Origin of the sequence: Methylobacter psychrophilus (genome assembly GCF_025583945.1) — a bacterium.
Classification (GTDB): Bacteria; Pseudomonadota; Gammaproteobacteria; order Methylococcales; family Methylomonadaceae; genus Methylobacter_C; species Methylobacter_C psychrophilus.
The window spans coordinates 115,344-171,967 of the sequence record NZ_JAOEGU010000002.1; the positions used below are offsets into that span (position 1 = coordinate 115,344).

64 protein-coding genes and 1 pseudogene (2 of these 65 cut by a window edge) are annotated in these 56,624 nt (G+C 44.7%); 23 read left to right on the forward strand and 42 right to left on the reverse strand.

What is annotated here, in order from left to right:
* The 4 genes from N7974_RS01615 to N7974_RS01630 form a co-directional block, all read right to left on the reverse strand.
* On the reverse strand, positions 1–317 hold the start of the coding sequence (locus tag N7974_RS01615) for a patatin-like phospholipase family protein (protein WP_262963957.1). It extends 1,108 nt beyond the left edge of the window; only the first 317 of its 1,425 coding nucleotides appear in the window; its start codon is at positions 315–317; its stop codon lies off the left edge, out of view.
* A 9-nt stretch (positions 318–326) separates the two neighbouring features.
* Positions 327–533 carry a hypothetical protein gene (locus N7974_RS01620; RefSeq protein ID WP_262963958.1) on the reverse strand — a complete coding sequence of 69 codons (207 nt, stop codon included), beginning with the start codon at positions 531–533 and terminating at the stop codon, positions 327–329.
* Positions 534–698: 165 nt separating this feature from the next.
* Positions 699–1,817, reverse strand: coding sequence for a hypothetical protein (locus N7974_RS01625; protein WP_262963959.1), 1,119 nt, complete (start codon positions 1,815–1,817; stop codon positions 699–701).
* Positions 1,818–2,036: 219 nt separating this feature from the next.
* Complete coding sequence (locus N7974_RS01630) at positions 2,037–2,843, reverse strand: hypothetical protein (protein WP_262963960.1); 807 nt, start codon at positions 2,841–2,843, stop codon at positions 2,037–2,039.
* 434 nt (positions 2,844–3,277) lie between these two features.
* Here N7974_RS01630 and N7974_RS01635 point away from each other — a divergent pair, with 434 nt between their 5' ends.
* From N7974_RS01635 to N7974_RS01650, 4 genes are all read left to right on the forward strand, one after another.
* Positions 3,278–4,321 carry a winged helix-turn-helix domain-containing protein gene (locus tag N7974_RS01635; protein ID WP_262963961.1) on the forward strand — a complete coding sequence of 348 codons (1,044 nt, stop codon included), beginning with the start codon at positions 3,278–3,280 and terminating at the stop codon, positions 4,319–4,321.
* Positions 4,322–4,483: 162 nt separating this feature from the next.
* Entirely contained in the window at positions 4,484–5,398 is a 915-nt protein-coding gene (gene hemF / locus N7974_RS01640) for an oxygen-dependent coproporphyrinogen oxidase (protein WP_262963962.1), read from the forward strand.
* Between the two features lie 56 nt (positions 5,399–5,454).
* Positions 5,455–6,270: a DUF2797 domain-containing protein gene (locus tag N7974_RS01645; protein ID WP_262963963.1), complete on the forward strand. Its 816-nt coding sequence runs from the start codon at positions 5,455–5,457 to the stop codon at positions 6,268–6,270.
* A 550-nt stretch (positions 6,271–6,820) separates the two neighbouring features.
* The gene (locus tag N7974_RS01650; protein WP_262963964.1) at positions 6,821–10,321 is read left to right on the forward strand and encodes a transglycosylase domain-containing protein; all 3,501 of its coding nucleotides are present in this window, start codon (positions 6,821–6,823) and stop codon (positions 10,319–10,321) included.
* A 40-nt stretch (positions 10,322–10,361) separates the two neighbouring features.
* On the opposite strand, the gene mobA is transcribed toward N7974_RS01650, so the two are convergent.
* The gene (gene mobA, locus N7974_RS01655; protein WP_262963965.1) at positions 10,362–10,952 is read right to left on the reverse strand and encodes a molybdenum cofactor guanylyltransferase MobA; all 591 of its coding nucleotides are present in this window, start codon (positions 10,950–10,952) and stop codon (positions 10,362–10,364) included.
* A gap of 150 nt (positions 10,953–11,102) precedes the next feature.
* Between mobA and N7974_RS01660 the strand changes: the two genes are divergently transcribed.
* Positions 11,103–11,504 carry a hypothetical protein gene (locus N7974_RS01660; protein WP_262963966.1) on the forward strand — a complete coding sequence of 134 codons (402 nt, stop codon included), beginning with the start codon at positions 11,103–11,105 and terminating at the stop codon, positions 11,502–11,504.
* A 658-nt stretch (positions 11,505–12,162) separates the two neighbouring features.
* Here the strand turns inward: N7974_RS01660 and N7974_RS01665 are convergent.
* From N7974_RS01665 to N7974_RS01735, 15 genes are all read right to left on the reverse strand, one after another.
* Complete coding sequence (locus N7974_RS01665; protein WP_262963967.1) at positions 12,163–12,600, reverse strand: SoxR reducing system RseC family protein; 438 nt, start codon at positions 12,598–12,600, stop codon at positions 12,163–12,165.
* A 10-nt stretch (positions 12,601–12,610) separates the two neighbouring features.
* Positions 12,611–12,976: a Rieske (2Fe-2S) protein gene (locus N7974_RS01670; protein WP_262963968.1), complete on the reverse strand. Its 366-nt coding sequence runs from the start codon at positions 12,974–12,976 to the stop codon at positions 12,611–12,613.
* 70 nt (positions 12,977–13,046) lie between these two features.
* Positions 13,047–13,580 carry a flavodoxin gene (locus tag N7974_RS01675; protein ID WP_262963969.1) on the reverse strand — a complete coding sequence of 178 codons (534 nt, stop codon included), beginning with the start codon at positions 13,578–13,580 and terminating at the stop codon, positions 13,047–13,049.
* A gap of 221 nt (positions 13,581–13,801) precedes the next feature.
* Positions 13,802–14,416, reverse strand: a complete 615-nt coding sequence (gene grxD, locus N7974_RS01680; protein ID WP_262963970.1) for a Grx4 family monothiol glutaredoxin — start codon at positions 14,414–14,416, stop codon at positions 13,802–13,804.
* A gap of 231 nt (positions 14,417–14,647) precedes the next feature.
* A complete protein-coding gene (clpX, locus tag N7974_RS01685) occupies positions 14,648–15,925 on the reverse strand; it encodes an ATP-dependent Clp protease ATP-binding subunit ClpX (protein WP_262963971.1) in 1,278 nt (425 codons plus the stop codon).
* 94 nt (positions 15,926–16,019) lie between these two features.
* Positions 16,020–16,868 (reverse strand): nitrogen fixation protein NifM, encoded by an 849-nt coding sequence (gene nifM / locus N7974_RS01690; RefSeq protein WP_262963972.1) that lies wholly within the window; start codon positions 16,866–16,868, stop codon positions 16,020–16,022.
* Between the two features lies 1 nt (position 16,869).
* Positions 16,870–17,349 carry a nitrogen fixation protein NifZ gene (locus N7974_RS01695; RefSeq protein ID WP_243217924.1) on the reverse strand — a complete coding sequence of 160 codons (480 nt, stop codon included), beginning with the start codon at positions 17,347–17,349 and terminating at the stop codon, positions 16,870–16,872.
* The gene (nifW, locus tag N7974_RS01700) at positions 17,346–17,660 is read right to left on the reverse strand and encodes a nitrogenase-stabilizing/protective protein NifW (RefSeq protein WP_262963973.1); all 315 of its coding nucleotides are present in this window, start codon (positions 17,658–17,660) and stop codon (positions 17,346–17,348) included. The genes N7974_RS01695 and nifW overlap by 4 nt, the downstream gene beginning before the upstream one ends.
* A 186-nt stretch (positions 17,661–17,846) precedes the next feature.
* On the reverse strand, positions 17,847–18,350 hold the full coding sequence (locus N7974_RS01705; protein WP_262963974.1) for a hypothetical protein: 504 nt from the start codon (positions 18,348–18,350) through the stop codon (positions 17,847–17,849).
* Positions 18,351–19,145, reverse strand: coding sequence for a serine O-acetyltransferase (gene cysE / locus N7974_RS01710; RefSeq protein ID WP_262963975.1), 795 nt, complete (start codon positions 19,143–19,145; stop codon positions 18,351–18,353).
* A 56-nt stretch (positions 19,146–19,201) separates the two neighbouring features.
* A complete protein-coding gene (locus N7974_RS01715; protein WP_262963976.1) occupies positions 19,202–19,351 on the reverse strand; it encodes a hypothetical protein in 150 nt (49 codons plus the stop codon).
* A gap of 14 nt (positions 19,352–19,365) precedes the next feature.
* Complete coding sequence (gene nifV / locus N7974_RS01720; protein WP_262963977.1) at positions 19,366–20,490, reverse strand: homocitrate synthase; 1,125 nt, start codon at positions 20,488–20,490, stop codon at positions 19,366–19,368.
* 61 nt (positions 20,491–20,551) lie between these two features.
* Complete coding sequence (gene nifS / locus N7974_RS01725) at positions 20,552–21,763, reverse strand: cysteine desulfurase NifS (RefSeq protein ID WP_262963978.1); 1,212 nt, start codon at positions 21,761–21,763, stop codon at positions 20,552–20,554.
* A complete protein-coding gene (nifU, locus tag N7974_RS01730) occupies positions 21,760–22,665 on the reverse strand; it encodes a Fe-S cluster assembly protein NifU (RefSeq protein ID WP_262963979.1) in 906 nt (301 codons plus the stop codon). The genes nifS and nifU overlap by 4 nt, the downstream gene beginning before the upstream one ends.
* 114 nt (positions 22,666–22,779) lie before the next feature.
* Positions 22,780–23,133 (reverse strand): HesB/IscA family protein, encoded by a 354-nt coding sequence (locus tag N7974_RS01735; RefSeq protein WP_262963980.1) that lies wholly within the window; start codon positions 23,131–23,133, stop codon positions 22,780–22,782.
* Between the two features lie 202 nt (positions 23,134–23,335).
* Here N7974_RS01735 and N7974_RS01740 point away from each other — a divergent pair, with 202 nt between their 5' ends.
* The 3 genes from N7974_RS01740 (at position 23,336) to N7974_RS01750 (ending at position 25,552) form a co-directional block, all read left to right on the forward strand.
* Positions 23,336–23,599 (forward strand): nitrogen fixation protein NifZ, encoded by a 264-nt coding sequence (locus N7974_RS01740; RefSeq protein WP_262963981.1) that lies wholly within the window; start codon positions 23,336–23,338, stop codon positions 23,597–23,599.
* Between the two features lie 120 nt (positions 23,600–23,719).
* Entirely contained in the window at positions 23,720–23,845 is a 126-nt protein-coding gene (locus N7974_RS01745) for a hypothetical protein (RefSeq protein ID WP_262963982.1), read from the forward strand.
* Positions 23,846–23,965: 120 nt separating this feature from the next.
* Positions 23,966–25,552, forward strand: a complete 1,587-nt coding sequence (locus tag N7974_RS01750; RefSeq protein ID WP_262963983.1) for a SagB/ThcOx family dehydrogenase — start codon at positions 23,966–23,968, stop codon at positions 25,550–25,552.
* Positions 25,553–25,716: 164 nt separating this feature from the next.
* On the opposite strand, the gene N7974_RS01755 is transcribed toward N7974_RS01750, so the two are convergent.
* The 9 genes and pseudogenes from N7974_RS01755 to N7974_RS01795 all read right to left on the reverse strand — a co-directional run.
* Positions 25,717–25,983: a hypothetical protein gene (locus tag N7974_RS01755; protein WP_262963984.1), complete on the reverse strand. Its 267-nt coding sequence runs from the start codon at positions 25,981–25,983 to the stop codon at positions 25,717–25,719.
* A gap of 266 nt (positions 25,984–26,249) precedes the next feature.
* Entirely contained in the window at positions 26,250–26,822 is a 573-nt protein-coding gene (locus N7974_RS01760; RefSeq protein ID WP_262963985.1) for a nitrogen fixation protein NifQ, read from the reverse strand.
* A 2-nt stretch (positions 26,823–26,824) separates the two neighbouring features.
* Positions 26,825–27,175: a 2Fe-2S iron-sulfur cluster-binding protein gene (locus tag N7974_RS01765; RefSeq protein WP_243218726.1), complete on the reverse strand. Its 351-nt coding sequence runs from the start codon at positions 27,173–27,175 to the stop codon at positions 26,825–26,827.
* Between the two features lie 119 nt (positions 27,176–27,294).
* A complete protein-coding gene (locus tag N7974_RS01770; protein ID WP_243218725.1) occupies positions 27,295–27,582 on the reverse strand; it encodes a 2Fe-2S iron-sulfur cluster-binding protein in 288 nt (95 codons plus the stop codon).
* 197 nt (positions 27,583–27,779) lie between these two features.
* Positions 27,780–29,078, reverse strand: coding sequence for an FprA family A-type flavoprotein (locus tag N7974_RS01775; RefSeq protein ID WP_262963986.1), 1,299 nt, complete (start codon positions 29,076–29,078; stop codon positions 27,780–27,782).
* Positions 29,071–29,493 carry an ArsC/Spx/MgsR family protein gene (locus tag N7974_RS01780; RefSeq protein ID WP_262963987.1) on the reverse strand — a complete coding sequence of 141 codons (423 nt, stop codon included), beginning with the start codon at positions 29,491–29,493 and terminating at the stop codon, positions 29,071–29,073. The genes N7974_RS01775 and N7974_RS01780 overlap by 8 nt, the downstream gene beginning before the upstream one ends.
* Before the next feature lie 15 nt (positions 29,494–29,508).
* Positions 29,509–29,787 (reverse strand): 4Fe-4S dicluster domain-containing protein, encoded by a 279-nt coding sequence (locus N7974_RS01785; RefSeq protein WP_243218719.1) that lies wholly within the window; start codon positions 29,785–29,787, stop codon positions 29,509–29,511.
* A gap of 91 nt (positions 29,788–29,878) precedes the next feature.
* Positions 29,879–31,384, reverse strand: a complete 1,506-nt coding sequence (gene nifB, locus N7974_RS01790) for a nitrogenase cofactor biosynthesis protein NifB (protein WP_262963988.1) — start codon at positions 31,382–31,384, stop codon at positions 29,879–29,881.
* Between the two features lie 223 nt (positions 31,385–31,607).
* Positions 31,608–31,805, reverse strand: a pseudogene (locus N7974_RS01795) (sigma 54-interacting transcriptional regulator); the annotation flags it as partial.
* A 342-nt stretch (positions 31,806–32,147) separates the two neighbouring features.
* On the opposite strand from N7974_RS01795, the gene N7974_RS01800 reads away from it, so the two are divergent.
* From N7974_RS01800 to N7974_RS01830, 7 genes are all read left to right on the forward strand, one after another.
* Positions 32,148–32,231, forward strand: coding sequence for a potassium-transporting ATPase subunit F (locus tag N7974_RS01800; protein ID WP_262964048.1), 84 nt, complete (start codon positions 32,148–32,150; stop codon positions 32,229–32,231).
* 4 nt (positions 32,232–32,235) lie between these two features.
* Entirely contained in the window at positions 32,236–34,044 is a 1,809-nt protein-coding gene (gene kdpA, locus N7974_RS01805) for a potassium-transporting ATPase subunit KdpA (RefSeq protein ID WP_262963989.1), read from the forward strand.
* Between the two features lie 68 nt (positions 34,045–34,112).
* The gene (gene kdpB, locus N7974_RS01810) at positions 34,113–36,185 is read left to right on the forward strand and encodes a potassium-transporting ATPase subunit KdpB (RefSeq protein ID WP_262963990.1); all 2,073 of its coding nucleotides are present in this window, start codon (positions 34,113–34,115) and stop codon (positions 36,183–36,185) included.
* An 11-nt stretch (positions 36,186–36,196) separates the two neighbouring features.
* Positions 36,197–36,775, forward strand: coding sequence for a potassium-transporting ATPase subunit KdpC (gene kdpC, locus N7974_RS01815; protein ID WP_262963991.1), 579 nt, complete (start codon positions 36,197–36,199; stop codon positions 36,773–36,775).
* A gap of 171 nt (positions 36,776–36,946) precedes the next feature.
* On the forward strand, positions 36,947–37,462 hold the full coding sequence (locus N7974_RS01820) for a GNAT family N-acetyltransferase (RefSeq protein ID WP_262963992.1): 516 nt from the start codon (positions 36,947–36,949) through the stop codon (positions 37,460–37,462).
* A 68-nt stretch (positions 37,463–37,530) separates the two neighbouring features.
* The gene (locus N7974_RS01825; RefSeq protein WP_262963993.1) at positions 37,531–40,269 is read left to right on the forward strand and encodes a sensor histidine kinase; all 2,739 of its coding nucleotides are present in this window, start codon (positions 37,531–37,533) and stop codon (positions 40,267–40,269) included.
* A gap of 231 nt (positions 40,270–40,500) precedes the next feature.
* Positions 40,501–41,196 (forward strand): response regulator, encoded by a 696-nt coding sequence (locus N7974_RS01830; protein WP_262963994.1) that lies wholly within the window; start codon positions 40,501–40,503, stop codon positions 41,194–41,196.
* A 112-nt stretch (positions 41,197–41,308) separates the two neighbouring features.
* Here the strand turns inward: N7974_RS01830 and N7974_RS01835 are convergent, their stop codons facing one another.
* The 4 genes from N7974_RS01835 to nifL all read right to left on the reverse strand — a co-directional run bounded on the left by N7974_RS01835 (position 41,309) and on the right by nifL (position 45,209).
* Positions 41,309–41,569: a hypothetical protein gene (locus tag N7974_RS01835; RefSeq protein WP_262963995.1), complete on the reverse strand. Its 261-nt coding sequence runs from the start codon at positions 41,567–41,569 to the stop codon at positions 41,309–41,311.
* Between the two features lie 267 nt (positions 41,570–41,836).
* Positions 41,837–42,010 (reverse strand): hypothetical protein, encoded by a 174-nt coding sequence (locus N7974_RS01840; protein WP_262963996.1) that lies wholly within the window; start codon positions 42,008–42,010, stop codon positions 41,837–41,839.
* A 33-nt stretch (positions 42,011–42,043) separates the two neighbouring features.
* The gene (gene nifA, locus N7974_RS01845) at positions 42,044–43,588 is read right to left on the reverse strand and encodes a nif-specific transcriptional activator NifA (protein WP_262963997.1); all 1,545 of its coding nucleotides are present in this window, start codon (positions 43,586–43,588) and stop codon (positions 42,044–42,046) included.
* Positions 43,581–45,209: a nitrogen fixation negative regulator NifL gene (gene nifL / locus N7974_RS01850; RefSeq protein WP_262963998.1), complete on the reverse strand. Its 1,629-nt coding sequence runs from the start codon at positions 45,207–45,209 to the stop codon at positions 43,581–43,583. The genes nifA and nifL overlap by 8 nt, the downstream gene beginning before the upstream one ends.
* 354 nt (positions 45,210–45,563) lie before the next feature.
* On the opposite strand from nifL, the gene rsxA reads away from it, so the two are divergent.
* The 8 genes from rsxA (at position 45,564) to N7974_RS01890 (ending at position 51,628) form a co-directional block, all read left to right on the forward strand.
* Complete coding sequence (gene rsxA / locus N7974_RS01855) at positions 45,564–46,139, forward strand: electron transport complex subunit RsxA (protein WP_262963999.1); 576 nt, start codon at positions 45,564–45,566, stop codon at positions 46,137–46,139.
* Between the two features lie 65 nt (positions 46,140–46,204).
* On the forward strand, positions 46,205–46,759 hold the full coding sequence (gene rsxB, locus N7974_RS01860) for an electron transport complex subunit RsxB (RefSeq protein WP_262964000.1): 555 nt from the start codon (positions 46,205–46,207) through the stop codon (positions 46,757–46,759).
* Complete coding sequence (rsxC, locus tag N7974_RS01865; RefSeq protein ID WP_262964001.1) at positions 46,753–48,375, forward strand: electron transport complex subunit RsxC; 1,623 nt, start codon at positions 46,753–46,755, stop codon at positions 48,373–48,375. Before rsxB ends, rsxC begins: the two co-directional genes overlap by 7 nt.
* Positions 48,372–49,445 carry an RnfABCDGE type electron transport complex subunit D gene (locus N7974_RS01870; protein ID WP_262964002.1) on the forward strand — a complete coding sequence of 358 codons (1,074 nt, stop codon included), beginning with the start codon at positions 48,372–48,374 and terminating at the stop codon, positions 49,443–49,445. Before rsxC ends, N7974_RS01870 begins: the two co-directional genes overlap by 4 nt.
* Before the next feature lie 31 nt (positions 49,446–49,476).
* Positions 49,477–50,187 (forward strand): electron transport complex subunit RsxG, encoded by a 711-nt coding sequence (rsxG, locus tag N7974_RS01875; RefSeq protein WP_262964003.1) that lies wholly within the window; start codon positions 49,477–49,479, stop codon positions 50,185–50,187.
* Positions 50,188–50,197: 10 nt separating this feature from the next.
* Positions 50,198–50,887 (forward strand): electron transport complex subunit E, encoded by a 690-nt coding sequence (locus tag N7974_RS01880; RefSeq protein WP_262964004.1) that lies wholly within the window; start codon positions 50,198–50,200, stop codon positions 50,885–50,887.
* A gap of 18 nt (positions 50,888–50,905) precedes the next feature.
* Positions 50,906–51,166 (forward strand): RnfH family protein, encoded by a 261-nt coding sequence (locus tag N7974_RS01885; protein ID WP_243217904.1) that lies wholly within the window; start codon positions 50,906–50,908, stop codon positions 51,164–51,166.
* Positions 51,167–51,181: 15 nt separating this feature from the next.
* Positions 51,182–51,628: a GNAT family N-acetyltransferase gene (locus N7974_RS01890; RefSeq protein WP_262964005.1), complete on the forward strand. Its 447-nt coding sequence runs from the start codon at positions 51,182–51,184 to the stop codon at positions 51,626–51,628.
* Between the two features lie 53 nt (positions 51,629–51,681).
* On the opposite strand, the gene N7974_RS01895 is transcribed toward N7974_RS01890, so the two are convergent.
* The 9 genes from N7974_RS01895 to nifX all read right to left on the reverse strand — a co-directional run.
* The gene (locus N7974_RS01895; RefSeq protein ID WP_262964006.1) at positions 51,682–52,986 is read right to left on the reverse strand and encodes a (Fe-S)-binding protein; all 1,305 of its coding nucleotides are present in this window, start codon (positions 52,984–52,986) and stop codon (positions 51,682–51,684) included.
* Positions 52,987–52,988: 2 nt separating this feature from the next.
* On the reverse strand, positions 52,989–53,426 hold the full coding sequence (locus tag N7974_RS01900) for a hypothetical protein (protein WP_262964007.1): 438 nt from the start codon (positions 53,424–53,426) through the stop codon (positions 52,989–52,991).
* Positions 53,423–54,382, reverse strand: coding sequence for a DUF364 domain-containing protein (locus N7974_RS01905; protein WP_262964008.1), 960 nt, complete (start codon positions 54,380–54,382; stop codon positions 53,423–53,425). The genes N7974_RS01900 and N7974_RS01905 overlap by 4 nt, the downstream gene beginning before the upstream one ends.
* Positions 54,383–54,387: 5 nt before the next feature.
* The gene (locus tag N7974_RS01910; protein WP_262964009.1) at positions 54,388–54,762 is read right to left on the reverse strand and encodes a hypothetical protein; all 375 of its coding nucleotides are present in this window, start codon (positions 54,760–54,762) and stop codon (positions 54,388–54,390) included.
* Between the two features lie 4 nt (positions 54,763–54,766).
* Positions 54,767–55,105: a (2Fe-2S) ferredoxin domain-containing protein gene (locus tag N7974_RS01915; protein ID WP_317451573.1), complete on the reverse strand. Its 339-nt coding sequence runs from the start codon at positions 55,103–55,105 to the stop codon at positions 54,767–54,769.
* A 62-nt stretch (positions 55,106–55,167) separates the two neighbouring features.
* On the reverse strand, positions 55,168–55,485 hold the full coding sequence (gene fdxB / locus N7974_RS01920) for a ferredoxin III, nif-specific (protein WP_243217897.1): 318 nt from the start codon (positions 55,483–55,485) through the stop codon (positions 55,168–55,170).
* A gap of 14 nt (positions 55,486–55,499) precedes the next feature.
* Positions 55,500–55,715 (reverse strand): CCE_0567 family metalloprotein, encoded by a 216-nt coding sequence (locus N7974_RS01925; protein ID WP_243217896.1) that lies wholly within the window; start codon positions 55,713–55,715, stop codon positions 55,500–55,502.
* A gap of 11 nt (positions 55,716–55,726) precedes the next feature.
* Positions 55,727–56,200 carry a NifX-associated nitrogen fixation protein gene (locus tag N7974_RS01930; protein WP_243217895.1) on the reverse strand — a complete coding sequence of 158 codons (474 nt, stop codon included), beginning with the start codon at positions 56,198–56,200 and terminating at the stop codon, positions 55,727–55,729.
* 87 nt (positions 56,201–56,287) lie between these two features.
* Positions 56,288–56,624, reverse strand: the 3' portion of a protein-coding gene (nifX, locus tag N7974_RS01935; protein WP_262964011.1) for a nitrogen fixation protein NifX. 95 nt of this gene lie beyond the right edge of the window; 337 of the gene's 432 nt are visible here — the last part of the coding sequence; the start codon falls outside the window, past its right edge — the gene reads right to left on this strand; the stop codon is at positions 56,288–56,290.

The window sequence follows — 56,624 nt, forward strand, 5'->3', positions numbered from 1 at the left end:
GCAGTAAAGCTACCACCGGAAACCGAAGAAATAATATCTACCTCACTGAGCAGGTTGCTACGCTTGCCTTCCCAGATAATCGCTGTATTGCGCAATTTTTCCAAAACGCCATAAGACAAAGCTGCAGCTCGCGTGCCACCACCCGAAAAGGTCAGAATGACAAACAGGCTTTCGCTGTTTTTTTGATCGCTGAGATTGTCATAGCGATAACCTTTATCAAGATTATAGTGATCCAGTTTGGGGGTAGGCGGATAACTGGCACAACCCTGCAATCCTAATGTCAATCCGGTTAAAAATAATAGTGGCAAGATACGCATAAAATTATCCTAATAAAATTTAACGTTATAGGAGCTAAGCACTGTCGTTTGTTCAATAACAGCATCCACTTTTTCCGGATTATAATTTTGCATACCGGCCAGTGTAAAACAATGATGGCCTTTTTCGATAAGCAACGTTTGGTTGGTTTGCCCCAGCTTTTTTCCGTCCGCCAGTACTGTCCTGTCTTCTTTAAAGCTAACAAAAACGTATTCCATGAGTGACTCCTTAAAGGTGATGATTATCTGTAAAATCGTCGAGCACATAAAATGACGGTTGCCCATCTTTATCTATCAGGATTTCTAATTGGATATTTATAAGGCTAATTTGATATGGCTCCAATCCAACAGGGTTAAACCCGTTGGGTACTGAGTGTTTGTAAATCACATCTTGGCTTTTTTAGCTTTCTCCACTAACGAATCTAAAGTATCCGGCACCAGTCGTTCTGCAAATCCCGCCATAAAGGCCCATACCAACATCAAAGCATTGCTTTTTTCAAATTCTACGCACATAAATAACGCCCGGATGCCTATGGATTCGTCACATACCCCGGAATCAGTATGCAATACCAATATGGGGAGCAAGTTGCCTAACATCCCTAATAAAGTAAAAGTGCCGGATACCGCCAATAGATAAAAAATCATCGCAAAGATTGCGCCGCTGAAAATTAACGACAAAATATACCAAAGTGACATGCTTAACTTAATATCCATCGCATCAAGTACATTATCGGTAAAGCTTGATGGTGCGCCGCTGGCCTTTTCAGTTCTTTGCAGCAAGCTCATGCAGGAGCCAATCATGCCTGAAAAAATAGTGAGTATTACCAGTGTAAAATGTTGCGGTTTTAAATCTTCCTCAGAAAAATTATAGTGATATAAAACAAGCAGAGATGTAGCCATTAGCAATAAAACCGAAAACAACACGCCCAGAATGTTTCCTTTAACCTTATAAATGCTTTCTAATCGGAGTAGTTTGTAATAACCAAGCCGTTGTGTTTGCCGGGTAAGGCTAATGGTATCGCCGAGAATAGCGTCTTTCAGCCTTATAAAATCAACAGGCAACTGTTTGTTATTCGGGTCGGCTTCCACTTTGGGTGCTTGCTGACTAAACTCTGTGGCAATCAGTATCTTAATTTTTTCTTCAGTCAATTCATCAGCAAGGCTGGACACATAAGTGCGATACACGTCGTCGCCGACCTGTGAGTGAAATTTTTTCCTGACGGCCCATAACCTGGCCACTAAATCAGCTGGCTTTAACTTATTTATTATCAATAACTCAATAGACCATAGCGTGCTGAGTGATCCAACTTGGAAACCCTGGGAAAAAGATTCTAAAGAAACACAGACCTGATCGAGTATTTCTTCCCGATCCATTTTATTTAAAAAAAGTAAATCTGCATGAATTACGGCACCGAGCTTGTCGACTAAATCTCGTTTACCATTTGAACTGCTAATTGGTGAAGAAAAAATAGCATCAATGGGTTTTAAAAAATTATGAGCCATTTACCAATACCTCACTTAATGAAAAATCAGAAGACAAGTGGCTTGTAAGATTAAGATAACTTTACGATATGCTGCACGCGGTTACAGATACGGCAAATATAATCAGTCCCTTATAAATAAGCTGTTAAGAGTATTTTAAAAGCCGTAAATTTAACCCTGTGAAGTAGCAGTGTTGTATTTTAAAAAAATATTTCCTGTCGAAGAATCTACTGTTCTATTTCAACTTCTGGGATCACCTGGTAAATAAGAGCCTGTGACCTGCTTGTAAGCGGTTGACGTTTTCTCGCCCGGAATTCCATCAATTTTGACAAAAACCCCTGGAAAGCCATTAAGCCAACGCTGCAAGTCTTCGGCTTGTTTAAAAACAGTTGGGTTACTGGATTTAGTTGTTGCATAGCTAACAACCAGAGGTGAGCTCTCAGCAGTTGGCTTCGGCTGATCGGGAAATTCGATTTGATGCAATTCTGCCAAACGCCTTAACAGCACAGCCGCACCGCATTGTTTGGAAGTAGCAGTATCAGACCACCTACCGTCGGCAACATATTTACCGCTGTTGTAATGATTGGAAAAAGACCATAAATACGGAGTCAGTACATGCGTGTGATAAAGTCTGTAGCCCCAGCCGTTGTATCCTTCAAGTTGATACAACAGACCGGACAGGCTCCAATCGGTTTTGGTCCCCAGTCCCCGCATCGCCAGAGCATCGGCCGCGCTTTCTTCCCAACTGAATGGTGGCTTACCTTTTTTTGGACGATCAGCAGGTACTTGAACAGTACGGGCAGTCAAAGGATCACCGTTGTGCAAATGTGCGTTAAAATTCTGGTTGGCTTCCATGTTATGAATCACCGCTATAAAAAACCACGGAATACCCAATTGGTTGCCTACATTCTGATAGCGTGTCGTATTGCCGATCAGTTGATCGTCAATTTTTTCAACGATAGGCAGGTTTTTGGGTGAAATAATACATGAATTGAATAGTTTTTCGTATTCTGCTTTTAATGCGGAAGTAAATGCTACTTTTGCCATTAATGTTCTCCTTCATTTTGTCCTGCAAGTAGTAAACAGCTTGGTTTATAAAACGATGCTGATGGGGGTTTGTAAGCCTCGTTATACTTAACGCACTGAAAGTCTTGTTAAAAATGGTTAAATTCGATAAGAAAACAGCAAGTAACCTGTTGTAACTTTTTTTGGTTTAAAAGAATAACCCTCTTTTTAGCGTGACCATAACCTGCTCTCGCTATAGATCTAATTATAAAGTTTCTATTTAGTTACCATTTTTTGAATCATCAACCTCCACTTATTCCTCTACTCGGCATAACCCCCTAAACTTAAAATTATTTTTCGTAATCGAATAATTTATATCTAGTCTACGGACTACGCTGTTGTAAGTTGTTAGCAAGTTGTTATTTTTTTGTTTATTCACCTATTATTATTCTAAATAATGAAAGGAGGACTTTCCTGTGGAGCAGCAAAATACCTATTTATTTGGGCAATTTCGTCTGGATACGTTTACACAGCTTTTGTGTAATGAAGAATCGTCTGTCAAGCTAGCGCCAAAGGTCTATCGTTTACTCTTGTATTTTTTACTGCATAAAGGACGACTTATCCCCCATGAAGAATTATTTGATGCGGTGTGGGAGGGTCGGATTGTTGACGATTCAGCATTACGACTTGCGGTGAATTCGCTACGCAATGCTTTACAGGATGCAAGTAAATCACCAAATTATATTGCAACCGTTAGCAAACGGGGTTATCGCTTTATGGCAGAGGTTAGTGTCAAAGATCATTATCTTTTTGCTAAAACCAATTTAACCAATTCTCTGTGTTATCGACCCAAAGCCGAATTATTTCCGGCATGGTTTGAATGCACTAATGAATTAACTTGTCTGCAAGAAGCCTTTCAGCAAGCGTCAACCGGACAAAGACAACTGGTTTTTTTAACTGGCGAGCAGGGCATAGGTAAAACAGCCTTACTCGATATCTTTCTTGCCAATGTTAATTCTTCCAGGTTGTCAGTTCTCCGTGCCCGTTGCGTACAGATGAAAGGTGTCACCGAACCTTTTCTGCCGTTGCTGGAAGCGCTTGAGCGCCGTTGTCGAGAGCCTTATGGGAATTTGCTTATTGAGCAACTGAGTAATTTAGCTCCAACCTGGCTTTATCAAATGCTGACTGTATTGAACCCGGATGAGCGTGCCATGCTCCAGACGAAAATATCACCAGGCAATAGCGGTTGCATACTACGTGAAGGCGCTCATTTTTTTGAAACGTTGAGTGGTCGTTCTACCTTGATATTGGTTCTGGATAATTCTCACTGGAGTGATGAGTTTACCCTGGATTTATTAAACTTCCTGATGTTTAGGTGTTCAGCAGCGAAATTATTAATCATTGTCAGTTACCGATCTTCTGATAATGGATCAGGTATGCAGCGAATTGCAGAGATGCGGGCAGAGTTATTTTCTCGTGGGTTATGTCAGGAACTGTCCATGCTAAAGCGCCAAAATTGATGTCAACATTATGGGCTTGACCAGCATGGCTATTAACTTAAGCCGGGATAGATAATAACTATTAATCGCTTGAAGGGAGGGTATCGGTAAAATCGCCTATAGGGTATTATTGCCATTCTGGATTTCTTGATTAACTGACCTTTGAAATACAACTGAGTACCCATGAACACTGACGATATTACTAAAGTAAAAAACTACCTGCTTAACTTACAAGATCAAATCTGCCTGGCATTAGAAAAAGAAGAGCCTGAGACGCGGTTTGTAGAAGATATCTGGGATCGGGCAGAAGGCGGTGGCGGTAGAAGTCGCGTACTTGAAAATGGCCAGGTGTTCGAACAGGGCGGCGTTAACTTTTCTTATGTGCGCGGTATTAGTTTGCCTGCTTCAGCAACCGCGAAGCGTCCTGAGCTGGCTAATCGTCAGTTTCATGCCATGGGTGTATCACTGGTTATCCACCCCAAAAATCCTTATGTGCCAACGTCACACGCCAATGTGCGGTTTTTAATCGCGGAAAAACCGGGTTCGCCAGCTATTTGGTGGTTTGGTGGTGGTTTTGATTTGACGCCGTTTTATCCCTTTAAAGAAGATGTTATTCACTGGCATACAACCGCACGGACAGCCTGCCAGCCCTTTGGCAATGATATTTATCCTACCTACAAACAATGGTGCGATGAGTATTTTTTCCTTCCGCATAGAGATGAAACCCGTGGTGTTGGCGGTTTGTTTTTTGATGATTTAAATGAATGGGAATTTTCCAAGTGTTTTGCTTTTATGCAAAGCGTGGGCGACCATTTTGTTGACGCTTATTTACCGATTGTACAGAAACGAAAAAATACGCCATACGGTGATCGGGAACGTGATTTTCAGTTGTACCGCCGAGGCCGGTATGTTGAATTTAATCTGGTTTATGATCGCGGTACCTTGTTTGGCTTACAATCGGGCGGACGTACTGAATCAATTTTGATGTCTTTACCGCCCTTGGTACGTTGGAAATACAATTGGCAACCTGAGCCAGGCAGCCCGGAAGCTATACTTTATGAAAGTTATTTAAAGCCTCAAAACTGGTTGGATATCTGAAGATTAAACGTTGCTGTTATTGGCAACTAAACAGTTACATGGTAAGGAAAAGTTGAATGCAGGGAACGTTAAAAAAAATGTACACCCGATTGGAAAATCCGGTTCAATACGACTTGCCTTTAGGTGATCAGAGTATCGCCTTAAATCCGTTGATCGGTAAGCTGATTAAATTAACGTATACAGGCCATATCTCTTGTGTACATTGCAGCCGATCGATTAAAAAAAGCTACAATCAGGGCTATTGCTATCCCTGTTTTATTTCATTGGCACAATGTGATATGTGTATTATGAAGCCGGAAACCTGTCATTATGAGGCAGGTACCTGCAGGGAACCTGCCTGGGGTGACGCGTTCTGCTTTAAGCCGCATATTGTTTATCTCGCTAATTCCAGTGGAATTAAAGTTGGTATTACTCGTCAAACACAACTTCCGACACGTTGGATAGATCAAGGTGCCGTGCAGGCCTTGCCAATATTCAAAGTACAATCCCGGTACATGGCCGGATTGATTGAGATCACCATTGCAAAACATGTCAGCGATAAAACCAGTTGGCAGCAAATGCTTAAAAATAATGTAGAGCCAGTCGATTTGGCTGTAAAACGTGATGAATTGGTACTTAAATGTCAAACGGAGTTGGTGGAAGTTAATCAGCGTTTTGGTCAACAGGCTATTGAATTTTTATCCGAAGAGCCTAATGTGGATATACATTTTCCGGTAGATACTTATCCGTTAAAAATCAAATCATTTAACTTTGACAAGAATCCTGAAGTATCTGGTATTCTGCATGGAGTTAAAGGACAGTATCTGTTACTGGATACGGGAGTTATTAATATCCGTAAGTATGCAGGTTACGAGGTAGAATTTTCGCTGTAAGGCTTTATATAAATCCGGGTTTTGCAAAATTGGGCAAGGCTGCCGATAAATAATTTTGATGCTTACAAGTGCTATTCCTTAAGGGATTAAGGCTTATTATCTGTGTGCTACTTGGGTGATATTCAGGAATTAATATAACCCAAGTAGCGGAGGATATTGCCTTAAGTTAACGGTGATATTTTCTCTCAAAGCAGGTATTTTCTAAGCTGTTTTAATTGAATGATTAAGTCGGCTTAAATTAGTTAATTATTATGTTTATGGCTTTCAAAAACAGGCGTAATATTTGTCCGGCAAGCGATAAATTTAGTATTCCGTGCTGGTCTGCAATTGAGCTGGAACGGATAAACTAATCCCTACTCAAATTTATTGTTATTTTTTGCTATAATCGCTATTTACTGAATATTTTTACAACAGTGTGCTCTTCTCGACTGAGTTTGCTGACTGAAATTCCAATCCAAAACACAATAATTACTTAGATAGAAATGTTACAGACAGAATTCTTGGGCAACCCTCGTCAGTTGTTCTCTCGTTTTAATGGAAATGGCTAGTCATGCAGAAGCGTAGTCGAGTTATTCACCGATTTTTGGCGGTGTACATTGTTACCATGTTGCTGGTAATCGGATTTGTTATTGCCTGGCTTGTGCGAGAAGAGGTACAAACCTCCCGGTATCAAGCCCGTTACCTTTCTGCAATCAGTGAACAATTAAGTTTTAAACTGGCTTCCGGTCCCAGTTCATCAATACGTTACCCTGAGTATGGGCCTTATGATCAAAGATTAGGCTATACACTATTGCCTGAAGTGATTAAGCGCCTGGAAAAAGCGGGTTTTACCGTTACCTCGCAGGCGGCTTTTTCGCCGATGATGGCGGAGTTGGCTGATTACGGTTTGTTCAATATTTATCATGAAAAAACCCAGGCAGGCTTACGAATTATCGACAAATCCGATAAGGTTTTATTTAATGCGGTTTATCCGGCGTATGGCTACCCGAATTTTAAGGCTATTCCACCGTTAATTCTGGATACTTTGCTTTTTATAGAGAATCGGGAGCTACTCAATGAAGAGTATTCCACCTTTAATCCTGCTATCGAATGGGATCGTCTGGGTTTTGCCGGATTACAATTAATGGCCCATAAACTCGGCGCTACCAGCACTGTACCGGGCGGCAGTACTTTGGCAACCCAGCTGGAAAAGTATCGCCATTCAAAGAATGGTTACACTAATTCGATTGTCGATAAATTTCGCCAAATGGGTACGGCATCGTTGCGAGCTTATTTGATGGGGCCTGATACGCTCGAAATGAGGCAAGAAATTGCCCTTTCTTATTTAAACTCGATGCCGCTTGCTGCTGCGCCCAAATTAGGTGAAATTCATGGTTTAGGTGATGGGTTGTCAGCTTGGTTTGGTGCTGATTTTGTTGAGGTTAATAAATTATTAAGTCCGGATGCGCTCAATGCATCTCAGCCCATTACTCATGAACAAGCGCAAGCTTATCGTCAGGTATTGAACATATTACTGTCACAGAGAAGACCCACCTATTTACTGGGGCGGGGCTATGATGCTTTACAAAATTTGACTAACAGTTATTTGCGGTTATTGGCGGAACAGGGTTTTATTTCACCGGCTCTTAGAGATGCAGTCCTTAAAGAGCCTTCGGTTCGTCCGTCCAAATCTGTTTCTGTACCGGCCAAATTTATGACAGAAAAAAAGACGCAGAACGTATTGCGTGCACGTCTTGCTCGTACGCTAGGGGTAAAATCCAATTATGAACTGGATCGCCTTGACTTAACCGTTAAGACTACACTTGACTATCGTACCCAACAAGCGGTTACCAATGCGTTGAGGCAACTAAGTCAACCTGATCAAGCGCGTGCGGCAGGTATACTGGGCTTTAGATTACTCAATGAAAACACGGATCTTACCCCTATTGTCTATAGCTTGATGTTGTTTGAGCGGAGCAAGACGGGTAATCTTCTGCGCGTGCAGACTGATAATTACGATCAGCCTCTTGATATCAATGAAGGCATACGACTGGATCTGGGTTCTACTTCTAAACTTCGTACGATGGTGCATTATCTTGAGCTGATTACAGACATCTATCAACAGTATAAAGATCTTCCTGCCAAGGAACTGGGTCAGATTGAAATACATCCCCGTGACTATTTATCGGCATGGGTAATAGAACAGTTAAAAATATCACCCAAAATCAATCTTGAGGATTTACTTAATCTGGCTCTTGACCGGCGTTATTCAGCAAGCCCCGGTGAGTATTTTTTTACTGGCGGCGGACTGCATCATTTTAATAATTTTACCAAAGATGAAAACGGTAAAATAATGTCGGTGCGATTTGCGTTGCGTGATTCTGTTAACCTGGTCTTTATTCGCCTGATGCGTGATGTGGTTTATCATCACCTTTATAAGCCGGATGGCATTGCACGTTGGCTTGAAAGTCCGGATAATCCAAAGCGTAAAGAATATTTGCAACGTTTTGCCGATAACGAAGGACGTACTTATTTAAACCGTTTTTATGCCAGATACCACGGCAAAACAACAGAAGAAGCAATGGGCATGCTGACCAAAAAAGTGTTTGCCAAACCTTCACGCTTTACCATGCTGTATCGGGCGGTTTATCCTGATCATGACGAAATGGCACTGAGCGCTTTTCTTAATGCAAATTTAGGCAAAAATGCGCTGGTCAATGAAGATGTCTATGCTCTGTACGATAAATATTCAGCAGAAAAATTTGATTTACAAGATCAGGGCTATATTACCAAGATTCATCCACTGGAATTATGGTTGGTTGGTTATTTGGCGCAGCATCCTGAAGCCTCACGCGATGAGGTTATGACGGCCAGTTATGAACAACGCCTGGAAGTTTACCGGTGGCTGTTTAAGAACCATCGAAAAAATGCCCAACAGCGGCGCATTATGACCTTACTGGAAGAGGAGGCTTTTAAAGAAATTCATAGTGCCTGGAAACGCGTGGGTTATCCCTTCGAGGCATTAACCCCTTCTTACGCGACCTCTATAGGTGCATCAGGCGATAGACCGGCTGCCTTGGCCGAGCTTACCGGTATTTTGTTAAATGACGGCATCAGGTTACCGGCTGTGCGGTTTGAAAGTTTACATTACGCTGTAGGTACCCCTTATGAAACGCTAATGAACAAGACTCCGGATCAAGGTCAGCGTATCTTTGCGCCTGAAATTGCCAAGGTTGCCCGTGGTGCGATGGTTGGAGTGGTAGCAGGAGGAACCGCCGGTCGTCTTAATGGTGTTTATACGGACACTGAAGGTAAGCCATTATCAGTAGGTGGAAAAACCGGAACCGGAGATCATCGTAAACAAGTATGGGCTGCTGGTGGCCATCTGCTGGAATCAAAGTTTATCAGTCGTGCTGCTACGTTTACATTCTTTCTGGGTGATCAATTTTTTGGGGTGATTACGGCCTATGTAGAGGGAGATAATGCCGGACTTTATCACTTCACCAGTTCATTACCGGTACAAATAATCAAGTTTCTTAAACCGGTATTATCACCGTTAATAAATAACACCTTGCCTGCTGAAGAAATCACCAAGCCGATAGCTAACGTGATCATTGTTGAAAATGTCAAGCCTGTCATTACATTACCGGTGGCTAAAGTTGTCAGTCCTTTGGTTGAGAAGGTGTCTACCAAAGTTATCAAACCTGCTGCTGAAAAAACCGTCGCTAAAGTGGTCAAGCCGCTAGTTGAAAAAGTGCCGGCTCAAATTACCAAGCCCGTTGCAGAAAAAGCCGTTACTAAAGTCGTCAAGCCATTGTTTGAAAAAGCACCCGCTAAGGTGACCAAGCCTGTTGCAGAAAAAGCCGTTGCTAAAGTGACCAAACCTGCTGCTGAAAAAGTCGTCGCTAAAGTGACCAAGCCTTCAGTTAAAGAAGTAACACCTGAAGCGATTAAGCCGCCGGTTAAAGCAGCATTGGCTAAAAATCCCAAGCCACCAGTCACCGCAACAGATAAAAGTGATAGTGCTACCCGATATTTTAAGTATCCTATACCACCTACGTTAACCCAGTAAAAAAGATTGTTGTTAAGTAAGTTTTTGTGGTTGATTTACTTTATATTTGCGCTTCTAGTTCAGATAGCTCTGCCAGAGTATTGATATTAATAAATACCTCCGGCTCGTTACTAAAATCTGCCTTCACCATTTTTTGTTGTTCCAACCATTGGCTAATTTTACGATCACCACTAGCCAGGTAATCTTGCAAGCCGAATTTTAGTGATGTTTTTATCGCCAAAAAAACCGGATGCAAGCGTTCTCCATCAAAAGCAACAGCCACATCAGCCGCATTTTCTGCGCGTGTAGCCAGCAGTTTTTGCAAATGTTCAGCTTTAATTAATGGCGAATCACAAGGGACAACAACCAATACCTCGGCATCGGTATAAATCATTGCCGTTAATACACCCGCCAAAGGCCCGTCAAAGCTGCCAGTTTGATCGGGTATTACCGGTAACCCAAACGCCTGATACTGCTCCCTGTTACGATTGGCATTGATAATTGACTCATCCGCAACGGCGGTGAGAGCCGCTATGGCATAGCTTACCATCGGGCGACCCTTATAATTTATCAGGCCTTTATCCTGATTATTCATGCGTCTGGCTAATCCGCCAGCAAGAATGACCCCGGCTACTTTTGTTTGATTGTTCATAATGCTAAGCTTTGTTTGTGACTGCGAGCGGTTATAATTAAAAGATGAGCCAACAAAGCATTAGTTGATTTCCAATGACTGCGCTGTGCTTATCGCCCATTAACCGGGCATATTTTTTTATCTTCTGATTTATGGGAATAAATGTTAACAATGAAAAATAAATATATAGTCTCTGTTTTAACCCTTTGCTTGGGTGCAGCCATTACCGGTTGTGCAACAGCGCCTGAAAAAACTATTGAACAAGTATCTACACCAACGCCTTTAGCCAATGATTATCCCACAAGAGATCGTGTTGAATATGTTTTAAACTGTATTGCACAACATGGTGGTCTCACTTATGTCAGGCAATATGCTTGTGGATGTAAGATTGATAAAATTGCTGAAAAAATGACTTTTTCTGATTTTGAATCGGCAAAAACCTTTAGCTATTTAAGTAAGGGACAGACCGGTGATGCCGGAGCTGTTTTTCGTGATCCTGCCCAGTCCAAAGATTTACGGACACGGCTTAAAGAAGCCGAAGCCTCTGCTGAAAAAAGCTGTTTTGTAAAATAAGATTATTTCTTGCGAATAGTCGTCCCGGCTTGCTGGTATTTTTATTTATTGACTGTGTTGTCAAAATAGCAAGTAGCCTCGATGTAATGCAGCAGTGCGACTGGCTGGTAATCAGTTAATTACTTGGTGTAAGTCCAGTCATTGTCCTGTGAGAAGGGAAAATGTAGGTGAAAGCTATGTTCCACGCGGTCACGGATGTGGAAAACAGAAAGATATTAACACCTTGTAATATATAGTCTTAAACACGTTCAAAAAACCGCAATCTTGACCGCTCGGAGTATATATCACTCAACGCCAAGAAAGTTTATATCAATACTTCGGACAGTTTTTATAATTGATACTTTACCAATATAAGGCTTGTGGCAGTTTGTGGATAATTAAATCAAACTTATGCAAAATATAGAGTGGAGTTAAATTCTAACTAATTGAAAATTAGTAAGTTATTTATTAGTATAAATATTAGGTTTTTTAGGTGATTCGCCAAATAACATAACATTTCAATAGCTTAAAGCTATCAAAAGTATTGATTTATAAGGGCAGGTAAAAAAGACAGACCATCGATTTAAGGCTATAGGGGGTGTCAATATAACCGAATTACGCAGGACTTTTGGGATTTATTTTCATCATAAGATTGTACAAAAGGTGTGCGTCAGCTTTTTTATATTTTCCTGACAACAACAGGTCGGGCGTAATAGTTCAGTATCAACAGGCGTTGGGCTTTATTGATTAGCCACAGCGACAGAACAAAGCAGAGCAGGGCGCTACACGCAATCCACAAGTCTGCATATTGGTCATTATCCGTGAGTAACCAATCGGCAATGCCGGCACCTGTAAACAGGGCGATTAAAGGCATTAGATACAATAATAAAGACGCACGTAGTAACAAGTTTTCATCAATTGCCACCATAACTTCATCGCCGGTTTTTAGTTGAATGTTGCAATCTACCGGCACTGATTTTTTTTTAAGAACGCTGCCAATGGCGTTGGTTGTACAAGATGCTTTTTGTTGGCAGCCGCCGCAAGCATTATTTTGTCCGCTTTCGACCCAGACCTGGTGATTTTCTATTTTTACCACGACCGCTAATTCTTCAATCATAATCACACCATTAATCGCTAAGTGTCAGATGCTTTTCGGCAAAATAAAGTGTGCCATCAATTTCTTCCAGACGTAGTGCCTGCAAGCATTGTCCAAAACAAACCGGACTTTGGCATTCACCGGTTTTTGGCTCAAAGACAAAGCCGTGCATGGAGCAACGCAGATATTTTCCGGTTTCGTCAAAGATAGCGTCCTGTTGACAATTTAAAGGCCTGTGCATGTGCATACAATTATTGATGTATGCGTAAGTCGATTCTTCAAAAGCGAAAATTATGACTGAAACAGGCTGTTTTTTATAGTTGACGTGACGAATTAAAAAGTTGGTTTCTTCCAGTTCACGACGTGTGCAAGCCGGTTTTTTGTTATCGTTTGCCATAGCTACTCCTGTTTTGATCATTGGCTCGATCTGTTGGGTTACGGCTACCGCCTAACCCAACCTACAAATATTAATCCCAAGTCTTTGCCAACATTTCTAACCAGGCAGCCAGCCTGTCCGATGTCAGGTCTTTCTGATTTTCCTGATCCAAGGCCAAACCTACAAAGTGACCATTAATAACAGCCTTGGAGGACTGAAATTTATAACCCTCTGTAGCCCATTCACCAATGATGGTGGCACCACATTGTTTAAACTGTTCGTATAGATAAAATACTGCATCAACGAATTCAGCGGGATAACTTTTTTGATTACCCAGCCCATAAATAGCCACTTTTTTACCGCTAAAATCCTGTCCTGTCAGCGTTGGCAAAAACTCCTCCCAACTTTCAGTCGCGTTGCCGGTTGACAATCCCGGTAACAAGCCTTCGCCATAAGTAGGCGTACCTAAAATCAAAATATCAAACGCCAACAAATCAGTCACTTTGGCATTGCGTATATTCACCGGTTTGGCAGCAACACCGGAACCCAGTGCCGTTGTAATATCCTTGGCAATACGTCGGGTGTTGCCGGTATCAGTCCCAAAAAAAACGCCTACTTTAGCCATGACTTCCTCACTATAAAATGGACGCCTGATGTTTTAATTTCAGGGCAGGTTAATGTACTCCGCACGGTCACATTTTCGGTTTCCTGATCGGTTATTTTATCTGATAACCGCGTTGCAAAAACAGTTACATAGCCAGCTATGCGCCTGTTTTTACACCTTGCTCTGGAATAAAATAACTCGATTATAAACTCCGTAAACATGATCGCGCGGAGTATAGATTGTTAAAGATTTATTTGCAGCAGCCCGGCTTCCTTGTTGATCTGTTTTTCCTGCCATTCGTTAGGGGTATAAGCTTTTACGCTGACGGCGTGGAGTTTTCCTGAAGCCAGCGGCTCTTTCAAGGTTACCATAACCGCTTGCTGTTTTTTAACCAAAGCCAGGTCAGTAAATTGCTCGCTAACCACAGTAATCAATAAATCACAGCCTTCGCCTTCGACCAGAACTTTGGCATCAGGAATGCCTGATTGCACCAGTTGTTCAATAGCACTAATGGATAGGCCCTCTTTTTTGGCTTCTACTGTCTTTGGCGCGGCCGAGGTTAACAGGGGTAATAAACTACCGTTATTTGACAGTTCTTCAATGATGTCACAACCCCCAACCAGTTCGCCGTTAACAAATAGCTGCGGATAAGTTGGCCAGTGCGAAATACTCGGTAACTTTTCACGGATAAAAGGGGCTTCCAATATATTGACATAAGCATATGGAATATGGGTTGCATTTAAAATACCGACTGATTTGGCTGAAAATCCACATTGCGGATTAGCAGGCACCCCTTTCATATACAAAATGACAGGGTTGGTTGCCAGTTGATGACGGATTTTGTCTTCGGTTTTCATGATATTCCCGTTTATTGTCTAATAATGTAAAGAGTTAAATAATTACCACGAAGGCACGAAGTTCACGAAGAAAAAGCCTCAAAGTACAAGCTTGGTGTCTTTGTGGTGTTCTTGCGATAAGTTGATGTCCAAGTTATTGTTCAAAAGTTTTTACCAGCGTTTTTAAAGCGATTAAAGTCTTTAAACGTTTCAGTCGGGGTTACAAACCCCGGCCGGCATTGGCTATGATTTTTACGTTCCCGCCTGTTGTCTGAGTTTAATTTCAGCTTTTTTAAGCAATCTGATTTCACCTTCTCCTCTAACGACTTCGGCATCAACTATGCATTGCTCAATATCGTCACAGGAAGGAATATCAAACATGGTTCTTCTGAGAATCTGTTCCAAAATGCTTCGCAAGCCTCGGGCGCCTGTTTCACGTTCTATGGCTTTTTTGGCGATTTCAACCAGAGCATCGGGTTCAAACTTTAGCTCTACACCATCGTAGGCAAATAATTGTTGATACTGACGAACCAGCGCATTTTTAGGCTCGGTTAAAATTCTGATCAATGAATCTATATCCAGAGGTTCCAGCGGTGCCAATACCGGAAAACGACCAATAAATTCAGGAATCAAACCAAATTTACGCAAATCACTGGGTTGTGTGGCATTAAGCAAGGCTTCAAGTGCGGGTTTATCAGACGTGTCGTTTACTTCAGCATGAAAACCGATGGCAGAATTGGTAGGCAGCAAGCGTTTTTCTACATATTTTTCCAGGCCTGGAAATGAACCGCCGGCAATAAACAGAATATTGCGCGTATCAATGGTCATTTCACTGTCCTTGTTGCGTTGACCTTTTCCGGAAACCTTGACATGCGAACCTTCGACCAACCGCAGTAATGCTTGTTGGACACCTTCACCGGAAACATCACGCGTTCCGGTTTGTTGTTCGGGACTGCGGGCAATTTTGTCAATTTCATCCAGATAGACAATACCCCATTCTGCATTGGCCATATTGCCTTCTGCGACATCCAATAATCTGACCAGAATGTTTTCGACATCGTCGCCCACATAGCCCGCCTGGGTTAGCGTTGTCGCATCAGCGATAACAAAGGGAACACCGACAATTTTAGCCAACGTGCTGGCTAATAAGGTTTTACCGGTACCGGATGGGCCTATTAACAGAATATTGGCTTTGCCGATTTCAACATCTTTATCAAATTCACCCAGTCCGGAGTTACCGCCTTCATGTTTGAGCCGTTTGTAATGGTTATAAACAGCAACGGATAGAATTTCTTTTGCCAGATCCTGACCAATAATGTATTGATCAAGATGCGCCTTTATCTTTGCCGGAATAGGTAACGGGCCCTGCATTTCAGAAAGCTCTTTTTTTCGGCTCCAATTGCTGACAACCTGACTGGCCAGCAAAACGCAATCGCCACAAATAGTACCATCGCTACCTGCAATCAAAGGTACCGTGGGTGATTGAGCTATGCCGCAAAAGGAACAGTGTTTAATTTCTTTATCGCTCATGGATAATTCCTTATGGTTACTTTGGCTAACTGATGCCATGCATTGTAAAAAAACTTCTTTCCGTGGCTTTCATGTCCATTGAGCGTGTATAACGTCAGTCAGATAAACCGGCCAACCATTCGCGCTGACACGTTCGCCGCAAACGATTACGCATTATTTCACGTATTTTTGGTGTCGCTTTTTGTAACGACAACGTTTCTGCTTTTTGTATTTGTCGGCATAAAACAAGATGAAAACCGATTTCCGATTCAACAATATCGCTGACTTCACCGACTTTTATACTAAAAAGTACCGTATCCAATTCCGGATACAGCTTGCCACGGGGTACCAATCCCAAAACACCGCCTTGCAGCGCAGTCGGACATTCAGAATGTTTTAAGGCCAGGTCAGCAAATTTATGGGGTTTCTTTTGTAATTTCTCGCTGATTTCCTGCATTCTGGCAAAAGCCGTTGCACGGATATTTTCGGGGTAGTCAGGATTAATACTGATCAATATATGACAAGCTTCACGCCGTTCTGGACGATTAAATTGTTCGCTATGTAAATGGTAATAAATGCCTATCTCTACTTCGCTGATATCGGGTGCACGTGACGCTATAAACTCCAATACCACATTAACCCTGCACTGACGATAAAGCGCGGCTTCCAGACTATCCTTGCTGAGCCGGTTTTTTTTCAGATCACTAAAAAATGACTCATCATCAGCATAACGACCGCGGATTTCCTTATAAGCATCCTGTAATTCCTGAGCGGAAATAATAACGGCTGCCGCTTCAGGCGTATTAAGAATTCGGCTTTCAATTTTAACCTCATTGAGAGCCTGAATTTCTGCCTGTCTTAATTCAGCGGTTGGTAACTCATCCGGTGTTTTTTTAAATAGCGTCAGGGCCGCTCTTAACAAAGCATAAGGATAGGTCTGGACAGGCTGTTTGGACGGGTTCATATCAAACCTCTGGTTCATTAAATGATTCAGGGTGTGCGGGCGCCAGCGCCGATTCAGGCACTTGCAAGGTTCTGCCCTGAAAGGCAACATGATATTGAATCTGTTTACTGTCTCTAAGTACCTTGAAGACTTCGCCTTCAGTACCTTTTTCAAACAGGATATTACCTTGCATGCCTAAATCAATATTACAAACAACCCGGTCCCTAAATTCAAAGCGACTGGGGTTCCAAGGTTCATCTGCGCCGATCAGCTCTTCCAGTCGACAACCCACCATTCGGTCAACAGCCAGGAAATGAACGGTATAAATAACCTGGTCTTGTAAAAATGTACCTACATTAAGGATATTGCCGGCACTGCCCCGACGAACCAATAAGTTACCAACATCCATTCCCGGGTAGGTACCGTCATTACGGATGTTTCTGGTGACCCGAACCGCTTCACCAAATTCAAACCGGCCTTCGTCGAAACGCTCGGGATTCATGTTTTTATATCACCCAGAGCTACGAAGGCAGTTTGTGCTTGGCCCATGGAAAACACCTTAAACACTTTTTCTGTTTGCGCATCGGACTCGACAAAATCCTGATAAGCCCGCAGTAATAATTTACTGTAGACAGCCCGCTTTGCCGACTCATTTTCAGGCATGTCAGTGCCGGCTTTTTGTAAGTAATCATGAAAACGTTGCAGAATATGTAAGCGATTGACATGCACCACACTTGGCTCGTAGTCCAGTGTAAAGTATTGTAAGAAGTCTTCTGCAGACTCCAGTTCTTCCATTTCTTCTTCAAAATTCATGAGGTTTCTCCGGTTATCATTAAATAGGCCCGACTAAAGAGACATCCTGAGTCAGCAGGTAAATTACCAGAATGATAAATACAGCCAGGCTCACTATTCCCATTAATAACGCATTCTTGTCTTTCAACCATAATCTTGCTCCGGTAATAAAATCTCATGGCTTCTGTATTCATGTCGTAACCCAAGCTACACGACTTCATCTTGTCGTTTAACAACCAATTCCAGCAAGCCCTTTGCGCCGATTCGATCCTTAACATCCAAGCCCACCAGCTTCTCAAAAATCTGCTGACTTAGCGCCAGATTATTCAGGCGCATATTTAAAAAACCAACGGCTTTCAAGGTAAATAAATACAATCTGACCTGAGTTAATAATCCTGCCGGAGTATTTTTGATATGACCTGAGTGTAAATTACGCCAGTCCTCAGGAAAATCCAGTAAAGCCCTGATAACTGCCAAGGCTTTAAGGGTTGCTTGTAACGCCTCTTCCAAGCGATGTTGGTAATAGTAAAAACGGTTTAAGGCAACCAATACATTCAACGATTCAGGTGCCAGAAAATACGCTTTTAATAACGGTATTTCGGCGTCACCTGACGCATAATTTTCTGCGGCAGCCGTTATCATTTCGTTAACGCCGGCAATATCCGGTTCTTCAAAATACAAACCTTGTGCTTCAAAATCCAACAGGTCCATTTAAACCCTCGCTCTGGTAGAGACGCGATTAATCGCGTCTCTACTCTCTTTCTTGGGAATACAAACGCTTTCTGCTTCACAGTTATCACAGTTTTCGTCATTAGCGATTTTATTGAACTGGTTTTGTCTGGCTTCCAGTTCATCAAGCCTTTCAAGCAGACAAGAAATGGCCTTTCCTACCGGGTCAGGAATAAGGTGATGATTCAGGTCAATACCCTGTAGGCTTTGTATTTGCGTGCCTTTACTTTGAATGACACGTCCCGGAATACCCACTACCGTACAACAAGGTGGAACATCTTTAACGACCACTGAATTAGCGCCAACCCGAACGTTATTGCCCAAGGTAATGGCGCCAAGAATTTTGGCTCCCGAACCCACCAGGACGTTATTGCCCAGTGTTGGATGACGTTTTTCCTTGTTCCAGGTCGTGCCACCCAAGGTTACGCCATGATATAAAGTCACATCATTACCAATCTCTGTTGTCTCACCGATCACTACACCCAAGGCGTGGTCGATAAATAATCGTCGCCCGATGGTCGCGCCTGGATGAATTTCAACATTCGTCAGTATTCTGGCCGTTGCCGCCAAAATCCTGGCAGTTAATTTCCAGTTTGCTTTCCATAAACGGTGACTGATTCGGTGTACCAATACCGCATGCACACCGGAATAGGTTAATAATATTTCCCAGACACTGTGTGCCGCCGGATCCCGGCCAAAAACACAGTAGACATCTTCATGCCATTGGGCGAAAAACCCCTGTGGTGTTTCTGCCCGGCTTTTAATATTATTTGGCATGACCATAACCATTTCCAAAGCTCCCGGTAAGTGTGCCGATGATGTTGTTTGTTGTTTTAACTTAAGCTCCAACTGCTTTTTCCCAAGGTTGGTCGCCCTGGTATTCTAAAAAAGGAACCCGGATATCGATCATCATCTTGAACCGGTATTTCTACCGCTTCTTTTACTTCCGGTTCGCATGACTCCAGCTCAGTCTGTTCATTCATGATAAAGTGTCCTTTTACAGATTTTGATGAAAAAGATTTAAGTCTTCAGTTTTTGGTGATTTTTTTGTGTTACTGACAAAAAGCCTGATTACAGTCAACAATTTTTGTGCCTGTAACCGCGTTACTGCTATGCCTATTTGTTTATAAGCATGAATAACACCTTGGGTACCGGAATGTTTACCCAGTACCAATTGATGACAGCGCCCGACAATGGCAGGATCTACGCCTTGATAATTATTGGGGTCTTTTAATAATCCATCAACATGAATGCCGGCTTCATGACTGAATACATTTTTTCCAATCAGGCTTTTTCGGCTACCTATGGCATCACCCGATGCTCGCGCAACCTGCTCGGACAGCAAGGGGAAATTCTGTAACGATATGCCGGTTTTAAAGCCATATAATTGTGTCAAGCCGACGACAACCTCTTCCAAAGCCGCATTACCGGCACGTTCACCCAGTCCGTTAACCGTGGTATTAACATGGGTTGCGCCGGCCAAAGCCGCTGCCAGCGTATTGGCGGTAGCAAGCCCCAGATCGTCATGAGCGTGCATTTCAATTTCCAGATCCGTTGCCGCCCGTAACTTTTTGATCGTCTCAAAGACACCAAACGGTTCCATAATGCCGACCGTATCGGCAAAACGGATTCTACTCGCCCCGGCCTGTTGCGCAGTTTCAACCATACGGATTAAAAAATCCACGTCTGCCCGGGAAGCATCTTCCATCCCGACACACACGTCCAAGCCCAGACTTCTCGCTTCCTGCACACAACTGTTAATGGTGTTTAAAACCCATGGTCGACTTTGTTTAAGCTTATGGTGGATGTGCTGGTCGGAAGCCGAAATGGATAAATCAACCTTGTGCACATTCAAACCTAAACAGGCATATAAATCATCACGCCGCATTCTTGACCAGACCAGTAGCGTTGAGGGTAATCCTAAAGCGGCAATAGCCTTGATTTCATCTCTTTCTACCGCGCCCATTGCCGGAATGCCGATCTCCAGTTCGGGGACACCCAAGTCCGCCAACCGGTTTGCAATCTCCAGCTTTTCATTCAGCGAAAAAGCCACACCCGCGGATTGCTCACCATCCCTGAGCGTCGTGTCATCTATGATAATTTGGCGGGTTTGTGTTTTCATAATTCACCGTAGGGTACGCACCGCGTACCTTTTTAGATTCAAAGGGTACGCAGTGCGTACCCTACGCATAAACCGGTGCAAAGGCTTTTTCAGGATCGGCTACCGGGCCGTTACCATCCCAATACGGCGACAATTTACGCAACGTGGCGACAATCCCCGGCATCACTCTCAACACTTCATCGACTTCGGACATATCGTTGTAGCGCGAAAAGGAAAAGCGAATGGTGCCGTGTGCGGCGGTGTAGGGGATATCCATCGCCCGCATGACATGCGAAGGTTCCAATGATCCTGAAGTACAGGCTGAGCCACTGGATGCAGCAATACCGGCCTTGTTCAGTAACATTAAAATTGATTCACCTTCGATATATTCGAAGGCAATGTCAGTCGTGTTGGGCAAACGGTTATAAATGTCGCCAGTGATAAAACAATGCGGAATCTGGTCAGTAAGACCACGTTCCAGACGGTCACGCATGGCTTTTACTTGGGTGTTTTCATATTTGATAAACTCTAGCGCCAACTCACAGGCTTTTCCCAGGCCAACAATTGATGCGCTGTTTTCAGTTCCCGCCCGTCTGCCACGTTCTTGATGTCCGCCGCGTAATAAGGCACGATAACGCGTACCACGACGCAGGTACAAAACACCGATGCCTTTGGGAGCATGTAACTTGTGTCCCGATAAGGACAACATATCAATTTTGGTATATTGCAGATTCATGGGAATCTTGCCCACCGCCTGCACTGCATCGGTATGAAACATGACCCCTTCTGCATTAGCCATATCCGCCATTTCTTCAACCGGGAAAATAGTACCGGTTTCATTATTGGCCCACATCACCGAGACAATAGCGACGTTGTTGGATAATAAATTCTTGTAAGCATTTAAGTTCAGGCGGCCGGCTTTATCAACCGGCATTCTGTGAATGGTATAACCCTCTTTTTCAAGCATGTCACAGACGCTTAAAATGGCCGGATGTTCGACCGTCGTGGTAATGATTTCTTTCTTGTTCGGCTGGGCTTTAATCGCAGACAAAATGGCTGTGGAGTTGGATTCAGTTCCGCAAGAAGTAAAAATAATTTCAGAATCATGCTCGCAACCGATCAGTGCCTGAACTTGTTGGCGGGCATGTTTAAGGCCCTTCGCCACACCGTCAGCAAATTTATGGATGGAAGACGGATTGCCGTATTGCTCCAAAAAATAAGGAATCATCATATCGACAACGGCGGGATCAACCTTGGTGGTAGCATTGTTATCCAGGTAAATATCTTTCATCATACCACCTCAATATTGACTAATTTTTTCATTTCCGAAGCCGGTACGACTTTAATAAACTCGCCCATCACTTCCATCAAGCGTTGTTGTATCCCGGCAATGGTCATTGCCGCCATTTGGCAACCGTTACAGGCACCGGTCATGTTGACATAAGCGGTGTTACCAAGAACCTCAACCAACTCTACATCACCACCGTCTGCCATTAATGCCGGTCTTAACGATTCTAAAACCTGCTCAATTTTTTTAATGCGTTGTAAATTGGTTAACGGTGCTTTAACGGCGGCAATTTTTGTTATGGCTTCTACCGGTGCGGCAGTTGGGTCGAATTTCTCGCCTTTTTCAGCCAGCACTTTTTCCAGAATGGCTTCAATGTCTTCATGGCAAGAGGCACAGCCACCGCCTGCTTTGGTAAAATTGGTCACATCTTCAACAGTACGCAATTTATTGGCCCATACCATTTCTTCAATCATCACCGCATCAATCGCGAAACATTTACAGATCAGCGCACCTTCTTCATGATCATCTGTCCATACTTCACCGCGATAATTGGCAATCGCGGCTTGCAGTGCTTCCCGTCCCATCACCGAACAGTGCATTTTTTCGGGTGGCAAGCCTTCCAGTTGATCGGCAATATCCTGGTTGGTTACCTTGGCGGCTTCATCCAGTGTCATGCCTTTAATGATTTCAGTCAGTACCGATGACGAGGCTATCGCTGAACCACAACCAAAGGTTTGAAAACCGGCTTCCAGAATGATTTCACTATCATCATCAACTTTCAAGGTCAGCCGTAACGCATCGCCACAACTGATTGAACCGACTTCACCGGTGGCATTGGCATCAACGACGGCACCTGCATTTTTGGGGTTAAAAAAATGTTCTTTTACTTTATCTGAATAGTCCCACATGGCTTTATCCTCGGATTAACTGGGTGTAGGTGTAAGGTGGGCAACGCTTTTCTGTCCACCGCACAAGGCAATATATGCAATAAAAGATGGGCAAAAAACGTTGCCCACCCTGAATTAAGAACAGGGTTTTCCTGTCGCTTCGGTACTGGTATTAAAGGACGTCCCACAAGCGCAACTTTTAGCCGCATTAGGATTGGTAAACTTAAATCCCGAACCTTCAATACTGTCAAGGAAATCGATAGACATACCGTCAAGCATCGGCAGACTGACCGGATCAATAAACACTTTTACTTCACCGCAATCAATAACAGTATCTTCGGGTGTATGGCTGCCTTCAAGCTTCAAGCCGTATTGATAACCTGAACAACCGCCATCAGTGACTTCTATCCGTAAACCTGCCAAAGGTGTCTCCGAACCGGCAATAAAGCGGCCAACAGCGGTAACGGCTTTGTCTGTTAATGTAATCATTTTTAAGCTCTCCTGAATGTGTGGCATCGTTCTTGTTAATACTTATAGCAACCTGTATGCCATTTCGTTGTTTAGTAGTTAAGCTGTTGTTTTAATATTGTTTTAATAATTGATCAATATCATAAATAACGTCTTGTCAAACAGGTTTCAATCACACAATCAACTGACAATGTCAGCTTTGCTACAAAATAGGGGATATAAAATGAATGTAGAAGATTTAGATATTGGTGATGTCATTTACGCCGCTAATACCATTATTGATGATGGCTCAATTCCTGATGGTCTTGAAGGTGAAATATTGGCCGAAGCCGGAACTCGTGGTGTAATTACCCTGATTGGCTATGTCGAAGAAGAGCAGGCGCGTAGCGTTTTTTTGGTACGCTTTGAAGATAAAGACATGAATCTGGGGAGTCCGGTTGGCTGTTGGGTTGAAGATTTGACGATGGAGCCCAGGCTGATTAATTAACTGATGTTACGGAATAGTTAAAAATTTTCACCGAAGGACACGAAGAAAAAAGATATGGTCTTCTTGTTCTTAGTTGATGCGACACAGCCGTAGGCCCGAATAAGACCACCCGAGCCTGTCATGAGCTTGTCGAAGGGCGTATTGCGCGGTGGCGTTTCTGGCATACTGGTACGGAATGCCGGAAACGCTTATTCTCGCTTGCGCTTGAAAAGTCTTATTCCGGCCTACGGGATTTCTGGCACTTAATCTTCATGTTTTGAGCGCTATTGAAGACTTTAAACGTTTTGGTTGGGGTTGCAAATCCGACCGGTATCTTTAAGAATAAAACCATAGATAATAGTTGATCCTACTTAAACTTAACGCATTATGACGAAGAACACTGAAACAGTTTTAAATTACCACAATCGCACCAAGCATAGCCTGGAGCGCTATGCAAAAGGCCCGGAGTCAATCGACTGGGACGATCAGCCTGATCAATTCCGGCATTTTTCCGGTTGTGAGATAGTAACGCTGGCAAAACCGGGGGCAGAGGTTGAACCGTTGTTTGCCGATCTGGATAATCCGGAAACAATACCGTCAAAGCCGGTAAATTTGGCTAATGTCGGTTTATTGCTGGAACTGGCTTTTGGACTGTCAGCCTGGAAACAATTCGGACCCAGTCGTTGGGCTTTGCGCTGCAATCCTTCCAGCGGCAATCTGCACCCGACTGAAGCTTATCTGATCAGTACCGGCAATGCTTTTATTAACTCAGGGGTTTATCACTACGTTAGTCACGATCACAGCCTTGAGCAGCGTTGCAGGCTTGCCGGTAATTTGCCGGATGTCGGCTTGCTTATCTGCTTGTCGTCAATCCATTGGCGGGAAGCCTGGAAATACGGGGAAAGAGCTTTTCGCTATTGCCAGCATGATATTGGCCATGCCTTGGGCGCGTTACGTTATGCGGCAGCGACGCTGGGCTGGTCGGTTGAATTGCTGGCTGAATGGTCGGATAATGATATCGCTAATCTTTTGGGACTTAATCGAAACGACGATTTTAATGCACTGGAACAGGAAACCCCCGACCTTATTTGCCGGATCAATACGCATACAGATAGTATGCCGTTAGATATCGAAGCGTTGTTGGAAAGCGCACAATCAGGAGACTGGTTTGGTAAAGCCGATAGCCTTCGCGCTTATCACTTATATAAATGGCCGATCATTGATGAAGTCGCCATTGCCACCAGCAAGCCACCGACGGTCGAACCTGAATGGCAAGGCATCCGCAAGCACACCATAAAATCATTTGGTAACCAAAAAGCCACAGCCATTATCCGTCAACGCCGCAGTGCCCAACAGTTTGATGGCAAAATGTCGCCCTTGCCACAAACCGACTTTTACCGGATGCTGGCTGCCGTGTTACCGGCAACTGCCGCTTTTGATCACTGGCGTTGGTCACCTAAAATACACCTGTTTATTTTTGTGCATCGAGTTGACGGTTTGGAACCCGGTTTATATGTACTGCCAAGAGATCATGATGCTTTGGAAAAATTACAAGCCGCAACCCTGGTTGATTTTGACTGGCAAAAAGTAACTGAAATAATACCGCTTTATCATTTGTATTCCGGGGATTTCAGGCTAACCGCCAAAAACCTTTCCTGCCATCAACCTATCGCCAGCGACAGCGCTTTTAGCTTGGGAATGGTCGCAGAATTTAACAAAACCATCGAAACCATGCCTTGGCTTTATCGCCGCCTGTTCTGGGAATGCGGCTTGATAGGACAAGTTCTGTATCTGGAAGCAGAAGCCGCAGGTATACGCGGTACCGGAATTGGTTGTTACTTTGATGACAACGTACATGAACTTTTAGGCTTCAAGGATGAACAATTTCAAAGCCTGTATCATTTTACGGTAGGTAAACCGCTGGAAGATAAGCGACTGGAAACCTTACCGGCTTATGGGCATTTAGACACGTAAGGTGGGCAACGCTTTTCTGCTTACCTGCTGTAATTTCTTTCGAAAAAAATAAATATCGTCTGTGCCGGGTTCCCAATTTCCAGATTGGGAACCCGGAAGGTGAAGCTTTAGCTTCGCGAAACAGGAAACTAGAAAACCAGCGACAGTTTTTTGCTTTGATCATTTCAATGATCTTTTTCCTGTTTACGTTTCAAACTTTCAAAAATTTTCCTGTTTTTCGCTAATTGATCCACGTCTGTCATTTCCGGTTCGTTATCTATATCTTCAAAATCCATCAACAGCTGACCTATTTTTTGCCACTTATCAAAAAGGCACGTCTTCTCATGTTTACTAAACAATTCTGGATGATCGCTATCGGTCTTACTATCGTCCTGTAATTTATTAAGTTTAATCTGAAATTCATCTACGATTGATTTATATTCATTATTCATTGTTTTCCTCTCTTTAAGTGGGTTCTGAGGTTTTCAAAACTATAAAGCGGATTTGCCGCGCCGGCAATTCGTCATAATCGGGATGATTTAATCTGACTATAGCTCCGGCTTTTTCAAACGGTTTTGTCTATTATTTGTCAAATTGCGGTTTGCTGGTTCACAGGATAAGCCGACGAAAGAACCCCATCATTTGTAAATGATGCCGCCGGTTCCTGTTCCTTGGCATATCCAATTAAACTGTCGAAAGTTAAGACAAACGCTTAGTCTTATTCCTCAGAACCATAACATTTGGGGTAATCAATACAGACATTGCATGAAGGGGCGCGGCATAAATACAAACCTTCCGCTTCGCAAAGCTGTTTATACAAGAACTTTTTCCATTTCATATCCTGGGTGTTTTTTGCCGCCAGTTCAGGAAAGTTGTATTGCAGCATCGCACTCAATTGTGAGCGCGACCAGAGACCTAAATCCTGCCATAAGTGATCGCTGCCCAGACAACCGGCAACAATAATGGCAATTACCCAGTCCATTTCAAGCGTATCAGCCCTTGAGTAACGTCTTAGCAAATTAACCAGATCTTCTTTTTCCAGCATACGACTAAAGTCGAGTTGACTACCTGATGGGGCTTGCTCTGGAAGGGGTTGATCCTGAAAATACGCCTGTTTTAATTGGCTAAACTGCTCAGGCTCCAACCCCAGATAGTCGGGCAAAACACCTTGCCCGACACACCAACTGGCGACCATGCACGCCAACCATTCCTCATTGGATGCCATGGCGATTGGTGGTAATCGGGCATAGAACTGTTCCCGGTTATTCAGAAGTTGAAGAGCTGTGGACATAATTAATATTCAACCAGAATATCTTCATCCCTGACAATCATCTGACAAGCCAGGCGCCAAGGGGAGGGCAGGTCATCAACAATCATTTGTTCCATTTCTTCTTTGCTGATTTTACCGCTGACGCGCAAGACGTCTTTTTCCTTTTCTGTTAAAGGCCCGCCCATGCGTTGATGTTTATGGTCAACACTACTGACTTTTACCAAACAGGTGCCGCATTCGCCATCCTCGCATTCATAATTGATCGGAATTTTGTTTTCCCGTGCCAGTTTCAGTAGTGATTCCGTATGACTACCGGCTACGGCATAGACAGTTTTATCCCGGTACTCGGGACTTGAAAAAGTAACTAAAGCCATGATTTACTCCTTAAATATAAGTGATGTTCTGCCACTTGGTTCCCGTGTTGTTGCAAGGGCGTCAGCAGCTTGGTAGCTATCCAATTCCCCTCTTTGAAAAAGAGGGGTAGGGGAGTTTTTTAAACCGGCTTGACTCTAATGGTTCCACCCAAAACCTGAGCCTGACATGCCAGCCGATTATGTTTGCCTGCCATATTTTCACGCAGGATTTTATCTTCCAGTACCGACGCCTCGGTCAGGTTGTCCCAGCCTTCCGTGACTTTAGTAATACAAGTCCCACAGTCGCCCTCACGACAACCATAAGTTATGCCTGAACCGACTTTTTCTGAAATCTCAATCAGCCGGGTGCCTGCTGGCGCGGTAACTGTAACGTTTATATCTTCAAAGGTAATCGACGCTTTCGCCATTTTTATTCTCCTGTTGTGTTAAAAATTATTAAGAAAGTGTTTTAAAACACGTTCTCGGAGGCTGTCCGAGAATAGGAACCGTAGCGAGGGAAAGCAATTTTGAGTCAGATTTTTTGATCATTTGAGGCAAATAGTTGTTCTATTAAACGAAAATGAGCGAGAAATTTGGCCAAAATAGTTTTTCCACAGTAGGTTTTCTATTCTCGGACAGCCTCCCAGGCAAGGTCTGCGATATCAATCACTTTAGCCTCCCTTAAACCCATTAAATCCTGTGCCATTTCATGGCCGAATTGCCAACAGATCCGGATTTCTTCATCGGTCGGAATTAACTTGATGCGTATCCCCGGAATAGGCACACGTAACTTGAGTCCGCGCAGGCGATCCTCGACCATCTTCACGCCTTCGCCGGTCCAGCCATACGAGCCAAAAACACCCCCCAGCTTTGATTTGAGATTGATAACCACCAATGACGATAATAAATCCCATACCGGTTTGACCGCATCGCCATTGATAGTCGGTGTGCCAAACAAAATACCATCTGCACCTTCTATCAAATCGACAAACGGTGCTACTTCACTACCTTCCAGGTCATATAACGATACCCGTACGTGCTCTATAGTCATGGCACCTTCATAAATGGCTTCGGCCATACGCCGTGTATTACCATAGGAACTGATATAAAAGATCAGTAGCGTTTTTTCACCGCTACTGATTTCGCTATGCAGGGCAGAACGTGATAATTCGTTATAGCGCTGCATATACCGTTGCGGTTGATCGCGTAATAAAGGGCCATGGGCAGGCAAGATAGTTGTCAACGGTAACGGTTCAAGCAGGGTCAACGCACGATTTACATAATCTTTGAATGGCCGCATGATGTGAGCATAGTAATATTCAAAAGAAAAGCGAAAATCACCGACAACATCGTTAAACAACCGCACATCGCAAAAATGGCAGCCAAACACATCGCCTGAAAATAAGGTTTTTTCTTCTACCAGATAGGTACATTGTGTATCCGGCCAATGTAAATACGGTGTGTGAAAAAATGCCAAGGTACGGTCTCCCAGCGATACCTTGTCACCGGTCATTACCGGCGTAAAATCAAATTCATCCTGTTTTAACAGGGCCTTGAGCATGGATTGCGCTTTTTGGGAAATGTAAAGTTGGGCTTGTGGCGCTCTACGCATTAATTCCGGTAAAGCGCCGGTATGGTCGGGTTCCAAATGATTTAAGACAATGACTTTAATTTCGTCATAACTGGCTACCGACTCCAGACGGGCAAAAAAATCATCGGCAAAATTTTCCTTTACCGTATCAATAACGGCAACACCTTCACTGCCTCTAACTACATAAGCATTGTAAGTTGTGCCATTGGCGGTTTTTAAGATAATGTCAAAGGTGCGTAAATTTGGGTCCAGAGCGCCTATCCAATGTACTCTTTCCGATAATGCAACCGCTTGTGGTACGCCATCAACCGTTAAAATTGGTAACTTACTCATGACTACAGCTTAGCTCTGCAAGTGTTCGAGGACAGCTCTCCAGGTCCGGAGTTATTTCGATTTCAGACAGGCCTATCCAGCTATCAACGGTTTGCTGATCAAATCCTGTCATAAAGCGGTTTCCGACTTGCATTAACGGACGACGAATTAACAACGGATTTTTCAGCATCAGCGCTATCGCTTCCTGTTCGGTCAGGTTATCAGGATCAATCTCGCCGTTTTTGATGGCTGGGGCACTGTAATTAAACCAATTTCGTACCGCCAAGGCACCGAAGAAAGCTCGCAGGCGTTCTGTCTGCCAGTTTTCAGTTAATAAATTTTTGGCAATAACCTGATGACCTGCTGCCGCCAACAGTTTCTTTTGCCGGGTATTATTAATACAACCGGGTTTTTCATAGAAAGTGACAGTAGCCATCAGTGGTGTCCTTGCTTAGTGGGACTGTAATTCAGCCATGGCTTCAGCCATTTTTTCCGGCGGAATACCTGTTAAAGAACCGGGTGGGTTAATTGCTATCCCAAACGAATCCAGAATTGCGCCTTCTATCGGGCAAATACTGGCACATTGAAAGACCGGAAAATCACCTTCGCATTCGGTGCATTTTTTAGGGTTCACCAAAAAATGCGGTTTGGCCTCATAAATAGCGTTACTGGGACAAACCGGCTCACAGGCAAAACAATTAACGCAAGACTCAATAATTTTTACAGCCATAACAGACTCCTGAAGTAGGGTGGGCAACGCTTTTGTACCCACCGTTTATCTGTAAAAGGTGGGCATAAAAGCGTTGCCCACCCTACATTAATTATGCATTCGCGCGGATTGCTTCAGGCTTTGCATCTAACTTACCGGCTGTTGCCATTTCTTTATAGACGGCCAGCACGGCTTCTTCGATAGGTTCCATGGCATGTTCACCGTTGGGAGCGATACCCGCAGCTTCCAGCATTTCCCAAGGTTCATAACCGACTTTGGAACACAGTACCGCTTCGCAGCCAGCCAAAGCGCGAATAGTTACTTGCAACGTTGTTTCACCATCGCCGCAAGACGTATCGCCGGCACAATATTGATCGGCTTTGCGATGACTGATAAAACGCACACCGTCTGGCGAGGCTTCATAAATCAGAAATTCTTTGGCATGGCCAAAGTGCAGGTTAATCACGCCTTGTCCGCTGGTCGCTACCGCCATCAATACCGGACGAGTGGTCAGCCTGGGTTTTTGTTTTTGTTGCTGTGCTTTTTCAGCTTTTTCCAAACGTTTACTGTCCATTTCAGCTTGTATGGCAAGGTGTATCACCTTGCGTTTTTCCATCGCGGCTTCATAATCAATCTCCATAACTTCAATCTTGTCCAGCGTAAATTCATCGCCGCGATCTTCGCCCAACATACCCACGGCATCAGCCCGACATTGTCGGCAATGACGCATCATGTTCATATCGCCTGAACAGCTATCTTGCAGGTCTTGTAATTCATCAGGTGTAGGGCCGCGTTGCCCCATCACACCATAAAAAGTCCCGTGTTCCGGTTCGGAAATCAGCGGCATCACATTGTGCAGGAATGCACCTTTGGCTTTGACTACTCTGCTGACCTCCGCCAAATGCTGATCGTTAACACCGGGAATCATTACCGAGTTAACCTTAACCAGAATGCCTTTGGCAATCAGCATTTCCAGACCTTTTTGCTGTTGTGCAATCAGAATTTTCGCACCTTTTACGCCTTTAATGCGTTTGTTATTCCAGAAAATCCACGGATAAATTTTTGCACCGATTTCAGGGTCAACGCAATTAATGGTGATAGTGACATGATCAATATTATGTTTGGCCAATTCCTCTACGGATTCTGGCAGAGCCAAACCGTTAGTTGATACACACAATTTAATATCCGGGGCTTCCAGACTCAAACGCCGGAAGGTTTCAAAAGTACGTTCAGGATTAGCCAAAGGATCACCGGGACCTGCAATACCCAATACAGTCATTTGCGGAATATTGGCCGCCACCGCCATGGTTTTTTTAACGGCCTGATCCGGCGTTAGCACTTCAGAAACGACGCCGGGACGTGATTCATTTGAGCAATCATATTTACGGTTACAGTAATGACACTGGATATTGCAAGCGGGAGCAACCGCCACATGCATCCTTGCAAAGTAATGATGTGCATCTTCTGAATAACACGGATGATTCTGTACTTTTTCCCGTATTGAATCAGGCAGCGAATCCATTTGATTTTCTGAAGTGCCACACGAACTGGCTTCACAACCACCCTTGGCCTCATGCTCTGCGTGGGAAGGGGTATTATTTAATACTGGCAATTGCATGGTCTTGACCTCGTAAGTGTATTTACAATAAGTAAAAGCACAGGTCATGCCAACGCTGGAATTTTATTTTATATTATTGATTTATATTATTTTTTTGTTTTTTAAATGAAAAAATTGTCGTAAACGTAACAGTCATTTTTTTAGATTTTGTTATTAACAGCACAATAACTTTGTACTGTTAATAACGGTAATGGCTTACTTTTTTATTCGAGAGATGAGATTACAATACACATAGTAATTTAGTCTGGAATGAGACTGAAATATCACCGATTTCATCAAGAGACAGAGTACTGTTATCGGCTAATTAAAAACGGCCTTTACGTAGATCGGTCGTGGTGGTAAAAGCCCCTTTTTCACGACCAAACAACTCAGGCTCTAATAAGGTATCGGGTAGGGCCGCACAATTCAGTCTTAAAAATGGACAACTTTTCGAGAAAAACATACCGTCTTAAGCAGTTTATGGTTTTTGCAGGATAACTTTGTCCGCAAATAGGTACAGCTTAAGGTCTTTGAATTGTTGCGAGAGAACCCTGAGTAGTTACCATTCTTTTATAGTTCGGACTTAAATTTTTACAGTTTTTTTACACGCTTCCACAGTAGACTATGCCTTGCTGTTTTCAACGCAGATTCTGATATCAGCGATTGGCTTTAGTCATTTTATATAAGGTGGTTTTATGGATAGTTTATATCTTTTATTGACGCTTGTTTTTTTCGCCGTCACCGTCGCACTGGTTTATGCTTGTGAAAAATTAAGGGGGCAGTCATGAGCTGGATTTATCTGTTAAGTGGTTTCCTTGCGTTGGCGATTTTCGTTTATCTGGTCGCCGCACTTTTTTATCCGGAGTAGCCTGATGACCAGTAACAGTTATTTTCAAGTTATAGTTTATGTCGTTACTCTGCTCGCACTGGCTAAACCGCTAGGTTGGTATATGGCCAGAGTCTATGAGGGTGAGTCAGTGGGTTTAAACCGGTTATTGGCACCCATCGAAAGATTAATGTATCGGCTAAGTGGCGTCAATCCGAAAGAGGAGATGCGCTGGACGGATTACGCCGTCGGTTTACTGGTGTTTAATTTGCTGGGTGCATTGGCGGTCTTTGCTCTGCAGCGCCTGCAAGCTTCTCTGCCTTTTAATCCACAGCACCTGTCCGGCATCAGTCCGGACTCGGCCTTCAATACGGCGGCCAGTTTTGCAACCAACACCAACTGGCAGGGCTATAGCGGTGAAGTTACCATGAGCTATCTGACTCAGATACTGGGGCTTACCGTGCAGAATTTTGTCTCCGCCGCAACGGGTATGGCGGTGCTGGTCGCTCTGATTCGTGGATTTACCCGGCGCAATGTAGATACCATCGGTAATTTCTGGGTGGACCTCACTCGTAGCACGCTTTACATCCTGATGCCGCTATCGCTGATTCTGGCTTTGGTATTGGCAGGACAAGGCGTGGTGCAGACTTTTAATTCTTATCAAGCGGTACCGCTGGTCGAAACGGTCAGTTATGAACAGCCTAAATTGGGCGTAGATGGTGTGGCGTTGCAAGATGCCGGTGGTAAGCCCGTCATGGAATCGGTAGAAGCCAAAGAGCAAGTCGTGGCGGTAGGGCCAGCGGCATCCCAGGTAGCCATCAAGCAACTCGGTACCAATGGCGGCGGTTTTTTCAATGTCAACTCTGCGCATCCGTTGGAAAATCCGACGCCGTTGAGTAATTTTCTTGAAATGCTCTCGATACTGCTTATCCCGGGCGCGCTGTGTTATACCTTTGGCATGATGGTTGGCGACACCCGGCAAGGTTGGGCAATTCTGACGGCGATGACACTGGTTTTTGTAGTGCTGGTTTTTATCGCGGTACCGGCGGAGCAAAGCGGAAACCCGGCTTTGGCAGCATTGAGTGTCGATCAATCGGCAAGCATTAGTCAGTCCGGCGGCAACATGGAAGGTAAAGAGACCCGCTTCGGAATTACCAACTCCGCTCTGTGGGCGGTCGTCACCACCGCTGCTTCCAACGGTTCGGTTAATGCCATGCATGATTCCTTTACACCTATTGGTGGCATGGTGCCGATGTGGCTGATGCAAATTGGTGAAGTGATCTTCGGCGGCGTTGGTTCAGGGCTATATGGCATGATCATGTTTGCGATAGTCGCAGTGTTTGTATCGGGTTTAATGATAGGCCGTACACCCGAATATCTGGGTAAAAAAATCGAAGCTTACGAAATGAAAATGGCCGCAATCACTATTTTGATACCACCGCTAATGGTATTGGGCGGTACTGCGCTTGCCGTTATGGTTGAGGTTGGCAAGGCATCCGTCTTTAATCCGGGCGCACACGGTTTCAGCGAAGTCTTATATGCGTTCTCGTCGGCAGGTAACAACAACGGCAGTGCGTTTGGCGGGATTTCGGCCAATACGCCCTTCTATAACACCCTGTTGGGTCTGGCCATGCTGTTTTCACGTTTCTGGCTGGCCGTGCCGGTACTCGCTATCGCCGGTTCCCTGGCCGCAAAGAAGAAAGTGCCGGTCGGTCTCGGTACCTTACCGACACATACCCCGCTGTTTATTGCGTTATTGATCGGTACCGTACTCATGGTTGGTGCGCTGACATTTGTTCCTGCCCTGGCCTTGGGGCCTGTAGTCGAACATTTGCAAATGATTGGCGCTAAATAATCAAAATCAAGATATAAGCGTGGGCATGCTTTATCTGCCCACCGAAAATCAGTGAATAGGAGAATTTCATGAGTCAAAAATCTGTTTCAACGTCTTTGTTTGATAGGGAAATCCTGGGTGCAGCCTTAGTAGATTCATTCCGAAAGCTGGCTCCACAGCAGCAATGGAAAAATCCGGTGATGTTTGTCGTTTATAGTGGAAGCCTCCTGACCACCCTGCTTTGGATACAAGCTCTTAACGGGGAAGGGAAAGATCCGGCCAATTTCATCTTGGCAGTGACTTTATGGTTATGGGGCACGGTTTTGTTTGCCAACTTTGCCGAGGCAATCGCCGAAGGGCGCAGCAAGGCGCAAGCCGCCTTTCTGCGTAGTGCCAAGCGTGATATTGCGGCGAAAAAACTGGATGAGCCGCGTTATGGCGAAAATTATTCGAAAGTGGCCGGCTCCAGTTTGCGGCGCGGTGATGTGGTTTTAATAGAAGCCGGTGATTTTGTTCCCGGAGATGGCGAAGTCATTGAAGGTGTTGCCTCGGTGGACGAAAGTGCGATTACCGGCGAAAGTGCGCCAGTGATCCGCGAATCGGGTGGTGATTTTAGTTCGGTAACCGGCGGCACGCGCGTGTTATCCGACTGGCTGGTTGTGCGCGTTACTACCAATCCGGGCGAAGCCTTTCTGGATCGTATGATTGCTATGGTGGAAAGTGCCAAGCGGCAGAAAACACCCAACGAAATTGCCTTGACCATTCTGCTGGTTGCGTTGACTTTGATCTTTCTGATGGTTACCGTGACTTTGCTGCCGTTTTCTTTGTACGCTGTAGCAACCTCAGGCGCAGGACAACCGATTACGATTACCGTGCTGGTGGCGTTGCTGGTCTGCCTGATTCCGACGACTATCGGCGGCTTGTTGTCTGCCATCGGCGTCGCAGGTATTGGAAGGATGATGCAGAAAAACGTTATTGCAACCTCCGGCAGGGCAGTGGAAGCGGCCGGTGACATCGACGTATTGCTACTGGATAAAACCGGTACGATTACCTTGGGTAATCGACAGGCATCCGCTTTTATAGCGGTTAAAGGCGTCTCTGAAAAAGAACTTGCCGATGCCGCTCAATTGGCTTCACTGGCTGATGAAACACCGGAAGGACGCAGTGTGGTGATTTTGGCAAAGCAGAAATACGGGTTCAGAGAACGGGATGTGCATACTCTGGGAGCTACTTTCGTGCATTTCAGTGCCCAAACCCGGATGAGCGGGGTTAATATTGAAGGACGGCAAATTCGCAAGGGTGCGGCCGACGCCATTCGTGGTCATGTTGAAGAATTGGGCAGTAAATTTCCGCCAGAGTTTCGAAAACTGGTTGATGACGTGGCGCGTCGCGGTAGTACTCCGCTGGTAGTTTCTGAAGGGGCTCGTGTGCTGGGTGTCATCGAACTCAAGGATATCGTCAAAGGCGGTATCAAAGAACGTTTTGCCGAATTACGCCAGATGGGTATCAAAACCATCATGATTACCGGTGATAATCGCTTGACTGCCGCCGCGATTGCTGCCGAGGCCGGAGTCGATGATTTTCTGGCCGAAGCCACACCGGAAATGAAGCTAAAGTTAATCAGGCAGTACCAGGCTGACGGGCGTTTGGTCGCGATGACCGGTGACGGCACCAACGATGCACCCGCACTGGCTCAAGCCGATGTTGCGGTAGCGATGAACAGCGGCACCCAAGCGGCCAAGGAGGCCGGCAATATGGTGGATCTTGACTCGAACCCCACCAAATTAATTGAGATTGTCGAAACCGGCAAACAAATGTTGATGACACGCGGTGCCTTGACTACGTTCAGTATCGCCAATGACGTCGCAAAATATTTCGCAATTATCCCGGCTGCGTTCGCAACCACTTATCCGGTGCTTAATGTCTTGAATGTGATGCATCTTGCAACCCCTGCGAGTGCCATTCTGTCAGCAGTAATATACAATGCGCTCATTATTGTGGCACTGATTCCGCTGGCATTAAAAGGTATCAATTATCGGCCTATCGGTGCCGCCAAGCTGCTACAAAATAATTTGCTGATTTACGGCGTAGGTGGGTTGATTGTTCCATTTATCGGCATCAAGGCGATTGACCTGTTTCTGGTCACGCTGGGCCTTGTTTAAAGGAGTTGACAATGATTAAGCATTTGAAACCGGCGATTATTTTGTTTGTTTTATTAAGTGTGTTAACGGGCGTAATTTATCCGGCCATAGTAACCGGTCTGGCACAGCTCCTGTTTCCCTCCCAGGCTAACGGCAGCCTGATGACGGACAATAACGGCAAAACTACAGGTTCCAGTCTGATCGGACAGCCTTTCAGTAGTTTCGGTCATTTTTGGGGACGACCTTCCGCAACAGCACCCTTCCCATATAATGCCGGCGCCTCCAGCGGTTCAAATCTGGGGCCGACCAACCCGGCTCTGGTGGATGCCGTTAAAGCACGTATTCAGGCGTTAAAAATTGCCGATCCTGACAACAAGGCACCGGTTCCGGTTGATCTGATTACGGCATCGGGCAGCGGACTGGATCCGCAGATCAGTCCTGCGGCAGCAACTTATCAAATTAATCGCGTGGCCAAGACTCGTAACATCAGACCGGAAATACTCCGCGCCCTGGTTGATGCGAATACTGAATCGCGTCAGTGGGGCTTTCTGGGAGAGCCGCGAGTTAATGTGCTAAAGCTGAATCTGGCGATGGATCAGTTGAGCCATTGAGGTTCGACTAGTTCGGTAATTTGGTGGGAGAGACTTTAGTTCCGACTAGCGAGGCTAAAGCCTCTTCCACTACGCTAAGCCTTGGAGGATGAATCGCGTGCGCGTCTCTTTGTAAATTGATGACTAATTTTAACCCTAATCTGGCATGCACGGCAGACCCTACGAGTAATTATGAATTTAAGTATCTATGAAGCTAGTTTGGAAGATCTTCCTTACATTCAGGCACTAATATCCAAATCTGTCCGAAAACTTCAGGCGCAATACTATAAAAAGTCAGAAATTGAAACGGCGCTGGAGTTGGTTAACGGCATAGAAAAATTGATTGCCGCTGGCAGTTTTCTTCTTGCTGGTTACGAAAAGAAAATCATCGGCTGTGGTGGTTGGGCGATTGATGTTTCTGAGCCGCAGAAAGCAGAAATAAGGAGCTTTTTCGTACATCCTGATTTTGCCCGAAGAGGTGTTGCTACACACCTTCTTATGGCATGCGGTAATGAATGTTTGCGTAGAGGTATTGTGGATTTATACTTGACAGCTACACTTTCTGGCGAGCCATTTTACAAAAAATACGGTTTTTTTGAAGGTGAGAGATTTAAGCAGGATTTGTCGAATGGAGAAACTTTTGAGTTGGTCAAAATGGTAAAAAAATACACCGCAGCCGAGGGTGTACCTTCTCCCCAAGCTGATTAACCTTGGTTTACCTTTGACGTACGCCCTACCGTAGCCCTTTGCATGACATCGAAAATGGAAATCAAACCATGACTATTGAGCGCCCCGATCCCGATCAATTACTTGCCCGAGTCGAGCGGGAAAAAGCCAAGGCCCGGCGAGGCAGGCTGAAGATATTTTTCGGTGCGGCAGCAGGCGTAGGTAAGACTTATGCCATGCTGCTGGCGGCCCACGAGAGACGAGCCGAAAATATTGACATCATTGTTGGCTTGGTAGAAACCCACGGCCGCAAGGAAACTGCCATCCTGCTGGAAGGTTTGGAGGTATTGCCACCCAAGCAGATTGACTATCGTGGGACGACTTTGCGGGAGTTCGACCTGGATGCAGCCCTCAAGCGCAAGCCCTCGGTTATTCTGGTTGATGAGCTGGCACACACCAATGCGCAGGGTTGCCGGCATCCCAAACGGTGGCAGGACATCGAAGAGCTCCTTGATGCCGGCATCGATGTGTATACGGCTCTCAATGTGCAGCATCTGGAAAGTCTCAATGACGATATAGGCCAGATTTCCGGCATACGGGTTTGGGAAACCGTGCCGGATACGGTGTTTGAAGCCGCCAATGAAATTGAATTGGTGGACCTGCCGCCAGACGAACTGCTCGACAGACTCAAAGACGGCAAGGTTTATTTGCCGCAACAGGCCGAGGAAGCGATTAAGCATTTTTTCCGCAAAGGCAATCTGATTGCGTTACGGGAACTGGCACTGCGGCAAACCGCTAACCAGGTCGACACCCAGATGTTGAATTATCGCGAGGATAATTCTATCAGCGAAGTCTGGCAGGTTAATGAGCGTATTATGGTTTGTATCGGCTCTAATGCTTTGGCAGAACGTCTGGTTCGCTCGGGGAAACGTCTTGCAACCAGCCTGCGAGCTGAATGGATCGTGGTGTATGTCGAAACGCCCGAGCTGCAACGCTTGTCAGCTGAAAAACGTGATGGTGTGCTGCGCATACTCCGTCTTGCCGAGCAGTTGGGTGCCGAGACAGTGACATTGAGTGCGCCCGATATGAGCTCCGCCATCATTAAGTTTTCCAATGAAAGAAATGTGACCAAGATCGTCATGGGGAAACCGACCCGTCGAGGCTGGAAGCGTTTGCTGTTGGGTTCGTTGGTGGATGTGTTGATTAGCGATGCGCACAATATTAATCTGTATCTGCTGGGTAGTCCCAGATATGACAGGGACGGTAGTGGGGATAAAGCAGAGGTTTCCCTGTATCGGAAAAATCCGTTGCCGGGACTTGGCGGGAAATTGTCATCGCGAAAAAAAGACACTCTGGGTTATGTCTGGGCGGTGGCCGTGATAGTTGCCATTACCGTGCTCGCCTATCTGATGTTCGGCAGGTTTGAGCTGGCCAATCTGGTTATGGTTTTTTTACTAGGCGTGGTTTTTATTGCCATGCGTTTCGGTCGCGGTCCTTCTATTTTAGCCTCTCTTCTCGGCGTTGCGATATTTGATTTTTTGTTCGTAACACCTTATTTCAGTTTTTCGGTATCCGATAGCCAATACCTGGTGACACTCCTGGCGATGTTGATCGTGGCAATACTAATCAGCAATTTGATGGCTAATGTGCGCTCCCAAGCCAAGGTGGCGGGACACAGGGAGCGGCGTGCGACGGTTCTTTATGCGATGAGCCGTGATCTGACAGCGAGCCAGAGTGAAGATGAAATTGTTCGTGCAGCGGTACATCATCTTTATTCGGAGTTCGGCAGTCGAAACGTTATTCTCTTTCCTGACGCTAACAGTCGTATTATTTACCCTACAGGCCAGATTATGCCTGAATCGCTGCACGCTACCGACCTGAGTGTTGCGCAGTGGGTTATGGATCATAACGAGATCGCCGGTCAGGGGACTCATACCTTACCGGGTGCCGAGGCCATTTATTTTCCATTGAGTAACAAGGAAGCCGTGCTGGGTGTTTTGGTTTTACTTCCTGTTAACTTGCGCAGGGTGTTTCTGCCTGAACAACAGAAATTACTGGAAACCTTTCTTGGGCAGATTGCTCAAGCGATTACCCGTGTACGGTTGACCGAGCAAGCCAGAAAAACTCAGGTAGAAATTGAAGCCGAACGCTTACGGAACTCGCTGCTCAGCTCCATTTCCCATGATTTACGTACGCCGCTTGCGACTATCGTAGGTTCAGCCAGTACTTTAGTAGAGGAAGACCACGCACTCAAGGCAGAAGACAAGCTTGAACTGAGCCGCGCCATTTACAATGAAGGGTTGCGGATGTCGAGTCTGGTTAACAATATCCTGGATATGGCACGGCTTGATGCAGGCACTATTGAGCTGAATAAACAATGGTTTCCGCTTGAAGAAATTATTGGAGCCGTGTTGACACTCTTGCAAAAGCGTCTTGCAGGCCGTCTGGTAACTGTTAAATTGCCACCTGGCACGCCGATGATTTATGTTGATGCGGTTATGATCGAACAGGTTTTGATCAATCTTCTGGAAAATCTCCTGCGATATACACCGGAAAGAAGTCCTGTGGAGATCATGGCAGAAGCTTTTTCTGGTGCGATGGAAATCTCGATTGCCGATCAGGGGCCGGGTATCCCCAAGGGCCTCGAAAACCAGCTGTTTGAAAAATTTTATCGGGTTCGCCACGAGGCGGCGCAAAGCGGGGTAGGGCTGGGTTTGGCGATTTGCAAGGCTATCATTGAAGCGCATGGCGGGAGCATTCAGGCGCAAAACCGGCCCACGGGAGGTGCTGTATTTTCGTTCATGATTCCTCTGGATCATGCACCGCCAGCGCTGGGGCAGGAAGAATAAGGTGATACCCAAGAATGAATATACCCAAAAGATGCAGGATTTCTGTTCATTTTCAATGACTGCAAGGATGCAGGAGGTAGAGCAACGCATGGAGCAGTTGCCGAGGTGTAAAAATCGGCACATAGCAGGCTATGTAACTATTTTTATAACGCAGAAAAAGGACAAAAAAACCAGCAAGCAGAGTATGTTTTTCGTAGTAAATTGCCTGCGATACTGACTTGTTGACTAGCCATGACTATTGCCAGCCCTGTTATTGTTGTTATAGAAGATGATCCTGCGATACGCCTGTTTTTGCGAACCGGCCTTGGCGTGCATGGTTTTAAGGTATTCGAAGCTGACCGGGGTCGGCAAGGTATTGTTGAAGCGGGCGTGCGCAAACCTGACCTCATTATCCTGGATCTGGGATTGCCAGACATGGAGGGGGTTGACGTTATCAAGGCCATACGGGAATGGTCTACATTGCCTATTATTATTTTGTCAGCACGTAGCACCGAGCAGTATAAAATCGATGCACTGGATGCGGGTGCCGACGATTACCTGACCAAGCCGTTTGGTTTAGGTGAATTGCTTGCGCGGATCCGGGTAGCCATGCGTCACTCGGTAAGTAGTCCGGCTCAGGAGCAGAGTGGTATTTTTAACACCGGGGCGCTGAAAATCGATTTACTGAAACGTCAGGTCTTTGTTGGCGACGGGGAAGTTCATCTGACGCCGATTCAGTACCGGCTATTGTCCGTGCTGATTAAAAATGCCGGCAAGGTATTGACGCATCAATACCTGCTCAATGAGGTTTGGGGCCCGTCCTATAGGGATAATTCGCATTATCTCCGGATTTACATGAGCCAGCTCAGGCAAAAACTGGAAATCGACTCAACTCAGCCTCAATATTTATTAACGGAATCAGGTGTCGGCTACCGGCTTAAAGTTTAACGCTTTTAAAACCGGTCGGCCTTAAAATTCCCCATTTCCGTTTTGGTGGAAAACCAGGTTTTCCATTTTGGAGATTTATCGCTGCAACTCAAAGGCTTTTCATCGTAAAAATTCAAGCTACATCATAATACCAGTCCAAAAGTTCTTCCCCGCCCCAGTTTTCGGCATCAGGTGGGATTATTTCATCGGTTTCGTATAACGTCATTTGTCCTGGTTTTGGTGATGTTACCAGTAAGCTTTCAGCATAATCAACAGAACAGCCTTCTTTGCCTGTTTTATCTTTTAGCCATTGTGCTGCCATAACGATAGCATCTTGCCGGGTTTCACCGAAGCCGAAAACGGCATAATCATGTTGCACATATAAAATGGTCATTATTGCTCCAAACTGGTTAATGAAAAGTCTTTAAACATTTTTATTCACTACGAAGGCACGAAGGACACGAAGTTTATCAATCTTCTTTGCTGGTTTAAGACCTCGGCCTTTACGCCGAAAGGAACGCTCACAACAAGCGAAGCGACGTTGCTTTATCGTGCGCGGATTGGGGAGTGGGTTCAGACCCTTTCCCAATCTTTGGCTTCATCCTAAATGGATGTTTCCTCAATGTCGTTAAGTTAAGCATACAACTGGAGTAAAACCGCTTTAGCTGTTTTTATAGGCAATAGCTGAAGCGATTGCACTCCAGTTTTTTAAATAACTTGCGCTTAACTTAATAACATTTGATGTTTCCTTATTGCTCTTCTTCTTCGTGTCTCGGCAACTGTTCCCTGCGTCGCCTAAAGCCCCTACTTTTGGTGCTCTACCTTCTGCATCCATGCAGTCGTTCGTGGTGAATAAATTGAAAATTACCTAAATCTGCTTCATGGTAATATCCAGGGTCAAAATGCGGTAAGCGATTTGCCTCGGCGTCATATTGAGCAGACGTGCCGCTTTGGCTTGTACCCAACCGCTTTGTTCCAGCGCGGCAATAACTCGTTCACGGTCATCCATGTTCTCATCGCTAAAATCGACCGTAAGGGTCTTTAACGGTTTACTGCTAAAGCCTGCTTGTGCCACCACATCTTCAAGACCGGTATTGACCATCACATCACGATCAATAATGCCGTTAGGACTCATGATGGCCGCCCGTTCCAGGCGATTTGCCAGTTCTCGGACATTACCCGGCCAGTCGTGTTTCATTAATATCCTGATAGCGCTTTCTTTAATTTCCAGGGGGCGTCCATTTTGTTGCTGAGAAATTTTACCGAGCAAAAATTCGGATAACTTGGGGATATCTTCCAATCTATCGCGTAAGGCCGGCATTTGGATAGGCATGACATTAAGCCGGTAATACAAATCTTCCCTGAAATTGCCATCGGTGACTTCTTCTTCAAGATTGCGATTAGTGGCGGCAATAATGCGTACATTAACTTTAATGGTATGCGTTCCACCGACCCGCTCAAATTCACCTTCTTGTAATACGCGTAGCAATTTAGCCTGGAATGAGGCCGAAATATCACCAATTTCATCAAGGAACAGAGTACCGTTATCGGCTAATTCAAAACGGCCTTTACGCAGATTGGTCGCGCCGGTAAATGCCCCTTTTTCATGACCAAACAACTCAGACTCTAATAAGGTATCGGGTAGGGCTGCACAATTTAGTCTTAAAAAGGGGCCACCGGCACAACCCGAATTAAAATGAATGGCATTAGCCACAACCTCTTTACCGGTACCCGATTCGCCTCGAATCAACACGGTAGTATTCCATTTTGCAACCTGACGAATTAAATCAAACACTTTTAACATGGGCGATGAGTGGCCAATAATATTTTCAAAACGATAATTTTTAATTAACGCCAGTTTGAGATGATCACGTTCGTTTTGCAGGTTAAGTTGTTGGCGCTCAATCACGCGCAACATTTTAACGCTTTGCGCAATCAAGTTGGCTACCATCTCCATAAACCGGGCTCGTTCACCCAGAAAAAGACAGTTATCCGGTTGGGCGGCCAATATACCAATAGTATCGCCTTCTTTGATATAAATGGGTGAGCCTATAAAAGGTAACTCAGGGTCATATAATCCCAAGCGACCTAAAAAACGCGGTTCTTCAGATACTTTTTCAACAACAATAGTACAACCTTCATCCAGTATCGCTCCCATTAAACCTTCACCAGGGTTGTATCTGACCGGTTGATTCAGTTTAACGGCCCCGTCAGAGTGAACGGCACTGACTATCATGCTGTTATTTTCTATTTCTTTTAACGTTATCATCCCTGAGCGCATGCCTGATCTTTTGTGAAGTATCTCCAGAACGGCTTGTAATTTTGCATGCAAATCATCGGTGCTGTTTAGCACCTGACTGATAAGGTATAAGGTATCCAGTTCGGCTTCGATTAGTTGTGTGCGCTCAGACATTATGTTCCCTATGGGACTCCTGTCTGTGTAGGGGGAAACTTATTTTTAACCGGCAGCCCTGATTATAAGTTGCATCGATATCAATAAATCCCTGATGCTGGTTGACAATCTCTTTTGCCATAACCAGTCCCATACCGGCCTGATTACCGCCCATGGGACGCGTGGTATAAAAAGGTTCAAATACTTTGGTGCGTTTCTCAAAAGGAATACCCGGCCCGCTATCTTCAATATAGACATAAATTAAATCAGCATCAGCATCGGTAGTAATCTTGAGACGCTGTTCTTCATTGCGAGATGCGCTTATGGCATCAATGGCATTGTCTATCAATTGCTTAAACAATATGCGCAGGCGATTTTCAGAACCTAGCATATTAGGCAGTTCGGACAGTGGCTGCCAATGTACATCGATACCCTTACTCAAAATTTGATGGTCACTGAATAATAATACTTCATGCAAAATTTTATTCAAATTAACAGGAATAACAGCGGTTTGCAAAATCTCGGGGATACATTTTTGCATCGTTGCAATGGCTTCTTCACCGGATTGTTGAATTTGTTGCAAACTCTGTAACAACCCCACGTGTTGAATCTCTTTTTTATGCTTTAAAATTTGCTCGGCGGCCTTAATTTGGTTCATTGGCATTTGAATTTGATGCATCGCACCCAGCAATGTTTCCCTGATGCTACGCACACGTTCATCCTCAGACATAAGGGTTTTTAGGGTTTGCAGATGGAGATCCTCTAACTGTTGGCGTTGCCGGGTGATATCCGTTATTGTCAGTATCAGATACTGTTTTGACGTGTTCTCAAAAAATGCATCCGCATTAACCGAATTTTCCATAAACCAGTTACCGGCACAGGAAAACCAGCGAGCTTTGCGATTCCCTTTGCCTTCTATCCTGAATTCACGGTTATTAAAGCCCTGCTCATTACTTTGTATTTGCTGCCATAAGTCGCCCATTTCATTACGCAGTAATTGCAAAAAACAAGTTGCCGGTTCACCTTTAGCCAGATCGGTGACCAGTGTTTTATACATATGATTATCTAAAATTACCCGATCCTGATCATCAATAACCACCATGGCTATAGGAGATGAATTAATCACCGATTCAATCAATAATTTGTGATTAATGATTTTTTTTTCAGATTCATAAGACCGGGTAATATCCCGATGCATGCCTATGTAGTGAGTAATTGTCCCCCATTCGTTTAACATTGGCGCTATGGTTAAATCAGCGAGATAGCGATGACCGGATTTATGTCGGTTACATAACGTCCCATGCCATATTTTCTTGGATCTGATGGTATGCCATAAATCGTAATACACGGCTCTGGGTGTCGATTTATCTGATAACAATGATTCGTTTTCCCCGAGAATATCAGCCGATTGGTAACCGGTGACTCTGGAAAATTCTTCATTAACGTAAAGTATGTTGGATTTTTTATCAGTAATAGAAATGGCAATAGGCGCTTGTTCAACTGCTTCAATAAATAAGCCATAAGGGACTTTGTCATCGTCGCAATTACTATAAGCCTCATCCAGAAAATTAGGTGCCAGCTCATCAATAACACGTTCCATATTGGTATGCATCCGTAAATATTGTAATGACTTTTTTTTCATAGATTTATGATTAGCGCTGGAGAGTGACTATAAATTATAGAGAGCAAAAATCATGCCTTTATTGATAATAGCGTTTTGCATTGTTGTCATTCGCCCTACCTATAACTGCTGTCGATTAGAACCAGCTAAAAAGAGTATGGCGATAAGCATAACTATTTTTGTAGGATTTGCGACATAATTATTTTTATCGGTACGGGTATGTTGGACTTACCACAGTTTTATTGCACTGATATTGTCCCGATTGCACAATACCTGCGCGTCAAGCCGCTAATTACCGGGTAATTTTGCCTTGGCATAATTGATGCTTTAAAAAATTATAAATGCTGGAAAACAGCCCGACAGCGTGGAAAAACAGTGAGTGAATATCTTTTGCTTTTATTAGGCACGGCTTTGGTCAATAACGTGGTTCTGGTAAAGTTTTTGGGCTTATGCCCGTTTATGGGCGTGTCAAAAAAACTGGATGCCGCATTAAGCATGGGGTTGGCAACAACGTTTGTGCTGACCTTGGCGGCCATGACCAGCTGGATACTCGAACATTTTGTGCTCGCGCCTTTTAATATCCAGTTTTTGCGCATACTCGCCTTTATTCTGGTGATTGCTGCGGTGGTGCAGTTCACCGAAATGGTAGTGCATAAAACCAGTCCGGTTCTGTATCAAATACTGGGTATTTTCTTGCCGTTGATTACGACTAATTGCGCCGTGTTGGGGGTAGCATTGTTAAATGTGCAGGAACAATATGGTTTTATGCAAAGCATGATTTTTGGTTTTGGTTCCGCATTGGGCTTTACCTTGGTCATGGTGCTGTTTGCAGGTTTACGTGAGCGTTTGGCCTTGATGGCAGTTCCTGCGCTATTTGCCGGGACACCGATTGCGTTTATCACCGCTGGTATTTTATCGCTGGCATTTATGGGGTTCGCCGGTCTCGGGTGATATCCGGGAATGAATATATCCTTTGCAGGAAATCGCCTTAACAAAAATGTGACAGGAAAGTAGCCATGTATGTTTTATCCGCGATTATCAGTTTAACTTTATTAGGTTTGGTTTTAGGCTTTCTATTGGGTATCGCTGCCAAATACTTAAAAGTGGAAAGCAGTCCAATTGTTGATGAACTGGAATCTTTATTGCCCGGTTCACAATGCGGTCAGTGCGGTTTTCCTGGTTGCAGGCCTGCCGCAGAAGCGTTGGTTGCGGGTAAAGCGGCTTCTACGATATGCCCTCCCGGCGGCAGTGCCCTGGCCGAACAAATTGCCGCTTTATTGGGACTGGAGCTGGATTTAAGTGCGGTAAAAGAACCTGAATTACTGGTAGCCAGAGTCAGCGAAGCTACCTGTACCGGCTGTACCCGTTGTTTTAAAGTCTGTCCCACCGATGCCATTGTAGGCGCACCCAAGCAAATTCATGTCGTGGTTGCCGATGCTTGCATAGGCTGCAAAAAATGTATTGAGGTGTGTCCGACTGAGTGTTTGCAGATGCACCCGATTGACGTCACTTTGCGTAACTGGCGATGGACCAAACCTGCTTTACCTGTAGCGAGTAATGCCGTATGTTAAAAATCTATTTAAACACTGCTGAATTAATTCCTGATGGCGTTGCGAAAGCGCTTAAAAATTTCCTGTATTTGCCTTTTTTTCGCTCTTTTACGCCTTACTCAGAAAGCGGGTCTGACGTTTTTAAACGGCTACCGGATTTTTTCTCAAAACCGCGTATTCGGGGTGGTGTGCATGCGGAACAACACAAAGCAGCAACCGCTACACAAGCCATAGTAACAAATTTCCCGTTACCAAAAAAATTGTATATTCCTCTGCAACAGCATGTCGGCAAACCTGCCGAGCCGTTGATTAAAGTCGGTGATAAAGTATTAAAGGGGCAGCTATTGGCCTACAGTCAAGGTATGATTTCTGCGCCCGTGCATGCACCGACTTCGGGTATCATTGTTGATGTTAATGATTATCCTGCCCCACATCCATCGGCCTTACCGATTCGCATGATCGTACTCGAAACTGACGGTAAGGATAAATGGCTGGCAACCAAACCGGTTGCCGACCCGTTCCTGTTAACAGCTGAAGATATTAGTTTACGCGTTGGTGCAGCGGGAATTGTCGGTTTGGGCGGCGCAACTTTCCCGACAGCGGTTAAGCTCAATATGGGGCGTGAAAATCAGATAGATACGCTGATTATTAATGGGGCGGAATGTGAGCCTTATTTAAGCTGTGACGATCGTTTGATGCAGGAACGTGCCGAACAGATTATCGACGGCGTGCGTTTGATGCTGCATGGCATGGAGGCCGAAAGCGCAGTCGTGGCGATTGAAGACAACAAACCACAAGCCTATCTTGCCATGCAAAAGGCAGCAGAGCCGTACCCGCTAATTAAAGTGATACAAATCCCTACGCGTTATCCGATGGGTTGGGACAGACAATTGATTCGCTATGTGACGGGTAAGGAAGTTCCGGTAGGTTGCCGCTCATCGGAAATCGGTGTGACGATTCATAATGTCGGCACGGCTCATGCTGTCCATAAAGCCATTCGTTACGGACAACCGCTGGTGAGCCGGGTTGTTACTGTATCAGGCGGTGCGGTTGCCAGGCCCATGAACGTAGAAGTGCCTTTGGGGACTTTACTCTCGGAACTGTTTGATTTTTGCCAGGTAAATCCGGAGCAAACTGCCCGCATTATCATGGGTGGTCCGATGATGGGTGACTCTTTGCCGCATACGGGATTACCCACGGTCAAGGCTACTAGCGGTATTCTGGCCTTAACCCTTGGCGAATTAAAAAATACCGATGAACAGCCGTGTATTCGTTGTGCCAGTTGCATCAGCGTTTGTCCGGCCGGATTACGCCCTTTGGATATGGCGAATAATATCCGTATCAACCAACTGGATATTGCTGTTGATTTAGGCTTAAAGGACTGCATCAGTTGCGGCTGCTGTTCTTACATCTGTCCTTCCAATATTCCCCTGGTGCAGTATTTTAAGTATGCTTCCGGTGAAGTCGCAGCCAGACAGCAAGCCCAACATAAATCCGGGCAAACCAAACGCTTGATTGATGATCGTAATTTGCGCATGGAGCGCATCGCCAGGCAACAACACGAAGAAGAGCTGGCACGGATAGCGGCAAAAGCCGAACGGGAAAGGCTAAAAGCCGCGCAGGAGGCAACAACATGATTGCCAATATAAAACCTGGCTGCGGCGCACATGTGGGAGTTAAAGCTAATGTCAGTCATATTATGTGGCAAGTCATGCTGGCTATTACGCCTGCGACTGTCTTTGGACTCTGGTGTTTTGGTTGGCCGGCTTTAAACTTATTCATTATTACCGTGTTATCCGCAGTTTTTTTTGAAGTCTTTTGTTTGCGTCTGGCCGGAAGAATTGCCAAACCTGTCATTATGGATGGCTCTGCCGTATTGACTGGTTGGTTGTTGGCTATGACGCTGCCACCCTTGGCACCTTGGTGGATTGGGGTGGTTGGTTCCGGACTGGCGATTATTTTAGGCAAACAGGTTTATGGCGGCTTGGGACAAAACCTGTTTAACCCTGCCATGTTGGCCAGAGTCGCCTTGCTAATTTCTTTTCCTGTTGAAATGACTACTTGGGCTAATGTGTCACCATTGTTTTTTTCAAGTTCACCGGGGCTTATTGAAAGCTGGCATATCACTTTTGCAGGAGTGGAAAATATCGATGCAAGCACGGGTGCGACCACGCTGGGGTTTATTAAAACCGAATTCTCGCAAAATCGGTTGTTGGTCGATATCTTGAAAGACTATTCAGGGTTTTTTAATTTTATCGGCTGGACACGTGGTAGCCTGGGCGAAACTTCAACATTGTTACTGGGTTTGGGCGGCTTTTGGTTAATCAGGCAGGGCGTTATTAAATGGTATATTCCTGTCTCTTTATTATTAACCGTCGCGGTGTTGTCCGGTTTTTTTCATGTCATGGACGATCAACATTATGTCAGTCCATTTCTACATTTGAGTTCAGGATCATTAATGTTGGTGGCATTTTTTATAGCGACTGACTATGTTACCTCTCCCAACACCAAAGCAGGGCAATTGGTATTTGGTGCAGGTTGCGGGCTTTTTATTTTCGTCATTCGTAGCTGGGGAGCCTATCCTGAAGGCGCCGGGTTTGCGGTATTGTTGATGAATGCTGCGACACCGCTGATAGATCATTACATACGCCCCAGAATTTACGGGCGCGATCGCAAAGGCAAGCCTCTTGAAATTCCAAAATCGTAAGTTTTACAATGATTAAGCCAGAGCGTAAACCATGAAACTTGACCCCGCAACACGTCAACGCTTACAAGATAAAATTGCCGTTTACAGGGAATTTATAAAAAACTGGTTGGAGCCTGCCAATCTGGCACGTCTTAGACCCCGGTTGGAGTTTCAAACGGGTATTTTAGCCGGCTTTGCCTTACTGGCCAGTATCTTGCTGGGTGTTACCAATTGCAGTACGCAAGGCACCATTCAACAGCGGCTTGATGAAGATTTAAACAAATCGCTACAAGAAGTGGTACCCGCAAGTCTTTATGATAATGACTTGCGGCAAGACACATTAACGATATCGTCTGCTGACTATAATATCGGCGCTGATAAAACCACGGTGTATCTGGCTAAAAAAGCCGGGAAAGTGACTGCTGTGTGCTTTAAATTTAGTGCGCCTGATGGCTATTCCGGTCCAATAAACATGATTATGGGGCTGGATCGGGATGGTAACATTTTGGGCGTGCGCGTTCTTGGCCATAAAGAAACGCCGGGTTTAGGCGACAAAATTGAAGTCGCTAAATCAGACTGGATATTGAGCTTTGTTGGTCACTCTTTGGACAATTTAACGTCGTCACAATGGGCGGTTAAAAAAGATGGCGGCATTTTCGACCAATTTGCCGGTGCAACCATCACCCCTCGCAAGTCAGTACAAGCGACTTATCGCGGCTTGCAATGGTTTAAAGCCCATCAAGCACAACTCATTAATCCCTGAGGAAACCATCATGTTACTATCAGAAACTTATCGTAAGATCGCTATTGATGGAATCTGGAACAATAATATTGTTTTCGGACAAAACCTGGCGCTGTGTCCTTTACTGGCAGTAACAGGAACAGCAACCAATGGCTTGGGGATGGGTATCGCTACACTGGTTGTTATCACGGCATCCAATGGCCTTATTTCATTAACCCGGCACTTAATTCCCGGTGAAATTCGCATCCCGATTTTTGTGTTGCTTATTGCCACCTTAGTGACCTTGGTGGATATTTTAATGAATGCGTGGGCCCATGAACTCTATAAAGTGCTGGGCCTGTTCATTGCCTTGATTGTTACCAATTGCGCGCTGTTAGGTCGGGCCGAAGCCTTTGCCTCCAAGCAACCGGTAAAGGATGCTTTATGGGATGGCCTGATGATGGGGCTGGGCTTTACCCTTGTCCTTGTCGCCCTTGGCGGGCTAAGAGAAATAAGTTCTGCAGGTACGCTATTTGCTAATGCTTCATTGTTACTGGGTGAGTCGTTTAAGTTTCTGGAAGTGACTGTTATCCCTAACTACAAAGGCTTTTTATTAATGGCACTACCTCCGGGCGGCTTCATTATGCTGGCTTTTTTGATTGTCGGTAAGCGCTTGATAGATCAAAAGCTTGCGCTGAGAAAAGTCCCAGTCGCTTTATTTCACGAAGCAACAATTGAATAAAAAAATTAAGGAATTATTATGAATGTCGGAGTTTGTTATGCAGAAGTCGACAGGCAGTTATGGATGCGCCTGGAAGTGCCCGATAGCAGTACGATACAGGAAGCAATTAATCTCTCGGGCTTATTAAAACTCTACCCTGACATAAACCTGGATAACCAAAAAGTTGGCATATTCGGTAAAATTGCGGCATTGGATACTCTTGTCAAGGAAGGGGATCGAGTGGAAATTTATCGGCAGATAACCGTTGATCCGCAAACTGTGCAACGGCGCAGACGCTAATATCAGTCAGTAATAATGATCACTATTAGAACTGCAAAACCATCCGACATTCCACAACTTGTTGCGCTCTTAAAAGTACTTTTTAGTATCGAGGCAGATTTTGCGTTTGATCAGAATAAACAGGGGCGTGGCTTGACGCTACTGTTAAAAAGTGAAAAAGATTGTATTTTGGTTGCGCAATTGCAAAGTGATAATAGAATATTGGGTATGTGTACGGTACAAACATTGCTTTCAACGGCGGAAGGCGGCGCCGTTGGTTTACTTGAAGACCTGATTGTTGTAGCAGACTTTCGTCGTCAGGGTATAGCGGAAAAATTGATTGCAGGCGCTGTTGATTGGGCTGAGGTTAAGGGACTTAAACGTCTGCAGTTATTGGCGGATAAAAATAACCGGTCGGCTTTGGATTTTTATGAAAAACAGGGCTGGCAATCGACACAGTTGGTTTGCTTGAGAAAGCGTTAACGATTGTTCCGCTACCTTTTAATGCTATGCGTGGAAAGGGACAAGAGGGTATTTCAAGGTAACAGCTCCGCCAACAGAACCACCGGATGTATAACCTTATTCCGGTGCAGTCCTGTAGTTAAATGTAAGGCACAACCGATGTTGGTCGATACCAGAAAGTCTGCTTTGGTTTGTTCAAAGTGAGCCAGTTTGATATTTCTGAGTGGCTCAGCTATTTCGGTATGTGTCAGCATATGAACGCCACCGGCACCACAGCAGATTTGATTCTCGGGTAACGGAATTACGGTTATTTCAGGAATTTTTTCCAGTAAGGCATAGACGTGCTGATGCCGGCTCCAAGCGTCCTTGTTCTCAAGCTCCGGTTTGGGAACGTTACGTTGGCTACAGGGTTCATGTACGGCGACTTTCCTCGCGTTAGCGTGGGGCTCTTTCAGTTTGATGTCGTCCGGCCAGTGCCTGTTTAGAAATTCGGTAATATCGAACAGGTTGTTACTGAAATTTTTTGGGGCATCACCAGCTTTTTGCTCATATTCATTCAGCATCAAGCCACAGCCACTGGCAGTGAAGATAATGGCTTCAATATCCAGTGAATTGAATACATCAATGTTGAGTGTCGCCATTTTATCGGCGATGTCGGTTTTTCCTTGATGTTGATGAATGGCACCGCAACAGGTTTGTGCTTTTGGAACAAGAACATCAAAACCGATAACATTTAACAATTTAACTGCAGCAAGCAAGGTTTTGCGGTCAAAATGATCACTGATGCAGCCGGTAAACAAGGCCACATTGCCACGGTGTTGCTTGTCTGTGGGATAGCGCTGGGCCAGATTGCTGATGTTGGCTTCCGGCATGAGCAACTCCGCCTTATCAAGTTTAAACAGCCGAAGTAAAGCGGTTTTTCTTAACAGAAACTGTAATCCGGTTTTTTGATATAGCCGGATAATGACAGTTGCTGCATTCAACAAGGCTTTATGTTCAATCAATTTAAAACCTATTGTTGTAAGAAAATTGCCGCGCCTGTCTAAAGCATTTGTCTGGCAACGTTGTTCACGAGCGAGATCAAACAAATGACCGTAAGCCATTTTGCCGGGGCAGATTGTTTCGCAGGCTCGGCACTGAGTACAATTGTTCAGGTGCTTGAGCTCTTCATCGGAAACAGCCGTATTTTCATTAATGATTTTATCGATGGTACGCAGACGGCTACGTGGTGTTTCTGCTTCAATCCGGAATAGTTTATAAGTCGGACACAAGCTAATACAGAGTCCACAACGCATACACTCTGTTGCATCGGGTATATATAAACCGTTTTGAGGGTAAATAATGTCACCGCCGGGGTAATCGTCAATAAACTCAAACATGGCTATGATTCCATTACCAGTACATAAGCGCGGCGTAATAATTCCAATTCTGCCGGCGGCCTGTTTCTTAGTTCTGTCAATGTTCTTAATTGACAGCCTTTGTCAGCCATCAACTGGCGGGGAGGATCCAGCATAGTAAAATGCGCCAGATAAACAGTGATGATGCCATCCGGGGTATCAACCTGTTCCCGATAACCGGTATCAGCTTGCAGAATATTGGCTGGCAAGTCCATGATATTGCTGATAGTGCTCACGATGATAGCAGGAGGTGTGTGCACGATAGTCAGAGACAGTTCATCTTCTTCCCGAACCGAAGACTTTGCGGGTAAAGGGGACGGTGTGCACACACTGCCGTCAGGATGTTGCACGAACAGGGTCAGAGCGCTGATGGCACCGTTATAGTAAAGTATAGTCCGACTGCGATTTAAGAAGTCGGTCATGATGGCTCTCTGTGATGGATATCCCACAGGCACTTATAACTGCTGTCCAGATGCGAGAGGCGCGTTGTGACTTGATGAAGTTGGTTAAATTCAGGAAACCGGCCATTTTTGCCACCGGCATACCACTGCTCCATGGCTAACGTCAGTTGTTGTTTTTCAACATAGTCATGGCTTATCCGGTTTTTCAACCAGGTCATGCTGTTATCCGGCGTTAACTCAACTATCCGGTAACGGGCACCGTTTTCAAAAATGCGGACACCGCCGCCTTCTGCCGCAGTCTGGTAAAGTTTTATCGGGTCGACAATTTCCAAACCTGCCAGATAATTGATGCCAAATTCATGCCATTGCGGTAACCACGGCACTGTGGGCCCCATCAGTACGGTAGTCGCGTTTTGTGCCAGTTCGGCAAGACGCGGGAAAGTTTTATTGGTGATCGAACTAGCCGTTAAAAATACCCAGTCAGCATCGGGCAATAAAAATTCGCAGGCGGGATCAGGGTAATCGTTGTACAGCGGTTGGCGTTCCAGAATACTCAGGTTGATTTGTTCAGCGTAACGTTCAATACCCGGATAACGACCAACCACAACGACTTTTTTATCTTTAAGTTGGGGCAGGAAATGTTCAAAAACGGCCAGATTACCCCTGTCTGTAGCCGCCAGCAGGGTTATGCCCGATGGTAATTCAAAACGGTTTAAGCTACAATTTATAGCCGCCATGCCTACAGTCGCTTTGTAAGGTTCCCAATCCGTAATCCAGGTAGCCAGTTCCCCCAGCGTTTTACCGGCTAATGATCCTGGCCAGGACAAGGTTCGGGTTGGCATGCCGGGACTCATTGCCAAACCCAGTTGCCCTGTTTTACACACGGTCCAAACCAAACCAATGGTAACTTCCTTGACGGCGATGTCACTATCGGCGTGATCCAGTAATAGCTGATATATTCGTGAGAGTTTGTTCATATCGGTTAGTCGGGTATTTGTAATAACTTGGCTTCAGCTTTAATATTTTCAGCTTTACCCCAGGCAGTAACGCCTTCAACAAACCATTTAGATTTACCCGGATGGGTTTTGATTACATCATATTCCGCGTAAAAGGTGCCGTCACTATTAAATTGCAGCCTGCCGATGCGTAATTTTTTAAACTCATCGTACCAATAGCAGGTTAAGTTATGTTCTCCCGTATAAGGGTCTTTAATAAGTACATAACTGGCTTCATTGTAATGTGGATAGTGTTTGATCTCTCCAAGTGGAAAACCCAGCTTGTTGATTTCTTCACTCAGTCGCTGGCAGATACATTCCGCCAAATAATGATGCTTGGTGATGTGTGCAGATAAATCCATCGGCCTACCAGATTTCTGCAGGAACCATCAAACTGATAACGGGAGTACCACCGAGCAGATGCTGATCGATAATAGTTTTGACGTCAGCTTTTTTCAGGTTTCCGTACATAATACCTTCCGGATAAACCAGGACACTGGGACCTATCATACAAGGTCCCATGCAGCCGGTATTGGTCAGACCAATTTTTTCAAATAAATTTTGGCTTTGTATTTCATTCATGAATTCATTCATGATTTCGGCACAATCCTTACTGGCACAAGAACCTCTGGGATGTCCTTGTGGGCGGTTTTGTGTGCAAACAAATACATGTTTTTCTGGTTTTGGCATGATCGTGATCCTGATATAAAATTAAGAGCTACAAACGTTTTCGTGTCTTTTGTGGATCAATGCTTGTTATGATAATGTTAAGCCGCTTGTTTATGTATATGAGTAAAACAGTCTTTCGGGCATACTTTGGAGCAAGCTTCGCAGCCGATGCAATCAAGGCCGTTTTTTATACTCATGACCATGCTGTTGTCGTCATCGTCTTCAAAATCGCCATAATCGTCATCAAAATCCTCTGGATTAAGGGCTTCGGTCTTTTCAACCAAATCAAAAACATCACGTGGGCAGACTTTAAAACAACGGCCACAACCGATACAGGTGTTTTGATTGATGTCAGTTACATAAGCAGGCGTCCATTGGGTACCGCCAAAGGTTACGCCGGTTACAAATTCAGACATGATTAATCTCCCGGTCAAGCCGCTTCAGATTGGGCGGCATTCAATTTTTGAGTGGCTTCATCCCATGCTTTGCAGGCATCGTAGGTCGCTTGTGCAATCCCCATTATTTCATCGTAAGCATCAGGTAAGCGGTCTTCAATCAGATCATGTAATTCCATCGCCTGTTCGCTGGCCAGGCGTTTGGTTTTTTTGACATTTTTTTCCAACTTTTTCAAGTCTTCAGGGCTCATGGAAATACTCCTTAATCGGTAGCTGCGTTGTTATATTTTTCGATTAATCCGAGTGCTTTCTCTATCGCTTTATCACTTTTTTCGCACAGATCTTCCAGGCTTGAAAAGCCAAACCGATGGGTATCGCGTAATACTTTGTCGACGACAATTAATCTTCCCACCATGATTAATGCGCGTCCAAACCCTTCATGGGTAACGTTAATCATAGGTGCTGCCATTAAGCCGGTCTTTTTTTCAATCAGTGTCGCGAGTGAGTTGTAATAGGCTTTTAAACGGGCAATAGTTATTTCTTCAGGGTCACCGATAACCGGAATTTTCTGTTTGCGTTCTTTGGTTAATACGACCGGATCAATAATTTTTGCTTCCGACCAACCGTCATAAGTATCATAGGTATCTATGGCACGTAATTGTTTAATATAATCTTTGACAATGTCGGAAGTTAAATTAACATCATTTTCTTGTACGACTAATTCAGCAGTGGCCATTTTTTTCTCCGTTAAATAAAAAGTGAGTAGGGTACGCATTGCGTCCCTTTTTCAAAGTTATAGAAGGTACGCGGTGCGTACCCTACATTATTCATCCCAACCTTCATCCTCCATTTTCTTAAAGCGATCAGGATCCGGACTTTTATGTAGATTAATGGCTTTTGCCAACCAATTTGAAGGTCCGGCTTTTATTTCATTTTGCAGATCAATGATTAAGTCTTTAATCTTGCTGTTTTCATGTACTTTAACGGGTTGTATATTTTTCAGGATAAGCTGATTAATGGCTGAGCCACCAATGGCTTGGCAATAAACGGCAGCACAACCTTTCAGTAAATCAATCTTGACGGACAATTTATCTTCGTTACCATCCTGATTAAGCTCGCCAAACTGGGCGGCTTCCAGCAGTTCTGAATTATTCCTATCG

Coding starts and splice junctions, on each gene's coding strand:
- N7974_RS01620 (WP_262963958.1), bottom strand. CDS start 533: ATGGAATACGTTTTTGTTAGCTTTAAAGAAGACAGGACAGTACTGGCG.
- N7974_RS01625 (WP_262963959.1), bottom strand. CDS start 1,817: ATGGCTCATAATTTTTTAAAACCCATTGATGCTATTTTTTCTTCACCA.
- N7974_RS01630 (WP_262963960.1), bottom strand. CDS start 2,843: ATGGCAAAAGTAGCATTTACTTCCGCATTAAAAGCAGAATACGAAAAA.
- hemF (WP_262963962.1), top strand. CDS start 4,484: ATGAACACTGACGATATTACTAAAGTAAAAAACTACCTGCTTAACTTA.
- N7974_RS01645 (WP_262963963.1), top strand. CDS start 5,455: ATGCAGGGAACGTTAAAAAAAATGTACACCCGATTGGAAAATCCGGTT.
- N7974_RS01650 (WP_262963964.1), top strand. CDS start 6,821: ATGCAGAAGCGTAGTCGAGTTATTCACCGATTTTTGGCGGTGTACATT.
- mobA (WP_262963965.1), bottom strand. CDS start 10,952: ATGAACAATCAAACAAAAGTAGCCGGGGTCATTCTTGCTGGCGGATTA.
- N7974_RS01660 (WP_262963966.1), top strand. CDS start 11,103: ATGAAAAATAAATATATAGTCTCTGTTTTAACCCTTTGCTTGGGTGCA.
- N7974_RS01665 (WP_262963967.1), bottom strand. CDS start 12,600: ATGATTGAAGAATTAGCGGTCGTGGTAAAAATAGAAAATCACCAGGTC.
- N7974_RS01670 (WP_262963968.1), bottom strand. CDS start 12,976: ATGGCAAACGATAACAAAAAACCGGCTTGCACACGTCGTGAACTGGAA.
- N7974_RS01675 (WP_262963969.1), bottom strand. CDS start 13,580: ATGGCTAAAGTAGGCGTTTTTTTTGGGACTGATACCGGCAACACCCGA.
- grxD (WP_262963970.1), bottom strand. CDS start 14,416: ATGAAAACCGAAGACAAAATCCGTCATCAACTGGCAACCAACCCTGTC.
- clpX (WP_262963971.1), bottom strand. CDS start 15,925: ATGAGCGATAAAGAAATTAAACACTGTTCCTTTTGCGGCATAGCTCAA.
- nifM (WP_262963972.1), bottom strand. CDS start 16,868: ATGAACCCGTCCAAACAGCCTGTCCAGACCTATCCTTATGCTTTGTTA.
- N7974_RS01695 (WP_243217924.1), bottom strand. CDS start 17,349: ATGAATCCCGAGCGTTTCGACGAAGGCCGGTTTGAATTTGGTGAAGCG.
- nifW (WP_262963973.1), bottom strand. CDS start 17,660: ATGAATTTTGAAGAAGAAATGGAAGAACTGGAGTCTGCAGAAGACTTC.
- N7974_RS01705 (WP_262963974.1), bottom strand. CDS start 18,350: ATGGACCTGTTGGATTTTGAAGCACAAGGTTTGTATTTTGAAGAACCG.
- cysE (WP_262963975.1), bottom strand. CDS start 19,145: ATGCCAAATAATATTAAAAGCCGGGCAGAAACACCACAGGGGTTTTTC.
- N7974_RS01715 (WP_262963976.1), bottom strand. CDS start 19,351: ATGAATGAACAGACTGAGCTGGAGTCATGCGAACCGGAAGTAAAAGAA.
- nifV (WP_262963977.1), bottom strand. CDS start 20,490: ATGAAAACACAAACCCGCCAAATTATCATAGATGACACGACGCTCAGG.
- nifS (WP_262963978.1), bottom strand. CDS start 21,763: ATGATGAAAGATATTTACCTGGATAACAATGCTACCACCAAGGTTGAT.
- nifU (WP_262963979.1), bottom strand. CDS start 22,665: ATGTGGGACTATTCAGATAAAGTAAAAGAACATTTTTTTAACCCCAAA.
- N7974_RS01735 (WP_262963980.1), bottom strand. CDS start 23,133: ATGATTACATTAACAGACAAAGCCGTTACCGCTGTTGGCCGCTTTATT.
- N7974_RS01740 (WP_262963981.1), top strand. CDS start 23,336: ATGAATGTAGAAGATTTAGATATTGGTGATGTCATTTACGCCGCTAAT.
- N7974_RS01745 (WP_262963982.1), top strand. CDS start 23,720: ATGAGCTTGTCGAAGGGCGTATTGCGCGGTGGCGTTTCTGGCATACTG.
- N7974_RS01750 (WP_262963983.1), top strand. CDS start 23,966: ATGACGAAGAACACTGAAACAGTTTTAAATTACCACAATCGCACCAAG.
- N7974_RS01755 (WP_262963984.1), bottom strand. CDS start 25,983: ATGAATAATGAATATAAATCAATCGTAGATGAATTTCAGATTAAACTT.
- N7974_RS01760 (WP_262963985.1), bottom strand. CDS start 26,822: ATGTCCACAGCTCTTCAACTTCTGAATAACCGGGAACAGTTCTATGCC.
- N7974_RS01765 (WP_243218726.1), bottom strand. CDS start 27,175: ATGGCTTTAGTTACTTTTTCAAGTCCCGAGTACCGGGATAAAACTGTC.
- N7974_RS01770 (WP_243218725.1), bottom strand. CDS start 27,582: ATGGCGAAAGCGTCGATTACCTTTGAAGATATAAACGTTACAGTTACC.
- N7974_RS01775 (WP_262963986.1), bottom strand. CDS start 29,078: ATGAGTAAGTTACCAATTTTAACGGTTGATGGCGTACCACAAGCGGTT.
- N7974_RS01780 (WP_262963987.1), bottom strand. CDS start 29,493: ATGGCTACTGTCACTTTCTATGAAAAACCCGGTTGTATTAATAATACC.
- N7974_RS01785 (WP_243218719.1), bottom strand. CDS start 29,787: ATGGCTGTAAAAATTATTGAGTCTTGCGTTAATTGTTTTGCCTGTGAG.
- nifB (WP_262963988.1), bottom strand. CDS start 31,384: ATGCAATTGCCAGTATTAAATAATACCCCTTCCCACGCAGAGCATGAG.
- N7974_RS01800 (WP_262964048.1), top strand. CDS start 32,148: ATGAGCTGGATTTATCTGTTAAGTGGTTTCCTTGCGTTGGCGATTTTC.
- kdpA (WP_262963989.1), top strand. CDS start 32,236: ATGACCAGTAACAGTTATTTTCAAGTTATAGTTTATGTCGTTACTCTG.
- kdpB (WP_262963990.1), top strand. CDS start 34,113: ATGAGTCAAAAATCTGTTTCAACGTCTTTGTTTGATAGGGAAATCCTG.
- kdpC (WP_262963991.1), top strand. CDS start 36,197: ATGATTAAGCATTTGAAACCGGCGATTATTTTGTTTGTTTTATTAAGT.
- N7974_RS01820 (WP_262963992.1), top strand. CDS start 36,947: ATGAATTTAAGTATCTATGAAGCTAGTTTGGAAGATCTTCCTTACATT.
- N7974_RS01825 (WP_262963993.1), top strand. CDS start 37,531: ATGACTATTGAGCGCCCCGATCCCGATCAATTACTTGCCCGAGTCGAG.
- N7974_RS01830 (WP_262963994.1), top strand. CDS start 40,501: ATGACTATTGCCAGCCCTGTTATTGTTGTTATAGAAGATGATCCTGCG.
- N7974_RS01835 (WP_262963995.1), bottom strand. CDS start 41,569: ATGACCATTTTATATGTGCAACATGATTATGCCGTTTTCGGCTTCGGT.
- N7974_RS01840 (WP_262963996.1), bottom strand. CDS start 42,010: ATGGATGCAGAAGGTAGAGCACCAAAAGTAGGGGCTTTAGGCGACGCA.
- nifA (WP_262963997.1), bottom strand. CDS start 43,588: ATGTCTGAGCGCACACAACTAATCGAAGCCGAACTGGATACCTTATAC.
- nifL (WP_262963998.1), bottom strand. CDS start 45,209: ATGAAAAAAAAGTCATTACAATATTTACGGATGCATACCAATATGGAA.
- rsxB (WP_262964000.1), top strand. CDS start 46,205: ATGTATGTTTTATCCGCGATTATCAGTTTAACTTTATTAGGTTTGGTT.
- rsxC (WP_262964001.1), top strand. CDS start 46,753: ATGTTAAAAATCTATTTAAACACTGCTGAATTAATTCCTGATGGCGTT.
- N7974_RS01870 (WP_262964002.1), top strand. CDS start 48,372: ATGATTGCCAATATAAAACCTGGCTGCGGCGCACATGTGGGAGTTAAA.
- rsxG (WP_262964003.1), top strand. CDS start 49,477: ATGAAACTTGACCCCGCAACACGTCAACGCTTACAAGATAAAATTGCC.
- N7974_RS01880 (WP_262964004.1), top strand. CDS start 50,198: ATGTTACTATCAGAAACTTATCGTAAGATCGCTATTGATGGAATCTGG.
- N7974_RS01885 (WP_243217904.1), top strand. CDS start 50,906: ATGAATGTCGGAGTTTGTTATGCAGAAGTCGACAGGCAGTTATGGATG.
- N7974_RS01890 (WP_262964005.1), top strand. CDS start 51,182: ATGATCACTATTAGAACTGCAAAACCATCCGACATTCCACAACTTGTT.
- N7974_RS01895 (WP_262964006.1), bottom strand. CDS start 52,986: ATGTTTGAGTTTATTGACGATTACCCCGGCGGTGACATTATTTACCCT.
- N7974_RS01900 (WP_262964007.1), bottom strand. CDS start 53,426: ATGACCGACTTCTTAAATCGCAGTCGGACTATACTTTACTATAACGGT.
- N7974_RS01905 (WP_262964008.1), bottom strand. CDS start 54,382: ATGAACAAACTCTCACGAATATATCAGCTATTACTGGATCACGCCGAT.
- N7974_RS01910 (WP_262964009.1), bottom strand. CDS start 54,762: ATGGATTTATCTGCACACATCACCAAGCATCATTATTTGGCGGAATGT.
- fdxB (WP_243217897.1), bottom strand. CDS start 55,485: ATGTCTGAATTTGTAACCGGCGTAACCTTTGGCGGTACCCAATGGACG.
- N7974_RS01925 (WP_243217896.1), bottom strand. CDS start 55,715: ATGAGCCCTGAAGACTTGAAAAAGTTGGAAAAAAATGTCAAAAAAACC.
- N7974_RS01930 (WP_243217895.1), bottom strand. CDS start 56,200: ATGGCCACTGCTGAATTAGTCGTACAAGAAAATGATGTTAATTTAACT.